Here is a 55960-nt window from a genome sequence, read left to right on the forward strand (position 1 = left end):
GGGCGAGGAAGACGATCCGGCGCGGTTGTGGGGGAGGCGCCGGAAGACGCTCCGCGCGGCGTGGGGCGGCCGAGCGCAGCGAGGACGGTACGTGCTGGGGCATGCGTGCTCCAACTCGTCTCAGGGTGCGGAACTGTGGGGGTCCGGTCGGGCGGAACGGTCCTGCTGGTTCTGCGGGGGTCGTGCCGGGGTGGGGCTGGTGCTGGGGCTGTGCTCGGGCGGTGCGGGGACTGTGCGCGGGTGGGGTGGATAGTTTTCGCCGCCCCGTACCGCGCGGCTACTCACCGAAGTGACAATTTTTGCGCTTTCAAGGGCTGACGTCTCATCACATCGTGGTGGGTTGCAGGGCGGTCGGTGACGCGTCCGGATTCGGACTCCCGGGCTCCGCCGAACCGCCGTGCCTTCCGGGACCGTTCGCCCCGTCGTCATGCCGCCGCCCACGCGCGACGAGCACGACACCCGCCACCGCGAGTACCCCGCCCAGCACGCCCGCACCGAGCGGAAGCGTCTCGCCGACCAGTTCCAGACGGCTGCTGTCGTCGTCGGCGAGCTTCACCTGCGCCTTCTGCGTGGCCGGCGTGAACGCGATCCGCTCGCTGTCCAGCAGCACCGTCGCGTCCTTGTCCGAACCCGGCGCGCGCAGCGTCTTGCGGGGACCGATCGCGGCGTAGATGATCCGGCCGGTGCGCTGGTCCGCGACGAGCTCGATGCCGTGGTTGGCGTAGTACTCGTCCGCGATGACCTGGCTCTTCCTCGGCTGGCCGACCATCCGCCCCGGCACCTGGCGCGTGCCCGTCCTGGTGGCCTTCACGGTGGCCGTGAAGCGGTAGCCCTCGTAGCCCTGGATCTTCTTCGTGCCCCGGTAGGTGAGCGGCACGGTCGCGCCCAAGGTGTTGTCCCACCAGCGGTAGGACCGCTTCTCGACGTCGAAGGGGAACTTCAGATAGGCCTCGCCCTCGAAGTGCGGCTCCTCGTCGCAGCAGTGCACGGGCTTGTTCGTCTTCCGGTCGGTGACCCAGCGTTCCTGGGTCCACTGGAGCGAGTCGTGCGGGCTCGCGGCGGGCAGCGACTTGTCCGGGTCGACGGACGTCACCACGTCCCAGACGGCGCGCCCGCTGTCCTCGCTGTCGGCGACGTCGCCGCGGACCTGCCGGGTGATCGTGAGGTTCTTGTCGTGAACAGTCTTGATCTTGCCGGTGTCGAAATAGCTTCCTTTGCCCTTGAAGACCGTGATGGTGTCGATGTCCACGGGCGTGCGTTTCGCGCGAGGCTCCACGTACCAGGCCAGCATCGGCGCGAGGACCAGAAGAAACACGCCGAGCCCGAGCAGGATCAGCGACAGAGGTGAGGCGGTGCGGCGCATGAGGTCACTCCTGGGCTGAGGCGGGAGAAGTGTTACTGAGCCGTATGGGCCGGGAACGTAGGCCCACCCTTGACGAAGTGTCAATGCATTGCAGAGACTGGGCACTTGCCGGACGGGGCCGGCGCGGGCTGTGCGACCAGGACTTCTCGGCCAGAGCCGTTCGACCTGGCCGGGGGCTGTGTGACCCGGGGTGGGGACGACCTCCGACAGAGAGGCACCCTCGCAATGCACCGACTGCTCGCCGCATCACTGACTGTCGCCGCCGCGGCGCTCCTCGCCGTGGGCGCGGCGCTCGGCATCGTCGCGCTCCTCGACGCCACACCGGACCAGCCCAATACGCCGCTCGTGCATTACGAGACCCCGGCGCGGGGGCAGTGAGCGACCGTGGCCGCGACCCACGCCCAGGCGTCCGGTGACCTGACGGCCGACGGCGCCTTCCCGGACGACAGCACCCCGGACGCCGTCCACGCTCCGGGCGATCGCGCTCCCTTCCGCTCCGCCTGGCGCGACGTACCGCCCCGACAGGTGCGTGAGTTCGCCGCGCTCGCCCTGGAGGAGGTGCCCGCGCTCGCCCAGGACATCCTGCGCGAGATCCGCGCCGAGTACCCCGGACTGCCCGTCGTCCTCGACGACTCGGGCGAGCCCATGGCACTGGTCGGCATCCGGCGCGCCCTGGAGGGCTTCGTCCAGCAGCTGGCGTCCCAGGAGGGCCGGCCGCGCTATCACCTGGAGGTCTTCCAGGAGTTCGGCCGCGGCGAGGGCCTGCACGGCCGCAGCCTCGACTCGCTCCAGGCCATCTACCGCCTGGGCGTACGGCTGGCCTGGCGCCGCCTCGCCGAGATCGGCCAGCAGATCGAGATCCCGCCGCCGGCCATGTACGAACTCGCCGAGTCGGGCTTCGAGTACCTGGACGGCCTGGTCGACCAGTCCGTACGCGGATACGCGGAGGCCGCGGCCCGCGAGGCGGGCGAACGCCTGCGACTGCAACGCAAGTTGATGGAACTGCTGCTGTCCGAGCGCCGCTCCGACGCGTCCTCGGGGCGGTCGCACGGGACCGGTCATGGCCACACGTCCGGCGGCGCCGGGGTCCTCGGCAACGGCCTCGGCGAGCGCGCCGCCCGCGTCGGCTGGCAGCTGCCCGAACGCGTCGCCGTGGGCGTCCTGCTGCGCCCCGCGCGGGAGGCCGTCGCGCCCGCCGTCGGGGAGGGCGTCCTGCTCGACATGGAGGCCGAACAGCCCCGCATGGTGGTGCCCGACCCCGAGGCGGCGGGCCGGCCCGAACTGCTGCGCCGCGCCATGACCGGCTGGTCCGGCGCCATCGGCCCGCCCGTCGCCCTCGCCGACGCCGCGAAGTCGCTGCGCTGGGCGGAGGCCGCGGTGCGTCTGATGGAGCGCGGACTGCTGCCTTCCGGTGAGGTCCTGCACTGCACGGAGCACACCGAGGCGCTGGTGCTGCTGCAGCCCGAGGAGCTCATCGAGGATCTGGCCCGCCGCTGCCTGGCCCCTCTGGAACACTGCGGTCCCGCCCATGGCCGCCGCCTCGCCGAGACCCTCCTGGCGTGGCTGGAGACCCGCGGCGGCGCCCCCGAGGTGGCCGCGCGCCTGGGGGTCCACCCCCAGACGGTCCGCTACCGCCTCCGGCAGATAAGGGAGCTCTGGGGCGACGAGGTGGACGACCCGGACCGCCGCTTCGAACTCGAACTCGTGCTGCGGGCCCGGCGGTTGAGAGGGCGGCTGGGCAGGGCGTGAGGTCCGCGCCCACAGGGGCCGACACGCCGGAGCTTTCGATTCCGCACACAACTTTCACAGCCCCGGCTTCCGCTGTTACGGGCGCGGCACCTAGCCTCCATGCCTCATGGACTACTGCCACCCGTGCCGCAGGCACCTCAACGGCGCCCTCGCCTGCCCGGGGTGCGGAACCCCGGCCGAAGCCTGCCGGGAGTACGCGCAGTCCGTCGCCGCGTCGCGGGAGGAGCCCGGCGGCCCCGACGTCGCGTACGAGGAGCCGTCCCCGCGCGCCCGCGGCCGGGAACGCGGTCGCAGGGCGGCGCACCGGCGCAGGCGCCGCAAGGTCCTGCTCGTCACCGCGGGCCTCGCGCTCGCGGCGGGCGGCCTGAGCCTCGCCGAGCTGGGCACGGAGGGGAGCTCCGGCGACCGGGCGGCCTCCGCGCCGGACGGCGGGGCGGGGGACCCGGCCCCGTCGGAGTCGACGGGCTCGGACGGGAGCGCTCCCGGCGGCACGACGGCCGAGGACGCGGCGGCCACGTCGTCCCGTCCGAGCGCGGACGCGTCGACGGATGCCGAGGGGCGGGGCGACAAGGGCGACAAGGACGGGAAAGACGGGAAAGACGGGAAGGGCAAGAAGGAGCGGGGCGAGGGCGACGGGTCCGGCGAGGGCGGGCGGGGCCGGGGGAGCGACGCGGGCGAGGTCGACGACGGCCCCGGCACGCCCACTTCCACCGTGCCCCCGCCGCAGGGCGGCACCCCGGACACACCCGACCCGACGTCCCCGCCTCCCGCGGACGACCCGAAGCCGACGCGTCCCCCCGAGCCCACGCCCACGGAGACGTGCGACCGCTTCCTGTGGTGGTGCAGGTAAGGGCCTGTGCCTGTGCCATGACTCAGGGCAGCTCATGACTCAGGGGCAGCTCATGACTCCGGGGCAGCGTATGACTCAGGGCAGCGCATGACTCCGGGCAGCCCCGGGAAGCGCTAGATCTCCTCGCCCAGCATCCTGCGCAGCAGCCCCCGCAGGGAGAGGCGCTCCTCGCGCGACAGCTCGGCCAGGGGTTCGCGGGCGAAGTTCAGGGAGTCGCGCAGCCTGCGGGCCACCTCGTCGCCCTTCGCCGTGGGCGCCGCCAGCTTCACGCGCCGGTCGGTCGCGTCCGGGCGGCGTTCGACGAGGCCGCGCGCCTCCAGCCGGTCGATGATCCCGGTGATGTTCGACGGCTCGCACTTCAGCTTCTGCGCGATGCGGCGCATGGGCATAGGTTCGAGGGAAAGCAGTCCCAGTACACGCGCCTGCGCCCCGGTCAGCGCGTGCTCGGCGGCCGCCTCCTCGTACTCCTCGTGGTAGCGCGCCACGACCGTGCCGATGAGCTCGACGACTTCGAGTGTCAGCGGGTCGGTGCGGGGGACGCGGGAGCTACTGGTGGCCATGCTCCTCAGGCTACCCGGTTACTTGACATCATGAAATATTCAGGAGCATGGTTGTTTTACAACCTGAAGCATTTCCGCCACCCAGTGGTCGCGCAGTAGACCCTGGGGTCCGCACGCAGTAGGAGGACGCCTTCCATGTCCGTCACCCCCGAGCAGCTCCCCTCCGTCAGCCGCGAATGGCACCTCGTGCGGCGGCCGTCCGGCTGGCCGGTTCCGGAGGACTTCGCGCTGCGCGAGGTTCCCGTCGAGGCCCCGGCCGAGGGTCGCGTCCTGGTCCGCAATCTCCACTTCTCCGTGGACCCGTACATGCGGGGCCGGATGAACGACGTGAAGTCCTACGTCCCGCCGTTCCAGCTCGACCGCCCCATGGAGGGCGGCGCGGTCGGCGAGGTCGTGGCGTCGAACGCCGAGGGCTTCGCCGTGGGCGACCACGTCCTGCACTTCGCCGGCTGGCGCGAGTACGCCTCCGTGCCCGCCCAGCACGCCACCAAGGTCGACCCGGAGGCCGCGCCGCTCTCCGCCTACCTCGGCGTCCTCGGCATGACGGGCCTGACCGCGTACTCCGGGCTCCTCGAAGTGGCCTCCTTCAAGGAGGGTGACGCCGTCTTCGTCTCCGGCGCGGCCGGTGCCGTCGGCGGCCAGGTCGGCCAGATCGCCAAGCTCAAGGGTGCCTCGCGCGTCATCGGCTCGGCCGGCTCCGACGACAAGGTCAAGCTCCTGACCGAGGAGTACGGCTTCGACGCCGCCTTCAACTACAAGGACGACAAGCCCGTCGCCGAGCAGCTCAAGGACGCCGCCCCCGACGGCATCGACGTCTACTTCGACAACGTCGGCGGCGAGCACCTGGAGGCCGCCATCAGCCGCCTGAACGTGCACGGCCGCGTCACCATCTGCGGCATGATCGCGGGCTACAACGAGAAGGAGCCGACCCCGGCCCCGCGCAACCTCGCCCTGGTCATCGGCAAGCGCCTGCGGCTCCAGGGCATGCTCGTGCAGGACCACAGCGACCTCCAGCCCGAGTTCGTCCGCGAGGTCGGCGGCTGGATCCGCTCCGGTGAGCTCAAGTACCGCGAGACGGTCGTCGAGGGCGTCGAGAACGGCGTGGAGGCCTTCCTCGGCATGCTCCGCGGCGAGAACACCGGAAAGATGATCGTCTCCCTCGCCTGAACGGACTCCTGGACGCACTTCCGGTATCCGATAACCTAATTCCACAAACCGTGGTTGTGGGCGCGCACCACGTCACATCTCAGGAGGAAGAAGCAGTTATGTCCATCCAGAAGATCGACGTCAAGTACACCGCCGTAGCCACCGCGGAGAACGGCCGCGACGGCCGTGTGGCCAGCGACGACGGCAAGCTCGACGTCGTCGTGAACCCGCCGAAGGAGATGGGCGGCAGCGGCGCGGGTACCAACCCCGAGCAGCTCTTCGCCGCGGGCTACAGCGCGTGCTTCCAGGGCGCCCTCGGCGTGGTCGCCCGCAAGGAGAACGCCGACATCTCCGGCTCGACCGTGACCGCCAAGGTCGGCATCGGCCAGAACGAGGCCGGCGGCTTCGGCCTGGAGGTCGCGATCACCGCCTCCATCCCGAACGTGGACGCGGCCACCGCGCAGTCCCTGATCGAGAAGGCCCACCAGGTGTGCCCCTACTCGAACGCCACGCGCGGCAACATCAAGGTCGAGCTCGCTGTCGCCTGACCTCTCCGCTCGTACGTACGCGAGGGCCGCACCCCCGTCCAGGGGTGCGGCCCTCCGCCGTACGCGAAGGTCACGCGTGCGTACGCGAAGGTCACGCGTGCGTACGCGAGGGTCACGCGTGCCGCAGCGCTGCCTCGTGCGCGACCCGCGCCAGCCGCTCGTTCTCCGGGGCCGGGCCGCCGGGGAACGCGTACCGCCGCCGCGTGTACCCGTACGCCAGGCCGCTGCGCGGATCGGCGAACGCCTGCGAGCCGCCCGCGCCGCTGTGCCCGATGGAACCGGCGCCGAGGAACGGGTACACGACCTCCGACGTGGCCTGGAAGCCGACCGCGAAGGCTTTCTGGGCCCGCGACACCAGGTCGTGCCCGATCGACTGGACCTGCCCGAACTCGGCGACGGTGTTCGCCTTCAGGAGCGGCTCGCTCCCCTCGACGCCGGTGACCGCCGCCGCGTACATCCCGGCCAGACCGCGCGCGGACGCCACACCGCCGACCGACGCGGGACCCTTGGCGCGCACCAGGCGCGAGTTGGGCAGCGTCTCGATGTCGGTGGGCTCCGGCGCGTTGCGGTTGAAGGCGATGGAGGCCAGGTTCTGCGGGCCGGTCGGCAGCGAGGCGAGGAGCGCCTGCTGCTCGGGCGTGGGGTCCATCGGCAGGACGGAGTGGAACCGCGCCTCGTGCTCCTCCGGCAGCCCCAGGAAGAAGTCGAGGCCGTACGGCGCCCGCACCCGCTCCTCGTACAGCTCCTGCAACGTGCGGCCGGTGGCGCGGAACACCACCTCGCCGGCGAGCGCGCCGATGGCCAGGGCGTGGTAGCCGAAGGCCGCGCCGGGCCGCCAGTACGGGCGCTGCGCGGCCAGGCGCTCGGCGATCGCCCGGTCGTCGGCGAGCTCCTCGGGGGAGAATCCCGCGTCGGCGCCCACGATGCCCGCCCGGTGCGCGAGCAGTTCGCGCAGGGTCACGGCACCCTTGCCGTGGGCGGCGAACTCCGGCCAGTAGTGGGCGACTTCACGGTCCAGGTCGAGCGTGCCGTCCTGGACGAGGAGGGCGACGACGAGATGCGCGGCGCCCTTGGTCGACGAGTACACCCCGTACAGCGTGTCGCCGTCGGTGTCGGGGCCCACCCACAGGTCGACGACCTTGCGGCCCTTGACGTACGCGGCCAACTGCCCGGCGTGGAGCGGGTCCTCGGCGGCGAGCACGGCGGTGAACTCGTCGCGCACCGCCTCGTAACCTTCGGCGACAGTGCCCTGCACTCTCATCTCACGCGTCATACGGAACGTCCTCCAGGGCGCGGCACAATGATCGGTACCTGATCAACCACCGCGCCCTGCCCCGTATTTCCTCGCTCCGCCCCGTATTTCTTAACCGCGTCCGACGCTCAGCAGCGCCCGCCCGACCTGCGGGAAGACTCCCTTCGGGTGGTCGCGGAAGAGCGGCTCGGTGCCGAACAGCACCACCTCCGCCGCCCCGGCCGTCCCGCTGACGACGCAGGCGCGGCCCGCGGCGTCCGAGGGCCCGCCGGTGCCGTCCTCCAGCGCCCGCCAGTGCCCCGAGACCAGAGGGTTCCCGGTGCCGTACTTCTGCTCCACGCGCACACCGGGCCCGAGGCCGGTGAACCACGACGGCGAGTAGACGAAGCTGTGGTCCGGCGCCCCGCCGGTGACCGTGCCGCCCGTGTTGGCCACCCGGACCACGCCGTTGGCGTCGCCGTTGCCCTCGACGGCCTCGACGGCGAGCAGCCCGGCGTCGGCGTTGAGGGCGGCGCCGGCCGCGCCCCGCCCGACCAGGCCGCCGCCCCCGGCGAGGAACCGGTCGAGCCGGGCCTTCGCCGCGTCGTTCAGCTTCCCGCGGTCGAGCCCGGCCGACACGAAGAGGACATCCGCCTTCTTCCAGCCGAAGCCGGAGTTGAGCACGGCGGTCGACACGGGCACCACGTCGAAGTTCATCTCCCGCAGCGCGAACAGCTCGCCCGGCGTGACGGCCGCCGCGACCCGCGTACGGTGCAGCGCGGCCTTGCCCTTCACCTTCGTGGCGTCGAAGGCCACGTCGTACTTCTTCGCGACGGCGGCCGCGGCACGGCGCGCGGACGACGGCACGACGGCGCTCCCGTCACGGTCACGACGCACCGAAACGCCATCAGCGAGAAGGGAGTTGAGGGCAGCGATCTCGCGCGGGTCGTCGAGGCGCAGCCGCAGGTTGCCGTGGGGCGCCACATACCCGACCCGCGAGGCGGCACGCACCGTGCGCGTGCGCACACCGTCGAGGTCACCGCTCTTGACGGAGTCGACGCTCGCGCCCCACAGCCGTCCGAGGCTCCACCCCGAGATGTCGTACATGGTCGACACCTTGTCGCTGATGTCCCGCCCGTCGGCCAGCATCACATTGGCGAGGCCACGCTTCGGCTGGTGCATGTCGACGACGTACGAGCCCTTCGGGTACGTCCGCCCGCCGAGCCGGAAGCCGTGGCTCGCACGCTCCACGCGCACGTCGTTGGCGACCAGGTGGTCGACGAGCCGCGCCGCCGCCGTCGCGGAGCGCTGCCCCCGCCCACCGTCGGCGTCGCCCGCCGGGATCACGTACGCGCGCGGGAACTCGGTCGTGTACACGTCCTCGGGCCCGATCCCCGGCACTCCCGGCACGGTCTCCTCCGACACAGGCACCTGCTCGGCGCCCGTCGCGCCCCGCCGGAAGACCTCGATCTGGTCGGCGATCACCGACGTCCGGTGGCGGTCGGTCCAGTCGAGGGTGGCGCGCATCGCCGCGCCCGCGATGTCCACGTTGACGGCCGCCCTGCGACGCAGCTCGGCGACCGGCTGCGTCTCGTACGCGTCGTTGTTCACCTGCATCGGGAACTCGATGGTGTGCGTCGCGACCGCGCCGTGGAACGGCATGTACTGCGGGGTGAAGATCGGCGGCCAGTCGTCCCAGCCCTCCTCCTGGTCCCGGAAGGGGATGACGGCGGGCTTCACGCCGTCCTTCTCCTCGGTGTAGCCGAGGCCGTTGACGGCGGCCTCCATGCCGAGGGCGTTGGAGTAGGAGTTCTTGAGGAAGAGGTCGTACTCGTAGTTCTCGCCGTGCGGGGGAGTGGTCGGCTCGATCAGCGTGCCGTTCACGTACCCGTGCAGGTCGATCATGACCGCCGGCTGTTTGGCGACGGCGATGTGCCGGACCGCGCGGGCCTCGGGCTGCGAGGCGGTGATGAAGTCGCGGTTGAGGTCGAAGCCGTTGGCGTTGGCGCGGGTGCCCGCGATGCGGCCGTCGGGGTTGGCGGTGATGTTGAAGTAGAGGCGGTTGTGCGCGAGCAGCGACCGGCTCTTCCCGTCCTTCGCCTTCGCCAGCTTCTCGACGAGCTTCAGGGCGGCGTCGGTGCCCTCCCACTCGTTGCCGTGGATGTTGTTGTTGATGAAGACCGGCGTCTTGTACGAGGACTTGATCGCCTTGTCCCGGGCGGCGGCCCCGGGCGAGTTCTCTATTCGCTCGCGCATCCGCTCCTGCCGTGCCGCCTCGCGCGCGGACTCGGGCGCGGTGACCGTCACGAGATAGAGCTGGTGCCCGCCCGCGGACCGGCCCGCGATCTCCACGCTCACGCGGTCGCCGAGACGCTGCAGGGCGTTCAGCTTCGGGGCGATGCCGTGGTACGGCGTGAGCCCCAGCTTCATCGACTTGTCGGCGGGGTTCTCCGGAGGTGCGGTGAGCTTCCGCTCGCGCGGGTATCCGTCGCGGCCTTTGTCACCGCCGAGGTGTGGGGCCGGGGTGTCCTCCAGGGCGCGTTCCGCGGCTCCCTCCGGCGCCTCGGCGGCCCGGTCGGCGCCGAGCGGCGAGCCCTCGCGGACGGCGGGGCGCGGCGTCGGGTCGGCGGTCGCGCTGCCCGGGGCGAGCGCGGTGAGGACGAGCGCGCCCGCGGTGGCCGCGGTGGTGAGCAGAACGGGTCTGGATGGCCGGGATATACCCATACGTACCTCCGGGAGATCGATAAGCGAGGTCTTACCGGTTCAACTCCCGTTCAACAAGAGGGCCTTGTTCAGGGCCTTGTTCACGGCCTTGGTCAGGGCCTTGTTCCCCAGCTGTGACAGTCCTGCGGAACACTGCGCGCAAACCCCCGCCCACCTGCGGCTAAGGTGTGCCGCATGCGCGATCTGGGTGTGGGCTTCGGCTACTTGATGAAGGGGCAGCGCTGGGTCGCCCAGCACGGCAAGCAGTACGGATGGGGGCTGCTGCCCGGCCTCATCACGCTCGTCCTCTACGCGGCCGCACTCGTGTCGCTCGCCCTGTGGGGCAATGATCTCGTCGGCTGGGCAACGCCGTTCGCCGACGACTGGTCATCGCCGTGGTCCGGACTCTTCCGCGGTTTCCTGACGGCCCTGCTCTTCGCGCTCGCGCTGCTGCTGTCCGTCCTCACCTTCACCGCGGTGACGCTGCTCATCGGGGAACCGTTCTACGAGAAGCTGTCCGAGCAGGTCGACATCTCCGAGTGCGGCCACGCCCCCGAGTCGGGGCTGCCGCTCTGGCGGGAGCTGTGGATCTCGGCGAGGGACAGCCTGCGGATCGTCGTGCGCGCGCTCTGCTGGGGCGTGCTGCTCTTCGCCCTCGGCTTCATCCCGGTCGTCGGCCAGACCGTCGTCCCGGTCATCGGCTTCTGCGTCACCGGCTTCTTCCTCGTCGAGGAGCTCACCGCGGTCGCCATGCAGCGGCGCGGTGTCGGACTCCGCGACCGTCTCGCCCTGTTGCGCTCCCGCAAGCAGCTCGCCTGGGGCTTCGGGACGCCGCTCGCCGTCGTCTTCCTCGTGCCGTTCGTCGCGGTGTTCCTGATGCCGGGCGCGGTCGCGGGCGCGACGCTGATGACGCGGGATCTGCTGGGCGAGAACGGGTCGGGGGGCGACGGCGCGGGCGGCGCTTCCGCGGCGGGTCAGGACGACGACACGGCCACCCCGAGGATGCCCCGCACCTGAGCGATGATGTCCAGCCGGTTCCGTACGAACTCGGGATCGGTGACGGCACCCGTCGCCGGGTCGGTGTTCCCCGCGCCGAACTGCAGGACAGGCGTGTGCACATGGCCGCCGGGCAGGCTGTCGCGCAGGCCGAGCCGGTCCCGCAGGAGCGTCGCGCGGTACGCGATCTCGTTCGACAGGTAGTCCCCGCCGCCGCCCGCGCGCGCCGTCGACCCCGCGGTGGGCCCGTCCGGACGGACCACGGGCTCGGTGCCGCCCGCCGGTATCTCGGTCACCGACGTGTTGTCGTACACCGGGAAACGGCCCGTCTTCGCGGCCACGATCTCCTTGTACGGGAGGGTCGTCGACGTCCACTGGGGCTGCGTCGCGGGATCGCGCACCGGGACGGTCCCGGTGCGCGACAGGTTCTCGTTGTCGGCGAACCCGCCGCGCCAGGCGCCGTTGGTCCGCTCGATGTCGAAGCGGCCCACGCGGCCCTGGCTGATGGTGGTGAAGAGGTCGACGCGCGGTAGATACGGGCGGAGCGCCCGCTCCACGGCGCCGTCCGCGAAGTCCTCCCAGCGGACCGGGAAGACCACCGCCTCGACGCGCGCGGGCCCGTCCGGGGTCCGGATCGTCGTACCGTCCAGGGCGAGCGCGGCGGCGCCCGACGGATTGCTGATCCGGACGTCACGGTCGAGGGTGAACGGATCGAAGCCGGTGACGAGGACGCGCTTGGTGTGCTTTCCGGTGGAGTGGCGGACGGTGTCCTGCCCGCGTGAGCTCCGCTCCAACCGGTCTTCCAGCTCGGCCCGCTGCCCCTCACTGAGCCGGAACCGGGTGGGCTCCCACTGCCGCAGCTCCCGCGTCATCCCGAGCCGCGCCCAGTAAAGCGGGCGGTCGTCGTCCTTGCTGAGGCCCGCCGTCCGTTCCTTGCCCTTGCCCTTGCCCTGCGCCCGGTCGACCGCCCGCCGCCACAGCGACTGTCCTTCGCGTACGACCGTCCGTCGGGCCTGGTCGTAGGAGTGGGCCCTGCCCAGTGCCGCGGCAAACTCCGGCGCCACCGAGTCGAATCCGCTGCGTCGCAGGATCTCCTGGGGGGCGGCGCGGTCGAGCCGGGCCTCTTCGGTGGTGGGGGCGGTCCGTCCCGCGGATGCGGGGGTGGCGGACGCGGGGGTCGGGGTGGCGGTTAGTCCGGTCAGCAGGGCGGCGACGCCGAGGGCGCCGAAAGTGCCGAAACGTGAGAGCACGCGAGTCCTTCCGTGACGGGTGAGGTGGCGGAAGTATCGCGGGGCGTGTGGGGCGGGCGCTACGGGGCCTTGCGTGCCAGGCGGACGCGGGCCGCCGCCGCGAGGAGCACGCAGCCGGCCGCGCCGACCACCAGGTCGGTCCAGCCCGGCCTCCTGGTCTGGCCGTACGGCCAGGACACGGGGGAACTCCACCCCTCCCTGGGCCCGTCCGGGGCGGGTCTCGCCTTCCGCCCGTCTGTGGGGCGGGGCCGCGGGGGTATGTACGTACTCGCTATCCCTTCGCCACGCCTCAAGTCCAAAGACGCCAATGTTTCCTCGGTGCTCCGTGCGCACATACCCCCACGTCCCCTCGGGCCGCGTTTGCGGCTGCGGCCCGGTGGAGGGCCACCCCTCTACTGCTCCTACCCCGGCAGGGCGTAGCGGGGAACACCCCACCCGCCCGCCCCTACTCCCGCGGGGCGTCGCGGGGCAAACGGGTGGGTGGGTGGGATACATCCGCCGCGAAGCGGCGGGCTTGGTGCTCCTACCCCGGCAGGGCGTAGCGGGGAACATCCCACCCACCCGCCCCTACTCCCGCGGGACGTCGCGGGGCAAACGGGTGGGTGGGTGGGATACATCCGCCGCGAAGCGGCGGGCTTGGTGCTCCTACCCCGGGGGGGCGTCGCGGGGGGCACCCCACCCACCCGCCCCTACTCCCGCGGGACGTCGCGGGGAACACCCCCACCGCCCACCCCAACTCAGGGGGACTCCGTCAGGCGGGTCATGACCCGGTGCGCGGTGTTCGCCATCACCGGGTTCGTCTCCCGGTAGTACGCGAGTTCGGTAGCGGCGATAGTTAGGGCCCAGCCCCGTCCGCGCGCCCACATGGCGTCGTCGACGGCCGGGCCGAGCGCGGCGCGGAAGGCGTGGCGGCCCTCGGCGTCCATCAGGTACCACGCGGCGATCAGGTCGACCGCGGGATCGGCCGTGCCCGTGCAGCCGAAGTCGATGACTGCGCTGAGGCGGCCGCCGTCGACCAGGACGTTGCCCGGTTGCAGATCCCCGTGCACCCACACGCCGGGTCCCTCCCACGCCGGGGCGCGCACAGCGGCCTCCCACACGGCGGTCACGGCCCGCTCGTCGACGAGCCCGCCCAGGCCGGCGATCACCTCACGGGTGTGGGTGTCGCGCCCGGCGAGCGGATCGCCGCGGTAGGCGACGGGCGCCCCGGCCGGGTCCATGTCGCGCAGGGCGGTCACGAACTCCGCGACGTCCTTGGCGAACAGGGTGGACAGGGCGGGCTCCGCGACGGGTTCGCCGGGGTCCGGATTCGTGCCGTCCAGCCAGCGGTACACGGACCACGCGTACGGGTAGCCCTCGCCGGGGCGGCCCTTCCCGAGCGGCACCGGTACGGCGACGGGCAGCGCGGGCCCGAGCCGGGGCAGCCACAGCTGCTCCCGCTCCACATCCTCGGCCGCGCCCGCGACCCGCGGCAGCCGCACCACCATGTCCGCGCCGAGCCGGTACATGGCGTTGGACGTACCGGCGGAGTCGACACGCTCCACGCGCAGCCCGCCCCACGCGGGGAACTGGACGCCGACCAGCCGCCGCACCAGCCCCTCGTCGATGTCGGCCTCGTCGGCGTGCATCTTCCCGCTGCTCACATGTCCCCCTCGGCTGACCGGTCCGGCCCCGAATGGAAGCGGTCGAGCGGGGTGCGGGTCAAACCGTTTCAGTCCACATAGGTCGCCCGTCGGGCCGTCCCGATCACCGCGGTCCGGTCGGCCGGGCTCAGCAGTCCGCCGGTCACGTACTCCTTCGTCGTCGTCTGTACGTGCGCGACCAGCGCGCCCTTGTCGCGGAACGGCGCGGCGGACCAGACCTCGTCGAGCAGGGTGCGGCCGTCGGGGCGGGCGGGGTTGGCGACGCCGGAGTCCAGGCCGCCGAAGACCACACGGGGCTCGTGCCGCCGGAAGTAGACGTGGGTCGGGTCCTCGGTCCCCTCGGCGAAGGGGCCGAACGCGATGCCGTCGAGGGTGGGGTGGAGCGGCTTGCCCGGCACGGGGGTGAAGGTGGGCAGCAGATCGCCGGAGAGGGCGGCGTTGCGGTAGAGGCCGAGGCGGAGCAGGTCCTTGCGGGCGTCGCGCGCCGCCAGTGCGACCGGACCGTAGAAGAGAGTTTGGACGTGAGGGTCGTCGGGGGCCGGTTCGGTGCGCAGACGGAAGGGGACCGAGACGCGCACGGTGTCGCCGTCCCGCCAGGTGCGGGCGACGGAGAAGTAACCGCCGGGGCGTGAATCGCCTTGTACCGTACGGCCGTTGAGCTTGACTGTGAAGCCGCCGGCCGACCAGGAGGGCACCCGCAGTCGCAGGTCGAAGTCGGCGGCGCGGCCGTGCACGGTGAGCGTGGTGCCCTGCTCGTAGGGGTAGCCGGTGGTCTGCGTGACGGTGACGCCGTGCTCGGCCCAGGTCAGTTTCGATGGCATGTGGAGGTTGACGTAGAGGGCGCCGCGGCTGCCGTCGGCCGCCGCCTTCGCGAAGTACACCGAGTCCTGGTACTTGGTGGCGCTCTCCATCCCCGTGCCCTCGCAGCAGGTGGTGCCCGCCTTGGGGGTGTAGTCGCGCACATGCCCGGGCGCGAGCCCGATGAAGTACGTGACCAGGGGCTTCTCCGCGTCGGCGGTGTCCTGCTTGGAGCCGAGGATCTGGTTGTGGAGGGTGCGCTCGTAGTAGTCCATGTACTGCGGCCGCTGCTCGTGGAAGAACAGCATCCGGCTGAGCTTGAGCATGTTGTACGCGCAGCAGGTCTCGGCGTTGACGTCGCCGAGGGTGCTCGCGACGGCGCCCCGCTCGCCCCAGAACTCGCGGTCGCTGGTGCCGCCGATGGCGTACATGCGGGGCGGCACGACCATCTCCCAGAAGTTGCGGGCCGCGTCGAGGTAGCGGCGCTCGCCCGTCTCGTCGTACAGCCGCAGCAGTCCCGTGAAGATCGGTATGTGCTGGTTGGCGTGCAGGCCGCTGAGCACGTCCTTGCCCGCGGCGCAGCTGTCGATCAGCTTGTCGAGGTCGAACAGGCGGGCCAGGGCGAGGTGTCGCGGGTTGCCGCTGAGCGCGTGGAGGTCGCAGACCGCCTCGACGATGCCGCCGAACTCGCCACTGGAGAAGAGCGCCCACATCCGCTGGAGGGTGGCCCTTGGCAGCGCGGAGAGACGGGAGTGCATCCAGTCGCACATGCCCTCGGCGAGGTCGAGCGCGCGGGCGTCACCGGTGGCGAGGTGCGCGTCGAGCAGCCCGCGCAGGATCTTGTGGGCGGTGTAGTACGGCGCCCACACCACCGTGTAGTCGCTGCTGGTCATCGACTCCAGGGCGATGAACTGCGTCTCCGGGTACGCCGCGAGGAACCCGGGGTGGCTCGGCCCGCCCCAGGTGCGCCGCAGTGTGGCGTGGCGGGCGCGGCCGGAGGAGTCGGCGAAGGTCCCGCCGGTGGTCTCGTCGAAGGTGTACGCGGCCAGGTTCCCGGCTCCGGCGGTGGTCCCGGCGGCGGGGCGCTGTCGCAGTTCGGCGATCGCGGCCGGGGCGAGGGCCCTGTCCCACAGGTGGACCTCGTCGAAGGCGCCCGCGAAGACGGGGTCGCCGGCGTAGTGCGAGCGGCCGAGCCAGTGGTCGCGCAGGGTGCCGAGAGCGGCGGGAGACAGGGACATCGCGGTGTTCCTCGCGACCTCGACGCCGTCCACGTAGAGGATGCCCGTGCCGTCGGCGAGGGTCACGGCGAGGTGGCTCCACTCGCCGACGGGCAGCGCGGCCTTGCCGTCCAGGGCCTGCTCGCCGCCCGCGCCCGACGTGGTGATCGCGAAACGGGGGTGTCCCTTCGCGTTACGCGCCGCCAGATACAGGTAGCGGGTCGTGTCGTCGCCGAAGTCGAGGACGCGCGCCCAGTCGTCGGCGTGCTCGGGCCTGACCCAGGCGGCGAACGTGAACTTCGCGGCGCCGCCGAGGACATCGCGGGGCAGGTCGACGTACCGGTAGGAGCCGCGCACGTTCGACGCGGCGGTGGAGCCGGGGAAGCGGCCCGGGACGCCGAGCACGGCCGGATCGCCGCGCAGCGCCTCGCGCACGTCGTGCAGCGCGCCGACCATGGTGCGGATCTTCTCCGCGTACGTCTTGTCGCCCGTACCGGCGTACGCCTGGGCGAGCATGCTGAGGAAGTGCCCGGTGAAGTGGCCGCGCAGGTTGCCGTTGGCCTCGCCGTCCAGGCCCTCCCAGCCGCCGGGGGCGACCGCGCCGCCCGTGTCGAGCCCGGCGTTCGCGCGGAAGACCTGGACGAGGCGGTTCTCGTCGTAGCCGCGTGCGAAGTCGAGCATGAGCCGGCGCTTGTCGGCGAAGACGCCCGCGCCGAGGGTGACGTCGCCGAGCCCGAAGGGCCGTACGGTCCAGGTGGCGGGGATGGCGGGGATGGCGGGGGCTGTGGCGGCGCGGGCTGTGGCGGCGCCCTTCGCGGGTCGGTCACCGGCCCTCGCCGCCGTCCCGGGGGTGAGGGCCGCCACGGCGCCCAGGAACGCGGCGCCGAGGACGGTTCGTCTGGCGGGGCCGGATGCCATGCGGGACCTCACTTCTGTTCGATATATCGAATGGAGTTCGGGAAGTCGACCAGAAGATAGGTTCGGGGCCTCGACACGTCAATGGGTCTCGCTGATCGCGGCCATTTCTCATGGAAACGGACAAGCCGTACCATGAGAGGCATGGAAGAGTCCGCGACCACTGAGCCCGAGCCCGTGATGGAAGAGCTCCCCCTGCCGCCCGCGCAGGGAGAGGGTGAGCGCCTCTCCCTCGCTCTCGTCAACAGTGCGATCGCCCTGCCCGGCGGGCACACGGTCGATCGGCTGGGCACACCGGCGCAGACCAACCACTGGCTGACGGAGCGCGGGCTCGCCCCCGTCGACGTCGGCATGCGGGACATGTGCGCGTCGCAGCTGCGCTCGCTGCGCGAACAGATCAGGTCGCTGTTCGCCTCCCGTGCGGCGGGGCTCCCCGCCCTTCCCGCGGCCGTCGCCGCCATCAATGACGCGATGACGCGCGTCTCCACGGCCCCGCTGCTGCAGTGGGACGAGAAGGACGGCCCCTACCGCGTCGCCCCGCACCCCACCACCCAGGTCGTCGACCACGCCCTGGCCACCCTCGCCGCCGACGCGGCCGACCTCCTCACGTCCCCCGACGCCGAACGCCTCACCGCCTGCGGCTCCCCGCCCTGCAACCGCTACCTGCTCCGGCAGGGCCGCCGCCACTGGTGCTCCACCCGCTGCGGCGACCGCGCCCGCGCAGCCCGCGCCTACGCCCGCCGCACCCGCCCCGCCACAACGTGACGCCCCAGCCCCCGCGCCGCCCCCCGCAGCGCCGTCAAGAACGGGCGCGTGGCCGGTGCGGGGGCGTGGTCCCGGGGTGTCGCGGCGTACACCGTGCGTGGCGGTGCCCCCTCGTCTCGTAGCGGCACCAGGGTGATGTCCCTGCGTACGCCCTCCGCCGCGAGTGCGGGGACGAGGGTGATGCCGAGGCCCGCTGCCACGTACCCCTGTTTCGCCGTCCACTCGGCGACGGCGTGTGCGACGCGGGGGCGGAAGCCGTGGCGGAGGGCCGGTTCCAGGAGGGAGCCCTCGACGCGGGGGCTGCCGGAGATCCAGTCCTCCGCGGCGAGCTGGGGAAGCCTCAGCTCCGGCGAGGCCGCGAGCGCGTGCCCCGCGGGCAGTGCGACGTACAGCGTCTCGTCGAGCAGATGGTGCAACTCGTACGCCTCGCCGGTCAGCGTGCTGCCTGTTGTCGGCGTCACCGTCTCGCCGGTCAGTGTGCCGCCCGTCGTCGGCATCACCGCGTCGCCGGGTAGCGTGTCGCCCGTAGTCGACACCACCGTCGCGCCGGTCAGTGTGCCGCCCGTCGTTGGCATCACCGCGTCGCCGGGTAGCGTGCCGCCCGTAGTCGACACCACCGTCTCGCCGGTCAGCGTGCCCCCCGTCGTCGGCACCACCGCCCCGCCGGTCAGCGCGCCCCCCGTCGTCGACACCACCGCCACGTCGAGCTCGCCCTCCGTGAGTCGGGACAGGAGCGTGGGCGTCAGGCCCTCCTCGCGGGTGAGGGTCACGCCGGGGTGACGCGCGCGGAACGTCGCGATCGCCCGCGGTACGAGCCCCGCGTCCGCCGTCGCGAACGCCCCGACCCGCAGCAGCCCGCCCTCCGCGTCCCGGAGCGCCGCCAACTCCCGCCCCATGGTGCGTAGTCGGGACAGCACGTCCTGCGCGTGCGGCAGCAAGGCCCGGCCGTGCGCCGTGGGACGTACCCCGCGCGGCAGCCGGTCGAAGAGCGGCGCCCCGCCGAGCGCCGCCTCCAGCGCCGCGATCTGCCGCGACACGGCGGACTGCGTCCACCCCAGTTCCCGCGCCGCCACCGTGAACGACCCGTGCCGGGCCACCTCCAGGAAGGTCCGGAGCCAGACCGTCGAAAGGTCCGGGGGAGCGGTGGCGAGGTGGTCCGCCAAGGGTGCGGTATGCGGGGTCGGCATGGCTCGCATGCTAGACATTCGCTTGTCGCATCCCGTGGCCGGGCCTAGCGTCGGGCCCATGGAGAAGATCGCATTCCTCGGCCTCGGTCACATGGGCGAGCCGATGGCCCGTCAGTTGCTGGCAGCAGGCCACCCGTTGGTCGTATGGAACCGCACACGGGAGAAGACGGCCGTCCTCGTCGCCGAGGGCGCGACCGCCGCCGCGGGCCCCGCCGAAGCCGTGCGCGAGGCCGACGTGGTCATCACGATGCTCGCCGGTCCCGATGCCGTGCGCGAGGTCGGCGACCTCGTCACTCCCGTCCTGCGCCCCGGAGTCCACTGGGTCGAGATGTCGACCGTAGGGCCGGATGTGGTGCGGGAGTTGGCGGGCCGTGTCCCGGACGGCGTCACCCTCGTCGACGCCCCTGTCATGGGCAGCACCGACAAGGCCGCCGCAGGCCGGCTCGGCATCCTCGCGGGCGGCGACGCGGCGGGCGTCGAGCACATCCTCGCCCGCTTCGGTCCGGTCACCCGCACCGGCCCCCTCGGCTCCGGCGCCGCGCTCAAGCTCGTCGTCAACACCGCCGTCATCGGCGGGGTCGCCCTGGTCGCCGAGGCGATGAAGCTGGCCGACACGCTGGGCGTGGCCGAGAGCGCCGCCAGGGAAGCCCTCGCCGCGGGCCCGCTAGGCGGCGCCGTCGCCCGCGCCTTCGCGACCGACGTGCACTTCGCCGGCGATCTCGCCGTCAAGGACATCGCCCTCGCGACGAACGCGGTGCGGCTCCCGGTCATGGAGGCGGTGGCGGGTCACTTCGAGGCGGCCGCCGCCGACCCGGACGTCGGCCACGAGGACATCGCGCGGGCCGCCGCCCACATCCGCACCCGGCGCGACACCTGACGCGCCCCGCCGCCCCGCCGCCCCGCCGCCCCGCCGCTCCGGCACCGAACCCCTGCCCTTCCGAACAGGAGCACTCACCGTGCAGATCACCATCGACAACCCCGCCGCAGGACCCCAGCCCTTCGGCCCCTATTCACAGGTCGCCCGCGTCGAACACGCCGACGGCGGCGTCCTGCTGTACGTCTCGGGGCAGTGCGCCGAGGGTGACGGCATGGCCGCCCAGACCCGGGGGATCTTCGAGGGCCTGAAGCTCCTGCTCCGAGCTCACGGCGCGGGACTGGACGACATCATCAACATCCGTACGTTCCTGACGGACATGGACGGCTTCGCCGACTACGCGTCGGTGCGCAAGGAGTTCCTCACCGGGACCCCGCCCACCAGCACGACCGTCGCCGTGTCACGCCTCGTCCCGCCGCTGGCGCTGGTCGAGGTCGAGGTCGTGGCCGCCGTCGGCGGCGCCCGGGGCCCCGTCGCCGGAACCCCCGTCCAGTAGCCGCAGGAAGTCCCTGAACGCCCCCGGCATGTCCACCGCGTCGGGGGCGAGCAGCCACTGGTACTGCAGTCCGTCCATCACGGCCACCATCAGGGGCGCGGCGGCCTCCGGAGTGAGCCCGCCGGGCAGCCGGTCGCCGTACTCGGCGCGCAGCACCGCCGCGAAGTTCCCGCGAACCGCCTCGTAGCGCCCCGTGAAGAACGCGCGGGCGGGGTGCCCGTCCGTGACGCTCTCGCCGAGGAGGGCGGAGAAGGTCTGCACGATGCCGGGGCGCATCGCGTTGTACTCGACCAGCGAGCCGAGCAGATCGAGCCGCCACTCGCCGCGCGGCACCGCGTCCCACTGGTCGCGGGCCTCCAGGACGGCGAGCAGCAGGGCCTCCTTGGTGGGGAAGTGGTGCAGCAGCCCCTGCTGGGTGAGTCCCACCCGCTCGGCGACCGCCCCGAGGCTCGCGCCCCGGTAGCCCCGCTCGGCGATGACCTCGAACGCCGCCCGGAGGATCTCCGCGCGCCGCTCCTCGCTCCTGGCCCTGGCCGCCATGGCCCGCACCCCTTCCGTACGTCCTTGCCCGAGGACCGTACGACATGTTTGCGTAACGGCAAGATAACAAAACCTACCGCTCTACAGGTGTCCGATGCACGATGGAGGGACCGACAGGCCGACAGGGACCGACAGGGACCGACAGGGACCGACAGGGACCGACACGAGGAGGCGCCGACATGGCGGGAATCCGGCCCACCGACCAGGACCAGGCACGTGAGGCCGCCGTCGAGGCCGCCCTCGGCACACTCGACCTCGACGCCAAGGCCCGCCTCCTCGGCGGCCGCACCATGTGGGCCCTGCACGCCCTGCCCGAGATCGGCCTGGCGTCCCTCGTCATGTCCGACGGCCCGATCGGCGTGCGCGGCATCCGCTGGACCGCCGACGACCCGTCCGTCGCGCTGCCGTCCCCGACCGCCCTCGCCGCCACCTGGGACCAGGACCTGGCCCGCCGCGCAGGCGTCCTGCTCGCCCAGGAGGCCCGCCGCAAGGGCGTGCACGTCCTCCTCGCCCCGACCGTCAACCTCCACCGCTCCCCGCTCGGCGGCCGCCACTTCGAGGCGTACAGCGAGGACCCGTATCTGACGGGCGTCATCGGCACCGGCTACGTGCGGGGCGTGCAGTCCGGCGGGGTCGGCACGACCGTCAAGCACTTCGTCGCCAACGACGCCGAGACCGACCGCTTCACCGTCGACAACAAGGTGCCCCCGCGCGCCCTGCGCGAGCTGTACCTGGCCCCCTTCGAGGCCATCGTCGCGGGCGCCCACCCGTGGGGCATCATGACCGCGTACAACCAGGTCCACGGCGTGACGATGACCGAGCACCGGTACCTCGTCAACGAAGTCCTGCGCGGCGAATGGGGTTTCGACGGCTACAACGTCTCCGACTGGATGGCCGCCCGCTCCACCACCGGCGCCGCCCTGGGCGGCCTCGACGTCGCCATGCCGGGCCCGAGGACCGTCTACGGCGAACCACTCGCCGCCGCCGTCCGCGCGGGCGAGGTCACGGAGGACACCGTCGACGACGCCGTCCGCAACGTCCTGCGCCTCGCCGCCCGCGTCGGCGTCCTCGAAGGCGCCGAACCGGTCGTCGCTCCGGGGGACCTGCCCGCCGAGACCGACGGCGAGGCCCTGGCCCGCGAGATCGCCCACCGCTCCTTCGTCCTCGTGCGCAACGAGAACCGGACCCTCCCGCTGAGCGGCACCACAGGCGCGGGCACCGTCGCCCTCATCGGCGCCGCCGCCCGCGACGCCCGCGTCCTCGGCGGCGGCTCCGCCACCGTCTTCCCCGCCCGCATCGTCTCCCCGCTCGACGGCCTGACCGCCGCCCTGCCCGAGGGAGCCCTCTCGTACGCGGTCGGCGCCGACCCCAGCGACGAACTCGCCCCCGCCGGACAGGGGTTCCAGCTCCGCGCGATCTGCCGCGACGCCACGGGAGCCGTCCTCGGCGAGGGCAGCCTCCCCTCCGGCCACGTCCAGTGGATCGGCGACGACCTGCCCGAGGGCGTCACCCACGAGAGCCTCGCCCGCGTCGACGTCGTCGGCACCTTCACCCCGCGCGAGAGCGGCGAGCACGCCTTCGGCACGAGCGGCATCGGCGCGTTCGCCCTCACCGTCGGCGGCAAGACCCTGTACGACGGCGTCCAGGAGACGGGCTCGGCCTCCGACCCCTTCGAGGCGTTCTTCGGCTCACCGGTCGAGCGCGGCAAGGTGACGCTCACCGCGGGCGAACCCGTCGAGATTGCCCTGCGACACCCGCTCGACAAGAAGGCCGCGGCGCCGCTTCAGGGCGTCGTGTTCTCCCTCGTCCACCTCGGCCCGCGCCGTGACCCCGACGAACTGATCACCGAGGCCGTCGAGGCGGCCCGCGCCGCGGACACCGCCGTCGTGGTCGTCGGCACCACCGAACGCGTCGAGTCCGAGGGCTTCGACCGCCGCGACCTGAGGCTGCCGGGCCGCCAGGACGACCTGGTCCGCGCCGTGGCCGCCGCCAACCCGAGGACCGTGGTCGTCGTCAACTCCGGCTCCCCGGTGGAGCTTCCGTGGCGCGACGACGTCGCGGCCGTCCTGCTCGGCTGGTTCCCCGGCCAGGAAGGCGGCGCCGCCCTCGCCGATGTGCTGCTCGGCGCCGAGGAGCCCGGCGGCCGGCTCCCCACCACCTGGGGCGACCTCGCGTCCGCCCCCGTCACCGCAGTCACGCCCCGGGACGGTGAACTCCCGTACGCCGAGGGCGTGTTCATCGGCTACCGCGCCTGGGAGAAGGCAGGAGCCACCCCCTCCTACGCTTTCGGGCACGGTCTCGGCTACACCGACTGGACGTACGAGTCGCTGACCGTCGAAGGCGCGACGGCCACGGTCCGCGTCCGCAACTCCGGCGACCGCGCGGGCCGCGAGGTCGTCCAGATCTACCTGGCCCCCTCCGCCGCGGACCCGGACCGTCCGGCCCAGTGGCTCGCCGGGTTCGCGGGCGCCGAGGCGGCACCGGGCGAGAGCGTCGAGGTGAGCGTGGAACTCCCGCGCAGGGCCTTCGAGACCTGGGACGAGGGCGCGAACTCCTGGACGTACCGCACCGGTTCGTACGAGGTGCGGGCCGGACGCTCGGTGGCCGACCGCCGCCTGACCGAGACGCTCATCGTCTGAGGCGGCGCCCCGTCACCACGAGAAGCCGTACACCGTCTCCGACCGGTACACCCCGTCCGGCCGCAGCACCGTGGAGGGGAACCGCGGCCGGTTCGGGGAGTCCGGGAAGTGCTGAGTCTCCAGCGCGATCCCGCCACCGGGCGCGAACGGCAGGTCCGGCGCGAAGTGGTCCGCCGTGTAGAGCTGGAGCCCCGGCTCCGTCGTCGAGACGGTCAGCACCCGGCCGGAGCCGGGGTCGCTCAGCGCGGCCACCTCGACCGGCCCGGCCGTGACCCCCTTGTCCAGCACGTAGTTGTGGTCGTACCCGGGCCCGGCCCCGCGCGTCTCGCGGAAGTCGAACCGCGTCCCCGCCACGTCCTCGTACTCCCCGGTGGGAATCCCGCCGCCGTCCACCGGGGTGAGGCGGGAGGCGTCGATCCGCACCCGGTGCCCGAGCGCGCTGCCCGCCCCCGCGCCCGCCAGGTTCCAGTACGTGTGGTTGGTGAGGTTCACGACGGTCGGCGCGTCGGTCGTCGCCTCGTACGCGATCCGCAGCGCCCCCGACCCGTCCAGCGTGTACGTCGCCGAGACCGCGAGCCTGCCGGGATAGCCCTCCTCGCCGTCGGGGGAGACCCGCGAGAGCCGCACCCCGTACTCACCCACGGCCTCCGCGTCCCACACCTGCTTGTCGAAGCCGCGCCCGCCGCCGTGCAGCGCGTTGGGCCCGTTGTTCCGCGCGAGGGAGTAGGTGTGCCCGTCGAGGACGAAGGAGGCACCGGCGATCCGGTTCGCGTACCGTCCCACCAGCGCCCCGAAGTACGGCCCCGGGTGTCCCAGATAGCCGTCGAGCCCCTCGAACCCCAGCGCCACCGGCGCCACGCGCCCCGACCGGTCGGGGACTTCCACCGACTGCACGATCCCGCCGTACGCCAGGACGCGCACCCGCACCCCGGCCCTCTCCAGGGTCCAGCGGTGGACAGGGCTGCCGTCGGGAAGCGTCCCGAAGAGTTCACTGCGCATGATCGAGACCCTACGCCGGGCCGGCGCGGGCCCGCCCCGCTACGCCACGGGCTTCCTCGACGTCACCTGCCGGTAGGCGATCTCGGCGAGCCGCGCCTGGCCGTTCTTGCTGGGGTGGAACCAGTCCCAATGGCTCAACTGGTCGCCGTCGAAGCGGTAGTCGAAGACCGCCCCGCCGTCGTACCGGCACCGCCGGTCCTTCTCGCACACCTCCTCGAGGACTTCGTTGTACGCGACCACACGGTCCCGCACCGCGTCGCGCCGCTGCGTCGCCCTCGCGTCCAGGTCGTCCGGATCGGCCAGCATGGAGGCGCAGATGCCCAGCTTCCACACCTGCTTGCCCAGCGGGTTGGTCCGCCCCTGCGACCAGAGCCGCTTCAGATCCGGCACCGACGCCACGTACACCTGCGCCTTCGGCAGCTCGTGGCGCAGCGTGCGCATCGCCTCCCGGAAGTCGGCGCGGAACTGCGCGACCGGCGTCATCGCGGCGGCCGACGAGCGGCAGGCGTCATTGGCGCCCGTCATCACCGTCACCAGCTCCGGACGCTCGGCGGCGGCCTCCTCGACCTGGCCGGTCAGATCCGCCATGCGGGCACCGGTCTTCGCGTGGTTCCAGCTGTGCGTGGCGGCACGCGACTTCCCGAGCAGCCGGGTCGCCAGACTGTTGATCTCGGTGTCGGTGCCGGTCGCCCAGGACGCCTCCGGGCAGTCGGAGAGCACCGAGCACGCGTCGAAGCCGCGTGTGATGGAGTCGCCCACGGCCGCCATCGAGCGGGGCGTGGTGTCCCAGGCGGGAGTGGGTTTCGGGGACGGCTTGTGGGCGGCGGACCCGCCCGGCGGCGAGGAGTTGCCGCCCTGCGCGTCGCACGCGGTGAGCGCCCCGCCGCAGAGAAGGGCCGTCGTCGCGAGGGCGACGACGGCACGCGAGCGGCGCCTGCGGTTCCGCATCCCCTGCTCCCCTCTGTCGTTCAACGTGACGTCGTGTCCGGGCCCGGGGTTGCGCCCCGCCGGGTGAAAGGTCGGAGTTTCCTGGCCTTTGGACCGACGGTACGTCACACTCCTTGCGCCGCCGCACGGTAGCCTCGGCCCGTAGCCGCCGGGCCACTGCTGTCACGGCAGCGACAGGCGGGTGGTCCACCCGGTGACGCCCCGCCGTTGTGGTTCCGCTAAATTACATCACGTCACATCTGTCCCCTTTTCCCAGGTTTATCTACTATTTGGGGAAAACTGCTCGGCACGGGCGCGAGGCCGCTGGGGAAGGCGAACCTCGACCCACACTGGAGGTCCCGGTGACGACACGTGGAGTTCTGTACGTGCACTCCGCTCCGCGCGCGCTGTGCCCACACGTCGAGTGGGCTGTCGCGGGCGTGCTCGGTGCGCGCGTGAGCCTCGACTGGATCAGGCAGCCCGCCGCGCCGGGCACCTGGAGATCCGAATTCTCCTGGCAGGGCTCGGCGGGCACCGCCTCCAAGCTCGCCTCGGCCCTGCGCGGCTGGGATCTGCTGCGCTTCGAGGTCACGGCGGAGCCCTGCGCCAGCGCCGAGGGCGAGCGCTACAGCGCCACGCCCCAGCTCGGCATCTACCACGCCGTGACCGGCATCCACGGCGACATCCTGATCCCCGAGGACCGGCTCCGCGCCGCGCTGGCCCGCTCGCAGCGCGGCGAGAGCAACCTGGAGGCGGAGCTCGCCAAGCTCCTCGGCAAGCCCTGGGACGACGAACTGGAGCCCTTCCGGTACGCGGGCGAGGGCGCCCCCGTGCGGTGGCTGCACCAGGTCGTGTGAAGCGCGCGACCGAACACGACCGAAAGGGCCCCCACCATCCGGTGAGGGCCCTTTCGGTTACTGCGTACAGCCGGCTCAGACGCTGCGGAACGCCAGGACGACGTTGTGGCCGCCGAAGCCGAACGAGTCGTTCAGCGCCGCGATCCGTCCCTCGGGCAGCGGACGGGCCTCGCCGCGGACGATGTCCGCGTCGACCTCGGGGTCGAGGTTGTCGATGTTGATCGTCGGCGGGGCGACACGGTGCTTGAGCGCGAGGACCGTGGCCACGGTCTCCACGCCGCCCGCGCCACCGAGCAGGTGACCCGTCATCGACTTGGTGCTGGAGATCGCCATGTGGTCGACGTCGTCACCGAACGCCTTGCGCAGCGCCTTGATCTCCGCGACGTCACCCTGCGGCGTCGAGGTCGCGTGCGCGTTCACGTGCATGATCTCGGCGGGCTTGAGGTCCGTCGTGTCGATCAGGTTCTGCAGCGCCGCGGCGATGCCGTTGCCGGACGGCTCGGGCTGCGTGATGTGGTGGGCGTCGGCCGAGATGCCCTGGCCGACGGCCTCCGCGTAGATCTTGGCGCCGCGGGCCTTGGCGTGCTCCTCCGACTCCAGGACGATCACACCCGCGCCCTCGCCGAGCACGAAACCGTTGCGGTCCGCGTCGTAGGGACGCGAGGCGCCCTGCGGGTCGTCGTTGTTCTTGGACATCGCCATCATGTTGCCGAACGCGACGATCGGCAGCGGGTGGATCGCCGCCTCCGTGCCGCCCGCGACGACGACGTCGGCGCGGCCGGTACGGATCATCTCGATCGCGTAGCCGATGGCCTCCGCGCCCGAGGCGCAGGCCGACACCGGGGTGTGGACGCCCGCGTGGGCGCCCAGCTCGATGCCGACGTTGGCCGCCGGGGAGTTGGGCATCAGCATCGGCACGGTGTGCGGGGAGACACGGCGTACGCCCTTCTCCTTCAGCACGTCGTACTGGTCGAGGAGCGTGGTCACACCGCCGATGCCGGACGCGATGACCGCGCCCAGACGGTGCGGGTCCACCGACGCGTCCTCGCCCGCCTTGCCGGTGTAGCCGGCGTCCGCCCAGGCCTCCTTGGCCGCGATCAGCGCGAACTGCGCCGACCGGTCCAGCTTGCGGGCCTGCGGGCGGGGGATGACCTCGCCCGGCTCCACGGCGATCTGACCGGCGATACGGACGGGCAGCTCGGCCGCCCAGTCCTGCTGCAGCGTGCTGACGCCGGAGCGGCCCGCGCGCAGGCCCTCCCACGTCGAAGCTGCGTCGCCACCCAGCGGTGTGGTTGCGCCGATACCGGTGACGACCACGGTGCGATTGGTCGAGTTCACAGGAAAATTCTCCACGGAGTTGAGGGGATCAACGGCGCCACCGCCGGGTGGCGACTGAGCACGAGCTCGGTCAGTTCTGGTGCTCGAGGATGTACTTGGTCGCGTCGCCGACCGTCTTGAGGTTCTTGACGTCGTCGTCGGGGATCTTGACGTCGAAGCGCTCTTCGGCGGCGACGACGACCTCGACCATGGACAGCGAGTCGACGTCCAGGTCGTCGGTGAAGGACTTGTCCAGCTGGACGTCCTCGACCGGGATGCCGGCGATCTCGTTCACGATCTCCGCGAGACCGGCGACGATCTCTTCCTGAGTGGCGGCCATGTTGGCGCTCCTTCTTATGTATCCAGAGGGTGTGGCGGCATCTGTACGGATCGGAAGATCCGGACGAGATGCCTAGGGGAGGGTAACGACCGTGGCGGCGTACACGAGACCCGCCCCGAAGCCGATGACGAGCGCGGTGTCGCCGCTCTTCGCCTCGCCGGTCGCCAGGAGCCGCTCCATTGCGAGCGGGATCGAGGCGGCCGAGGTGTTGCCGGTGGTGCGCACGTCACGGGCGACCGTGACGTGTTCCGGCAGTTTCAGAGTCTTCACCATCGAGTCGATGATCCGCTCGTTGGCCTGGTGCGGAATGAAGACATCCAGGTCGTCCGCGGTGATTCCGGCCGCGTCCAGCGCCTGCTGGGCGACCTTCGCCATCTCGAACACGGCCCAGCGGAAGACCGCCTGGCCCTCCTGCGTGATCGCAGGGTACTTGGCGGGGGTACCGCCGTTGCGGTACACGTCCCAGGGCTCGGTCTGCTTGATCGTCTCGGCCTTGTCGCCCTCCGAGCCCCAGACCGTCGGGCCGATCATCGGCTCCTTGGCGGGGCCCACGATCACGGCGCCCGCGCCGTCACCGAAGAGGAACGCCGTCGCACGGTCGTGCAGGTCGGTGAGGTCGCTCAGCCGCTCCACGCCGATGACCAGGACGTACTCGGCGGAGCCGTCGACGACCATGCCCTTGGCGAGCGTCAGGCCGTACCCGAAGCCGGCGCAGCCCGCGGAGATGTCGAACGCGGCGGGCTTGCCCGCGCCGATCTTGTCCGCGATCTCGGTCGCGATGGCCGGGGTCTGCTTGAAGTGCGAGACGGTGGAGACGATCACGGCCCCGACCTGCTCGGGCGTGATGCCGGCGTCGGCGATCGCCTTGCCCGCCGCCTCGACGGACATCGCGGCCACGGTCTCCTCGTCGGAGGCCCAGTGGCGGGTCGCGATGCCGGAGCGGGAGCGGATCCATTCGTCGGACGAGTCGATCGTCTCGAGGATGACCTCGTTGGGGACGACGCGGGTGGGACGGTAGCCGCCGACGCCCATGATCCGCGCGTACGGATGGCCCTTGCCGGCCTTGATCTTCGACATGCGCTACGGCTCCTTGTCTGTCGTCGGCTCAGGAATGATCGGCGACGAGCGCGCGGGCCGCGTCGAGGTCATCGGGGGTCTTCACGGCGAGCGTCTTGACGCCGGGCAGGGCGCGCTTGGCCAGACCGGTCAGGGTGCCGCCGGGGCACACCTCGATCAGCGCCGTCACGCCGAGCTCCTTGAAGGTCTCCATGCACAGGTCCCAGCGGACCGGGTTGGCGACCTGCCCGACCAGGCGCGAGATCACCTCGGCGCCGGTGGCGACCGTCCTGCCGTCGCGGTTCGAGACGTAGGGCAGCGCCGGGTCGCCGGGGGTGAGGCCGGCCGCGGCCTCCTCCAGCTTCGCCACGGCGGGCGCCATGTGCTCGGTGTGGAACGCGCCGGCGACCTTGAGGGCGACGACCTTGCGGACGCCCTCGGGCTTGTCGGCCTGCAGGGCCTCCAGCTGCTCGAGGGTGCCTGCGGCAACGATCTGACCCGCGCCGTTCACGTTCGCCGGGGTCAGGCCGAGCTTCTCCAGGTGCGGGACGGTGACGTCGGGGTCACCGCCGAGGAGCGCCGCCATGCCGGTCTCCGTGACCGCGGCGGCCTCGGCCATCGCCAGGCCGCGGGTGCGGACGAAGCCGAGGGCGGCGTCGTCGTCGAGCACCCCGGCGTACGCGGCGGCGGTGATCTCGCCGACGCTGTGTCCGGCGACGGCGCCCGGCGTGATGTCACCGAGTGCCGCGGCGGAGAGCAGTCCGGCGGCCACGAGCAGCGGCTGCGCCACGGCCGTGTCGCGGATCGCGTCCGCGTCGGCCTGGGTGCCGTAGTGGGCGAGGTCGAGCCCGATGGCGTCGGACCAGGCGGCGATGCGGTCAGCGGCACCGGGGAGGTCGAGCCAGGGGGTCAGGAAGCCGGGCGTCTGAGCGCCTTGGCCGGGAGCGACGAGTACGAGCACTCTTACACTCTCTCTTGTGAACGGTGGGGGCCGCCCGTGGGGACAGGGACGAAGAACGGCTGGGGGATTTGTAGGGGGCCGACAAACCCGCCGCCAAACCCTATGCCTGATGATCCCCGTCGGCCAGCCGCCCCAGGATCAGCGCGATCCGCAGCGTGAACGCGGAGCGCACATCGGAAGGTGACCACCCGGTGACGTCAGTCACACGTCGGAGCCGGTAGCGCACTGTGTTGGGGTGAACAAAGAGCATCCGGGCCGCCCCTTCGAGGCTGCTCGCCTGCTCCAGATAGACGCTGAGCGTCTCCAGGAGTGCGGAGCCCGCTTCCTCCAACGGTCTGTAGATCTCCTCCACCAGCTGCTCGCGGGCGGCGGGATCCCCCGCCATCGCGCGCTCCGGCAGCAGATCGTCCGCGAGGACGGGACGCGGGGCGTCCTGCCAGGCGGCGGACGCCTTGAGTCCGGCGGCCGCGGCCTGCGCGGAGCGGGTCGCCGCGAGCAGGTCGGGGACGATCGGTCCGGCCACCACGGGACCGGCGGCGTACGGCCCGATCAAGGACTTCGCGACATGCAGCGGGTTGTCGTTGCCGCCCGCGATGACGACCAGCCGATCCCCGAGGACACCCGTAAGGACCTGCAGTTTCGCGTGCCGGGCGGCGCGGCGGATGGCCTCGACGGTGAGCTCGCTGTCGCCGTCGGGGGCGGTCCCGAGGACCACGCAGACGTGGTCGGGGGAGTTCCAGCCGAGAGCGGCGGCGCGGGAGACTGCCCCCTCGTCGGCCTCCCCGGACAGCACCGCGTTCACGACCAGCGACTCCAGGCGGGCGTCCCAGGCACCGCGTGCCTCGGCGGCCTGCGCGTACACCTGCGCGGTGGCGAAGGCGATCTCACGGGCGTAGACGAGGAGGGCCTCCCGCAGCACCGACTCGTCGCCGGGCGCGGCGACCTCGTCGATCGCGGACTCCATCACCTCGATCGTCGTACGCACCATCTCCACGGTCTGGCGCAGGGTGATCGCCCTGGTCAGCTCGCGGGGGGCGGTGCCGAAGACGTCGGTGGAGATGGCCTGGGGGGCGTCCGGATGCCGGAACCACTCGGTGAACGCGGCGATACCGGCCTGCGCGACCAGGCCGATCCAGGAGCGGTTCTCCGGCGGCATCGCCCGGTACCAGGACAGCGTCTCGTCCATGCGCGCGATGGCCTGCGCCGCGAGGCTCCCGGACGACTTCTCCAGCCGCTTCAGGGTCGCGGCATGGGCGTGGGCGGACCGGCGGGCGTCGTGGTGGGGTTCGTTCGCTGAGGGTTCGGGCACGGGACAAGACTGCCTTATCGGGGCGGGGACATGCGGTGCCGGGGCTACGGTGGGGTGCGTGATTGACGTACGGCGCTCCGGCGACCGGTACCGCGGCGGGGAGACCGCGGCCGGCATCGAGTCCTTCCACGCCTTCTCCTTCGGGCCTCACTACGACCCCGACAACCTCCGCTTCGGCGCGGTCCTGGCCTGCAACGAAGAGCGCCTGGCGCCCGGTGCGGGCTTCGACGAACACCCGCACAGCCACACCGAGATCGTGACCTGGGTCGTCGAGGGCGAGCTCAGCCACCGGGACTCGACGGGCCACGCGTCACTGGTCCGCCCCGGCGACGTGCAGCACCTGTCCGCCGCGGGCGGTGTCCGCCATGTGGAACGCAACGACGGCCCGGACCCCTTGGTCTTCGTCCAGATGTGGCTGGCCCCCCTCGCCCCGGGCGGTGACCCGTCCTACGAGGTGGTCCACGGGATCGCCGACTCGACGCCGTACGAGGTGCCCGGCGCGGGGGCGCTGCTCCACGTGCGGCGCCTGACGGTGGGGGAGCGGCTCGCGGTCCCGGACGCGCCGTACGTGTACATCCACGTGGTGCACGGCGAACTGGCGCTGGCCGACGCCCGGCTGGGGCCGGGCGACTCCGCGCGGATCACCGGGGAGGCGGGCCTGGAAGGGGTGGCTCCGGGCAGGGCGGAACTACTGCTCTGGGAGATGATGGGCGCCCCTTAGGGGCGGCCGGTCACCCGCGGAGCTCGGAGAGCACCGCGTCGGTGAACGGGGGCCACGCCTCGACGGCCCACGGTCCGAAGGGCCGGTCGGTGAGCGCGACGCAGGCCGCCCCCGCGTCCGGGTCGACCCACAGGAACGTCCCCGCCTGACCGAAGTGCCCGAACGTCCGCGGCGACGACGTGCTCCCCGTCCAGTGCGGCGTCTTGGAGTCCCGGATCTCGAACCCGAGCCCCCAGTCGTTCGGACTCTGATGCCCGTACCCCGGCAGAACGCCCTTGAGCCCCGGGTACGTCACCGTCATCGCCGCCGCCACCGTCCGCGCGTCGAGCAGGCGGGGAGCCTGCACCTCCGCCGCGAACCGCACCAGATCGTCGACGGTGGACGCCCCGTCCTTGGCGGGCGACAGCTCGCCCTCCAGCGTGGTGGACGCCATCCCCAGCGGCTCGAGCACCGCCTGCCGCAGATACTCCGCGAAGGAGATGTCCGTCGCCTTGGCGATGTGATCGCCCAGCACCTCGAACCCCGCGTTCGAGTACAGCCGCCGCGTGCCCGGCGCCGACATCACCCGGTGCTCGTCGAACGCCAGTCCGCTGGTGTGCGCCAGCAGATGCCGCACCGTCGACCCCTCGGGCCCCGCGGGCTCGTCGAGCTCGATCGCCCCCTCCTCGTACGCGACGAGTGCCGCGTACGCCGCGAGGGGTTTCGTGACCGAGGCGAGGGCGAAACGCCGGTCCGTGGGGCCGTGCGTCCCGACGACAGTGCCGTCCGCACGGACGACGGCCGCGGCAGCGGTGGGGACCGGCCAGTTCTCGATCAACGCCAGGCTCTGCATGCCCCCGAGCCTAAGGGCCCTACAGGTTCAGCCGCATCGAGGGGTCGGGCTTGCGCACGAAGCCGAGCGAGACGTACAGCGGCTCGGCCTCCGGCGACGCGTTGAGGTCCACGCTGCCCGCCCCGCGCTCCCGGAACCAGTCGAGGAGCGCCTCCATGACCGCCCGCGCGTATCCCTTGCGCCGCTGGTCCGGGTCGGTGGCGACGCTGAACACGGAGCCGGTCCTGCCGTGCGGATTGCCCGCGCGCCCGATCCGGTAGTCGAGCGTCCCGACGGCCAGCGCCGCGAGCCCGCCAGGCCGCTCCGGATGATCGACGACGAACGCCGCGAAGTCACCGTCGGACTCCGCCAGCCGGCGCCGCACGGTCGGCAGGGACTCGGCGTGCCAACTGGTGTCGGACTCGCCCCCGGGGACCACGGCGAAAACGGAATCGATCATCACCTGCCTCAGTCTGATCAGTTCCTCGGCGTCTTCCGGCGTGGCACGGCGTACGAGACTCATGCCGGGACCGTAGTGACCATGAGCCGAGACGTCTCCCGAATTTTCTCGGGACACACTTGCTTGGAGTGCACTCCAGGGTTCTAGCGTGAAGGACATGACGGTGATCGAGACCAGCACCCAAGCGAGCGGCCAGGACCGGTACACGATCAGCGAGGTCGCCGACCGCACCGGTCTCTCCGCCTACACCCTGCGGTGGTACGAGCGGATCGGCCTGATGCCGCACATCGACCGCTCCCACACGGGTCAGCGCCGCTACAGCAGCCGTGACCTCGACTGGCTCGCCTTCGTCGGCAAGCTGCGCCTGACCGGGATGCCCGTGGCGGACATGGTCCGGTACGCGGAGCTGGTGCGCGAGGGCGAACACACCTTCCCCGAGCGCCAGGAACTCCTGGAGCGGACCCGGCGCGACGTCCGCGGCCGCATCGCGGAGCTGCAGGACACCCTCGCCGTCCTCGACTACAAGATCGACACATACGCGGGCGCCCGGAGGGCGTCGGAAAGGCCCTGACACTGATGACGGACATGAACATCGCGAGGGTGCGGCTCGGCACCGGCGGACCCGAGGTCGGCGTCCAGGGCCTCGGCTGCATGGGCATGAGCTTCGCCTACGGCCCCACGGACACCGGCGAGGCCAGGGCCACCCTGGACCGCGCCCTGGAACTGGGCGTCACCCTCTACGACACCGCCGACGTCTACGGCATGGGCGAGAACGAGAAGTTCCTGGCCCCCTTCGTCAAGGCACACCGCGACGAGATCGTCCTCGCCACCAAGTTCGCCCTGGCCATCGACCCGGCCGAGCCGACGAAGCGGCGCATCGACAACTCTCCCGCGTACATCCGCTCCAGCGTCGACGCCAGCCTGCGCCGCCTGGGCACGGACGTCATCGACCTCTACTACATGCACCGGCGCGACCCGGCCGTGCCCATCGAGGAGACGGCCGGCGTGCTGGCCGAGCTCGTCGCGGCGGGCAAGGTGAAGCACATCGGCCTGAGCGAGGTCACCGGAGCCGAACTGCGCGCCGCGCACGCCGTCCACCCCGTCGCCGCCGTCCAGTCGGAGTGGTCGCTCTTCAGCCGCGACATCGAGCGCGGTGTGGTCCCCGCGGCCGCCGAGCTCGGCGTGGCCCTCGTGCCGTACTCCCCGCTCGGCCGCGGCTTCCTCACCGGCTCGTTCGTCAGCGCGGACAAGGAGCTCGGCGAGGACGACTTCCGCCGCCAGCAGCCCCGCTTCACCGGCGCCAACGCCACCGCCAACGCCGCCCTGCTGGCCCCCGTCCGCGCCGTCGCCGACGCCCACGGGGCGAGCCTCGGACAGATCGCCCTGGCCTGGGTGCAGCAGCAGGCCGCGGTCCACGGCCTGCCCGTCGTCCCCATCCCCGGCACCCGCAGGCCCTCCCGCGTCGAGGAGAACACCGCGGCCACCCGCATCACCCTCACCGACGACGACCTCGCCCGGCTGGCCCCGATCGCCGCGGGCGTCGCGGGCAACCGCTACGCCGACATGACGTTCACCTCGGCGGGCCGCGAGTGAGCGGAGCCCGCCGGGTCACAGCTCGGCCAGTAGCTCGGCCTTCTTCGTCGTGAACTCGTCGTCCGTGACCAGGCCCGCCTGGTGCAGCTCGCCGAGGTGCCGGATGCGGTCCGCGATGTCCGCCGGATCGCGCCGCACGGCCCGCGCCTCGGACACCGGGGCCGGGCCCGACGCCCGCACCGCGGCGAGCACCGACGCGGCGAACGGCAGCGACTCGTGGACCGGTCCGTAGCCGAGGCCGAAGACGACGGCCGCCGGGTCCTGGTCGGCCTGCGCGGGCTGTGCCACCGGGCTCTCGCGGCGCAGCAGCCGCAGATGACCCTCGAACACCTCCGGGGAGCGCCACTCGATGCCGCTCAGGTCCGTGACGAGGAAGCTCTGGTCACCGGCCTTCCACTTCGCCGACGACGCACCCGTCCAGAACCAGCGGAAGGACACCGTCTTGCCGTCGAAGGACGCCTTCCCGTCGTACGCCTTGAACTGCAGCGGCGCCTCGGGCGCCGCCACCACGTAGCGGTCCGCGGGCTCGCCGTCGTCCGGCGGGAGCTGTGCCCGCAGCTCGTCCGCGTAGTACTCGGCGAGGGTCTCCCGCTCCGCGGGCAGCACCAGACGGTACGGGTCGCTGCCGTCCTTGAGCTGGCCCGCCGCGGCGTCCATCAGAGGATCGGCGCCGCGTCTCGGCACGGCATGCAGGACCACGGTCCCGCGTTTGCCGGGGGAGAGTGCCACCGCTGCGATCGCCTCATGGGGGATGCGCCGTTCACCGAGAGCCTGGAAGAGCTTCGGTGTGCGGATTCCCCGTTCGTAGCGGATGAGCACGGAGTCGGACTCGAACTCCCAGGCGGCATGAAATCCGGCCAGAACATCACCCATGCGGCTCATCGTAGGCGGCACGCGCGCCTCCGTCCCTCCCGCGGCGGGCCGCTGTTTCATCGATTTCTACGCGCGTCAGGCCGCCGCCGTGCCGGAAACACCCTTCCGGCAGGCGTCGTCCTGACCCGCGCACCGCACCGAGTGGTACGTACCGGTCCCGATCTCCGCGAAGTTGCGCAGGCTCTCGGTGCCCGGCTCGAAATAGCCGGTGTGCCCCCGTGCGCCGGCGGCCGACAGCACGCGCGCGCCGAAGCCCGCGGCCACCGGGTCGGCGCCGTGGCCGAGCCCGCCGAATTCCATGTTCGGCACATCCTGGATCCAGTCGTCGCTGTCCCTGGCGGCCCAGACCCGGGCCTCCGTACCCAGCTGTGAAGCCGTGTCGGCGCGCATGCCGGGGCTGCCAGCCACCGCGATGTCGGTGACCCGCGCGGGCAGCTTCCGGGCGGCCACGCCGCACACCACGGAGCCGTAGCTGTGGCAGTACAGGGCGACCGGCGTACGGCCGGGCAGGCCGCGCACCATGGAGTCGAGCCGGGTGGCGCCGTCCTCGGCGCGCATGGCCGTCGCCGCGTCCACGCCGATCCCGACGGGCGCGGTGTAGTCGGCCCAGGCGATCACGGCGGTACGCGCGCGGGGGTCGACCGAGCGCTCCTCGCGGTAGAGCGCCTTCGCCATGCCCACCGGCGCCGAGTACTTGCGGAACGTCCGTTCGAAGGTCAGTACGTTGGTGTCGACGCCGGGCACCACGACCGAGACACGGCGGGCCTTGTCCAGGTCTCCGAAGACCTCCGCCATGCGTCCCGAGCCCATGGGATCGAAGGCGAAGACCTGGCGCCCCGGGCGCATCATGACCCCGAACCGCTTCATCCGGCGCTCGGCCTCCTGCTGCCCCAGGGGGGAGAGGCGGTTGTCGCGCATGCGTTGACGCTCGACCTTGCGGGCCTGCCCCAGCGCGATGTGGTTGGCGCGATAGCGGAGCTCGGCGGGCGCGCCGTTCATGTTGCCGACCGCGAGCGGGTAGCGGGCGGCGAGCCGGTTGCGCTGCGGCACCTCGAGCGAGGCGAAGAAGTGGGCGATCCGGCCGGGGGTGCCGTCCGGGTCGGGCAGCGCGCGTCCGTCGATGCTGCCCTTCTCCCAGGCGGTGAGTGCGGCCTTGAGAGGCGAAGCGTCATCTCGGTTGTGACGCACGGCGGTCCAGCCGGTGGTCGCGAGCATGACGAACACGACGGCGAGCGCAAGGAGAGCACGCCAGGCGTTCAGTTGGGGGGAGGAGTCGAAGGAAGTCACTACGGAACACCCTAGGAGAACCGTGATGTTTACCGTGCATCGCGTGAGGCAGATCACGTTTCTGAGCGGGTAATTGAGGCAAAGCGGGCACATCGCGCGACTCAGGGTGTATGGGCGGCTGCTCAGTGCCGTCAGGGGGCGTGCCGTCAGGGGGTGCGCCACTCCTCGGCCAGGGCGGGGCCCAGGTGGTCGAGGTAGGTCGCCGTGAGATCGCGGATCGACTCCGGGCTGGTGTCCTCGCCGGCGCCCCACAGGCGGCCCGTGGCCCGCATGACGCCACTGAAGGCGGCCACCGCCACGCGGGGGCGCGGGTCGCTGTCCAGGTCGAGCCCCTCGCGCTCGGCGATCAGGCGGGCGATCTCGTCTTCCATCTCGACGGAGCGTCGCAGGTGGACGGCGAGCAGGGCGGGCGTCGACTCGATCATCTGGTAGGTGCGCATGTGGAGTTCGACCGGGACGACCTCCTCGATGGTCTGACCCATCGCCTCCCAGGTGCCGAGGACGGTGCTGCGCAGCGCCACCAATGGGGCCTCGTGGGCGGGCCGGTCGCGCAGGGCGCGCACGAAGCGCTCCTCCACCATCTCCTGGACCGCGAAGACGGCTTCCTGCTTGTTGGCGAAGTACCGGAAGAACGTGCGCTGGGAGACGTCGACGGCCTCGGCGATCTCGTCGACGGTCGTCTCCTCGTACCCCTTGGTGGTGAAGAGTTCGAGCGCCACCCGCAGGAGAGCGTCCCGGGTGCGCTGTTTCTTGCGTTCACGCAGGCCCGGCCGGGTCTCCGGGAGGTCGGTCGCTCGCTGCGTGGTCTTCACGCCATGGTCCTCTTTCCTGCCGTTTGCCCAGTTCACCATACCTGTGAGTCATGTGACAGCTACCGACTAGTGAAATGGTTTGTCAACTGTCAGTCGCTGTCACTAACCTCGAATGCATGACTAGTCAGACCACCGTCGACAAGGCGGACAAGGCACCGGAGCCCGTGCCCGTTCCGGCCGCGGCCAAGGGGCTCCGCGGCCACCCCTGGCTGACGCTCTTCGCCGTCGCGATCGGCGTGATGATGGTCGCCCTGGACGGCACCATCGTGGCGATCGCCAACCCGGCCATCCAGAAGGACCTCGGCGCCACCTTCGCCGAGGTCCAATGGATCACCAACGGTTACTTCCTCGCCCTCGCCGTCGCGCTGATCACCGCCGGCAAGCTGGGCGACCGCTTCGGCCACCGCCAGACCTTCCTCATAGGCGTGGTCGGCTTCGCCGCCGCGTCCGGGGCCATCGGCCTCTCCGACACCATCCCGCTGGTGGTCGCCTTCCGCGTGCTCCAGGGACTCTTCGGCGCCCTGCTGATGCCTGCCGCGCTCGGATTGCTCCGGGCCACGTTCCCGGCCGAGAAGCTCAACATGGCCATCGGTATCTGGGGCATGGTGATCGGCGCGTCCACGGCCGGCGGCCCGATCCTCGGCGGTCTTCTCGTCCAGCACGTCAGCTGGCAGTCCGTCTTCTTCATCAACGTGCCGGTCGGCGTCATCGCCGTAGTGCTCGGCGTGGTCATCCTCAAGGACCACCGGGCCGAGAACGCGCCGAAGTCCTTCGACGTCGTCGGCATCGCGCTGCTCTCGGCGGCCATGTTCTGCCTGGTCTGGGCGCTCATCAAGGCTCCGGAGTGGGGCTGGGGCGACGGCCTGACGTGGACGTTCATCGGCGCCTCCGTACTGAGCTTCGCGCTGTTCGCGGTCTGGGAGTCGAAGGTCAAGGAACCCCTCGTCCCGCTGGGCCTGTTCCGCTCGGTGCCGCTCTCCGCGGGTGTGGTGCTGATGGTGCTCATGGCCATCGCCTTCATGGGCGGCCTCTTCTTCGTCACCTTCTACTTGCAGAACGTGCACGGGATGAGCCCTGTGGACAGCGGTCTGCACCTGCTGCCGCTCACCGGCATGATGATCGTGGCCTCGCCGCTGGCGGGCGCGATGATCACCAAGGTCGGCCCGCGCGTCCCGCTGGCGGGCGGCATGCTCTGCACGGCCATCGCCATGTACGGCATGTCCACGCTGGAGGCAGGCACGGGCAGCGGACTCATGTCGATCTGGTTCGCGCTCCTCGGCCTCGGCCTCGCTCCGGTGATGGTCGGCGCGACGGAGGTCATCGTCGGCAACGCGCCGATGGAGCTCTCCGGCGTCGCCGGCGGCCTCCAGCAGGCCGCGATGCAGATCGGCGGCAGCCTCGGCACGGCCGTCCTCGGTGCCGTCATGGCGTCGAAGGTCGACAGCGACCTGCCCGACAACTGGGCCGAGGCGAAGCTGCCGCCGCTCAGCGAGACCGAGCTCGACAAGGCCGCGGAGGCCGTCCAGGTCGGCGTGGCGCCGGTGCCGCCGAAGGCCCCGCCGTCGATCGCCGACCAGATCACCTCGGTCGCGCACGACACCTTCATGTCGGGCATGGGCCTGGCCTGTCTGGTCGCCACGGGGGTCGCCGTGGTCGCGGTCTTCGTCGCGTTCCTGACCAAGCGCGGCGTCAACGCCGAGGCGGGCGCGGGCGTGGGCCACATCTGAGGCCGGAGCCGGTACCCGCGCGTCGGTACGGGCCCACGTAGTCGGTACGGGCCCACATAGTCGATACGGGCCCACATAGTCGATACGGGCCCACATAAGGGAAAGCCCCTCAGGGAGAACCTGGGGGGCTTTCGTGTATCAGGGTGAGGCACCTCCGTACCCCTTCCGGCGGCCTGACCGGCGGGTCCACAGTGCAGTCAGAAGATCCGCACGGCCACATCACACGGGGGCTGAATCAGATGCGTACGACCATGTCCACGACCGTCACGGCAGCCGCACTCGCCGCGGTCATCCTCACACCCACGCACGCCGGGGCCACCGCCCCGCCGACGCTCCGCGCCTGCGGCCCCGGCGAGCTCTGCCTGTGGGAGAAGGCGGAGTTCAAGGGCGCCCGTCATGTGTACGAGCTGGCGGACATCGACATCGAGAGCTGCACCGCGCTGCCGGAGGGGGGCAGCGCGCAGGCTCTCGCCAACCGCACCGGCCGGCCCGTGACCGTGTACCAATCGGCGGAGTGCGCCGAGACCGGTGAGTTCAACACCTATCCGGGGAGCGGCACCTGGGCTCCCCAATCCCCTTATCGGGTACGGGCTTTCAAGGTCTGGGAGAGCTGAACGGGGGTACCCGTCGGGACAAGCCCGAACAGGTCGACTCAAGGGAGTGATGATGGCGGGCTTCGGACACACCACGCGCAAGCGCCCCGGCTCACGCGGCCGTACGTGGTCGCGGAGTCGGCCGGATCGCGCGACGCTCGGGATCATAGGAGTCATCTGCGCGATCGCCGGCTTCTTCGTGCTGGGGATCGTCCTCGGCCCCGTCGCGATCGTCTGCGGTTGGCTCGCCATGGGCCGCAGCTGGACCGGTACCCGTTCGGTACCGGCCCTGGTGGCCCTGGTCCTGGGTGTGATCGACACCGTCCTCGCGCTCATATGGATAGCGGGGACGACCACGACGACCGGCATGTTCTGAGACCGACGACCGGCATGTTCTGAGACCAGGCAGGCCAAGGGCGGCGGACCCGTGGTCCACCGCCCTTCGCTCTGCTGCCGTCGCCGCGCCGCTTTCGCTACGCGTCGCCCCCGGCCGCGCCCGGATCGGCGGCCGTCACGTCGAGAAGCTGGTAGCGGTCGATCGCCTGCTTCAGGACGGAGCGGTCGACCTTGCCCTCACGGGCCAGTTCGGTCAGCACGCCGACCACGATCGACTGCGCGTCGATGTGGAAGAAGCGGCGGGCCGCACCCCGGGTGTCGGCGAAGCCGAAGCCGTCCGCGCCCAGCGACTGGTACGTGCCGGGCACCCAGCGGGAGATCTGGTCGGGGACGCTCCGCATCCAGTCGGAGACGGCCACGAACGGGCCCTCGGCACCGGACAACTTCCGCGTGACGTACGGGACGCGCTGCTCCTCGTCCGGGTGCAGGAGGTTGTGGCGCTCCACGTCCACGGCTTCGCGGCGCAACTCGTTCCAGGAGGTCGCGGACCAGACGTCCGCCTTCACGTTCCACTCCGCGGCGAGGATCTGCTGGGCCTCGACCGCCCACGGCACCGCGACGCCGGACGCGATGATCTGGGCCGGAACGGCGCCCTGCTCACCGGACTTGAAGCGGTAGATGCCCTTGAGAATGCCGTCGACGTCCACGTCGGCCGGCTCGGCCGGGTGCTGGATCGGCTCGTTGTACACGGTGAGGTAGTAGAAGACGTCCTCGCTGTCGGGGCCGTACATCCGGCGCAGGCCGTCCCTGACGATGTGCGCGATCTCGTACCCGAAGGCCGGGTCGTAGGCGACACAGCCCGGGTTCGTCGAGGCGAGCAGCTGCGAGTGGCCGTCCGCGTGCTGGAGGCCCTCGCCGGTCAGGGTCGTGCGGCCGGCGGTCGCGCCGAGGACGAAACCGCGCGCGAGCTGGTCGGCCATCTGCCAGAACTGGTCGCCGGTGCGCTGGAAACCGAACATCGAGTAGAAGACGTACACGGGGATCAGCGGTTCGCCGTGGGTGGCGTAGGCCGAGCCGGCGGCGATGAGGGACGCCGTGCAGCCCGCCTCCGAGATGCCGTCGTGCAGCATCTGGCCCGTCGGGGACTCCTTGTACGCGAGCAGGAGTTCGCGGTCCACGGCTTCGTACTGCTGGCCGAGCGGGTTGTAGATCTTTGCGCTCGGGAAGAACGCGTCCATGCCGAAGGTGCGGTACTCGTCGGGGGCGATCAGCACGAAGCGCTTGCCGATCTCCTTGTCCCGCATGAGGTCCTTCAGGATGCGGACGAACGCCATGGTGGTGGCGATCGACTGCTGTCCCGAACCCTTCTTCGCGGCCGCGTACGCCTTGTCCTCGGGAAGCTGGAGGGGCTTGGCGCGCACCACACGGGTCGGGACGTATCCGCCCAGGCCCTTGCGGCGGTCGTGCATGTACTGGATCTCTTCGGAGTCCCGGCCCGGGTGGTAGTACGGCGGGGCGCCGTCCTCCAGCTGCTTGTCCGTGATCGGGATGTGCAGCCGGTCGCGGAAGCCCTTGAGGTCGTCGACCGTCAGCTTCTTCATCTGGTGCGTGGCGTTGCGGCCCTCGAAGTTCGGGCCGAGGGTCCAGCCCTTGACCGTCTGGGCGAGGATCACCGTCGGCTGGCCCTTGTGGGCCTTGGCCGCCGAGAACGCCGCGAAGATCTTCTTGTGGTCGTGACCGCCGCGGCCCAGGTGCAGGATCTGGTCGTCGGTCATGTTCTCGACCATGGCGCGCAGCCGCTGGTCCTCGCCGAAGAAGTGATCGCGGATGTACGCGCCGGTCTCGGTGGCGTACGTCTGGAACTGGCCGTCGGGCGTCGTGTTCAGCTTGTTGACCAGGATGCCGTCGCGGTCCTGCGCGAGCAGCGGGTCCCAGGAGCGGTCCCAGACCAGCTTGATGACGTTCCAGCCGGCGCCGCGGAACTGCGACTCCAGCTCCTGGATGATCTTGCCGTTGCCGCGGACCGGGCCGTCCAGGCGCTGCAGGTTGCAGTTGACGACGAAAGTGAGGTTGTCCAGGCCCTCGCGGGCGGCGATGGAGAGCTGACCGAGGGACTCGGGCTCGTCCATCTCGCCGTCGCCGAGGAACGCCCAGACGTGCGACTTGGAGGTGTCCGCGATGGAGCGTGCCTCCATGTAGCGGTTCATCCGCGCCTGGAAGATCGCGCCGAGCGGGCCGAGGCCCATGGATACGGTCGGGAACTCCCAGAAGTCCGGCATCAGGCGCGGGTGCGGGTACGACGAGAGGCCGTTGGGCGCCTTGGACTTCTCCTGGCGGAACGCGTCGAGCTGCGCCTCGGAGAGCCGGTCCAGGAGGAAGGCGCGGGCGTAGATGCCGGGGGAGGCGTGCCCCTGGAAGAAGATCTGGTCGCCGCCGTCGCCCTCGTCCTTGCCGCGGAAGAAGTGGTTGAAGCCCACGTCGTAGAGCGAGGCGGAGGAGGCGAAGGTGGCGATGTGGCCGCCGACGCCGATGCCGGGGCGCTGGGCGCGGGAGACCATCACCGCGGCGTTCCAGCGGGTGGCGTTCAGGACCTTGCGTTCGACTTCCTCGTTGCCGGGGAAGAACGGCTCGTCCTTGGTGGCGATCGTGTTGACGTAGTCCGTACTGCGCATCTCGGGCACGGCGACGCGCTTCTCACGCGCGCGCTCGATCAGCCGGAGCATCAGATATCGGGCCCGCTCACGGCCGCGTTCGTCGACGGCGGCGTCGAGGGAGTCGAGCCACTCCTGGGTCTCTTCGGGATCGAAGTCCGGGACCTGACTCGGCAGGCCGCCAATGATGATCGGGTTGCGATCGGATCCGGAAGCCACGCTGTTCCTTCGCTGTCGGGGCTCTCGCCTGGGTACTGCAGGGCCGTGCACCGCTCCCCATCGTGTACCTCGTGGAGGCAATCGTCATGTCTACCAAGAGGTAACCGAGACGCTCATCCGCCGACCCTGGGGTAGGCTCGGCCCAAATCGCAACGATACGCCCAACCTGTCCAGCCGCTTCGCAGAGCCGTTCGGCCTCGTACGGATGTGGCGGCAGTTGCGGCGACACGGTCGGGAACGTCACCGTTTCGGCGGTCTCGGCGGCCGGGTACTTGCGCGATCCGTCCCGCCCGTGTGGACTACGGCCAACGCCCCGCGCACGCGCGTGGCTGACAGGCATTCCCAAAAACATGATCAGGAGGCAATCCGTGAGCGCGACCGCGGACCACGCGGAGACGAACCTTGCCGTAAGGCTTGGTTTCCAGCCCGACCAGGTGGTCCAGGAGATCGGCTACGACGACGACGCCGACCAGGAGCTCCGCGAGGCCATCGAGGCTGCCACCGGCACAGAGCTCGTCGACGAGGACTACGACGACGTGGCTGACGCCGTGGTGCTCTGGTTCCGTGAGGACGACGGGGACCTGACTGATGCGCTGGTGGATGCCATCGCCTACATGGAGGAGGGCGGCTCCATCCTGCTGCTCACGCCGAAGACCGGTCGGGACGGCTACGTCGAGCCGAGCGAGATCGGTGAGGCCGCCACGACCGCGGGTCTGTCGGCGACCAAGAGCGTCAACGCGGCCAAGGACTGGAGCGGCAGCCGTCTGATCACCCCCAAGGGCGCCGCCAAGAAGCGCTAGGCCCCCGCACCAGCCGGAGAACGACCGTGAGGCCCCCGCCGACATGTCCCGTCGGCGGGGGCCTCACGCACGCGTGGGGCCCGGAACGGCGCAAGTAGGGTGGATGTCACCCGAACAGCCCCACTTGGGGACCCCGTCGAAGGGATGCGTACTCATGGCGCTCGCTGGAATCGCGACCGGCACCAAGGCCCCGGAATTCGAGCTGAAGGACAACCACGGCCGGACCGTGAAGCTCTCGGACTTCCGCGGCGAGAAGAACGTGGTGCTGCTCTTCTACCCGTTCGCGTTCACCGGCGTCTGCACCGGCGAGCTCTGCGCCCTCCGCGACGAGCTGCCGAAGTTCGTCAACGACGACACCCAGCTGCTCGCCGTCTCCAACGACTCCATCCACACGCTGCGCGTCTTCGCCGAGCAGGAGGGCCTGGAGTACCCGCTGGTCTCCGACTTCTGGCCGCACGGCGAGGTGTCGCGCGCGTACGGCGTCTTCGACGAGGAGAAGGGCTGCGCGGTGCGCGGCACCTTCATCATCGACAAGGAGGGCGTGGTGCGCTGGAGTGTCGTCAACGACCTGCCCGACGCCCGTGACCTGAACGAGTACGTCAAGGCTCTCGAAACGCTCTGAGCCAGCCCCGTTTTCGCTCGCGGCCGGGAACCGGTCACTAGGATCCACACGTTGATCCGATGGCAACGCAACGCTTGGGGCTCCCCGCCCCTGGACACCAATTGGGAGGACTCGTGGGAGTCAGCCTCAGCAAGGGCGGCAACGTATCGCTGAGCAAGGAGGCGCCGGGCCTGACCGCGGTTCTGGTCGGCCTCGGCTGGGACGTCCGCACCACCACCGGTACGGACTTCGACCTCGACGCCAGCGCGATCCTGACGAACGCGGAGGGCAAGGTCACCAGCGACCAGAACTTCGTGTTCTTCAACAACCTGAAGAGCCCCGACGGCTCCGTCGAGCACACCGGTGACAACACCACCGGTGAGGGCGAGGGCGACGACGAGGCGATCAAGGTCGACCTGGCCGCTGTTCCCGCCGACGTCGAGAAGATCGTCTTCCCGGTCTCGATCTACGACGCCGAGAACCGCCAGCAGTCGTTCGGCCAGGTCCGCAACGCGTTCATCCGCGTCGTGAACCAGGCGGGCGGCGCCGAGATCGCGCGGTACGACCTCTCCGAGGACGCCTCGACGGAGACCGCCATGGTCTTCGGCGAGCTGTACCGCCACGGTGCCGAGTGGAAGTTCCGCGCGGTCGGCCAGGGCTATGCCTCGGGCCTGCGCGGCATCGCGCAGGACTTCGGCGTCAACGTCTGAGCCGAGCAGGACCTCGCGTCATCCGTCCGGCGCCGCACACGCACGGGTGCGGCGCCGGACGTGCTCAGCCACCTCGTGCGCCCGTCACCCCGGGCGCGCGGCTCTCGTCACCTCGGGGAGGACCATCACCATGGGCGTCACGCTCGCCAAGGGAGGCAATGTCTCCCTCTCCAAGGCCGCACCCGATCTCACCCAGGTCCTCGTGGGCCTCGGCTGGGACGCGCGCTCCACCACCGGCGCCCCCTTCGACCTCGACGCCAGCGCCCTGCTGTGCAACGCGGGCAAGGTCCTCGGCGACGAGTGGTTCGTCTTCTACAACAACCTGAAGAGTCCCGACGGCTCCGTCGAGCACACCGGTGACAACCTCACCGGTGAGGGCGACGGCGACGACGAGTCGCTCCTGATCGACCTCTCCAAGGTGCCGGTCAACTGCGACAAGATCATTTTTCCCGTCTCGATCCATGACGCCGACAACAGGGGGCAGACGTTCGGCCAGGTCAGCAACGCGTTCATCCGCGTCGTGAACCAGGCGGACGGCCAGGAACTCGCGCGCTACGACCTCAGCGAGGACGCCTCCACGGAGACCGCGATGATCTTCGGTGAGGTGTACAGGTACGGGGGAGAGTGGAAGTTCCGTGCGGTCGGACAGGGGTACGCGTCGGGCCTGCGTGGTATCGCTCTAGACTTCGGGGTCAACGTTTCGTAAAGCAGGGGACCGGCGCGGGGGAGACCGCTACACGGGAGCCCGTACACACACGATTGGGTAACCAGTGATTCTGAAAACCTTCGGCTGGTCGTTCGCGGTGACCGCGCTCGGCCTGGTCGCCGCGGTGTTCTACGGGGGGTGGACCGGATTCAGCGTCGTGGCGATCCTGTCCATCCTCGAGATCTCCGTGTCCTTCGACAACGCGGTGGTCAACGCCGGAATCCTGAAGAAGATGAATGCCTTCTGGCAGAAGATCTTCCTCACCATCGGCGTCCTGATCGCGGTCTTCGGCATGCGCCTGGTCTTCCCGGTCGTGATCGTCGCCATCAGCGCCAAGATCGGTCCGATCGAGGCGGTACGGCTCGCGCTCGACGACAAGGACAAGTACCAGCAGCTGGTGACCGACGCGCACCCGTCGATCGCCGCCTTCGGTGGCATGTTCCTGTTGATGATCTTCCTCGACTTCATCTTCGAGGACCGTGACATCAAGTGGCTCGGCTGGATCGAGCGCCCGCTCGCCAAGCTCGGCAAGGTCGACATGCTGTCGGTCTGCATCGCGCTCATCGTGCTCCTGGCCACCGCGATGACCTTCGCCACCCAGGCCCACCAGCACGGTGGAGCACATGTGGACAAGGCGCAGACAGTCCTCATCTCCGGTATCGCGGGTCTGATCACGTATCTCGTCGTCGGCGGCCTCTCCGGCTACTTCGAGAGCAAGCTGGAGGAAGAGGAGGAGCGCGAGCACGAGGCCGAGGAAGAGGCCAAGCGGGCCGGCAAGAAGGTTCCTGCCGTCGTGATGGCGGGCAAGGCGGCCTTCTTCATGTTCCTCTACCTCGAGGTCCTGGACGCGTCCTTCTCCTTCGACGGAGTCATCGGCGCCTTCGCCATCACCAACGACATCGTGCTGATGGCGCTCGGCCTCGGCATCGGCGCCATGTACGTGCGGTCCCTCACCGTCTACCTGGTCCGCCAGGGCACCCTCGACGACTACGTCTACCTGGAGCACGGCGCGCACTACGCGATCGGCGCCCTCGCCGCGATCCTCCTGATCACCATCCAGTACGAGATCCACGAGATCATCACCGGGTCCGTCGGCGTCCTGCTGATCGCCGGATCCTTCTTCTCGTCCGTGGTGCGCAACCGGCGGCTGGCGGCAGCCGAGGGGAACGCGAGCGGTGACAAGACCGAGGTCTCGTCAGGGGTCTGAGAACGCTGATGTCTGAGACCCCTGATGTCTCGGACTGACTGATTCCCTCGCCGAGCTGTCCGATTCCGGTTTCCGGAGTGTGACGACGGCCGGGGTGAGGAACGCTCTGTGCGGGGCGGCCGTCGAGGAGATGTCCTCATGGCCGCCCCGTCGGTATTCGTACGCGACACAAGGGCACTTGGGGGCGGAATGTCCTTCTGGGACGGTCTGTGGCGTGGGCGTTCGATGGACTTCGAGTCGGGCAGCGCCGCCAGCAACTCCATCGAGCTGACCAAACGGCATCCGACGGTCTCGCTCTCCAAACAGGGCGCGGCCACCGGCAACCTGCGCGTCAACCTGTCCTGGCAGATGCGTACGTCCGACTTCATGGGCAAGCCGCGCCGGAGCGGCGGCCTGTTGCGGCACCCCTTCAAGCTGTTCCAGCCCGACGTCGTGCAGGCGCACACGCAGGGCGTGGTCAACGTCGACCTGGACATCGGCTGCCTGTACGAGCTGATGGACGGCACCAAGGGCGTCGTACAGCCCCTCGGGAGCTTCTTCGGGGACCTCAACGGCCCGCCGTTCGTGAAGCTCAGCGGCGACGACCGGTTCGGCTCGCCGTCCGGAGAGACGATCTACGTCAACCTCGACCACCGCGAGTCCATCAAGCGGCTCCTGGTCTTCGCGTACATCTACGACCAGACGCCCGCCTTCGACCGTACGCACGCGAAGGTCACGCTCTACCCCAGCAACGGCCCGCGGATCGAGATCGACCTGGACGAGCGGCAGCCGCAGGCCCGCTCGTGCGCGGTGTTCTCCGTCGAGAACGTGAAGGACGAGCTGATCGTGCGCCGCGAGGTGAAGTTCGTCTACGGCTTCCAGGCCGAGCTCGACCGGCTGTACGGCTGGGGCCTGCAGTGGGGCCGGGGCTACAAGACCAAGGTGGGCTGAGCCCGTGCGCCCGCCGGCCCCGGACGGCCCCTCACCGGGGCAGGAACTGCGGTCCCTGCGGCGGCAGCCGGAAGTTCGGGTCCGGCATCGGGGTCACCGGCTGCGGATAGCCGTACGACGGCTGGGCGACGGGGGCCGGCGGCACGACCGGGGCGGGCTGGGTGACCGCCGCCGGAGGATAGCCGTACGCGGGCTGGGGCGCCGGGTGGCGGGGCGGCTCGGGCGGGTAGCCGTACGACGGCTGCGGGGGCGACTGAGGGGCCGGCTGGGCGAGGGGCTGCTGGGTGGCGGCCGACTGGGGGTGCTGCGGCGCGGGCTGCTGGGGCGGCAGCGGGAAGGAAGCCGAGGGCGAGGGCTCCGGAGCCGCGGAATCCGAGTCGTCCACGGAGATCCCGAAGTCGGACGCGAGCCCCTCGAGGCCGTTGGAGTAGCCCTCGCCGAGCGCGCGGAACTTCCAGCCCTCACCGCGGCGGTAGAGCTCGCCGCAGATCAGCGCCGTCTCCTCGCCGGTCTGCGGAGTGATGTCGAAGTAGGCGAGCGGTTCGCTCTCGGCGACCGCGGCGTCGTACAGGAGGATGCGCAGCGCGGGCACGTGCTCGAAGGGGACGCCTTCCGCCGACGCGGCCAGGAGCACCCGGTGCACGGCCGGGTCCATCCCCGCCAGATCCGTCTGGATCGTGTCGGTCAGGCCCTCGGCGACCCGCTTCTTGCCGAGCCGCCAGACCTGGCCCGCGGGGTGGCGGGGCTGGTTGTAGAAGACGAAGTCCTCGTCGGAGCGCACCCGGCCGTCGCCGCCGAGCAGCAGCGCCGACGCGTCGACATCGGGGACGCCCTGTCCGGGGGCCCAGCGCAGCACGGCGCGGACGGCCGAGGCTTCGAGGGGGACGTTCGACCCCTTCAACATCGCGTGCGTCATGCGGTCATCCTGCCTTCCCCCGCACGGGTGGGACAACGCGGGGGGCCCGAGGTCCCGGCCGCGTCGCCAGGCTCCTGACCTGCGGGTGCTGCGAGCGTGCGACGGTTGTGTGGTGAGCATGTGTGACATGGCCGAGTTACCTGAAGTTCATGCCCGGAGGGAACCCCCGGCACCCGTCTCTACGTACTATTACCGGCCACATCAGAACGGTCACGTCGACGAAACAGGCGATAGCAGGGGAATCACATGCGTCATTTCGGGCACATCGCCCCAGAGGTGCGTCAGCGCCTCTTCCACCGGGAGCCGTGTGCCTTCACCGCGGACTCCCCGCCCCACCTGCTCGCGCCCGCCCTGGGCGCCACGCTCTACAGCCCGGCCACCCGCCCCCGCCTCGCGGACGACATCCTGAAGCAGGCCGGGCGAGGCGTGGTCTCCATGGTGATCTGCCTGGAGGACTCCATCGACGACGCGGAGGTCGCCGACGCGGAGGAGAACCTGGTCCGGCAGTTCGCCGACCTGGCGGAGCGGGGCGCGGAACCGCCCCTGCTCTTCATCCGGGTCCGCGCCGCCGGGCAGATAACCGACCTCGTCCGCAGGCTCGGGACGAGCGTCCGGCTGTTGTCCGGATTCGTACTGCCCAAGTTCACCGAGGAGCGGGGCGTTCCGTTCCTGGAGGCGGTGGCGGCCGCGGAGGCGCAGCTGTCCGAGGGGCCGGCGGGTCCGGCGGGTTCGGGGGGTCCGGCGGGTCCGGCGGGCCCGGCGCGGAAGCTCTTCGCCATGCCCGTCCTGGAGTCGCCCGAGCTGCTCCACCTGGAGAGCCGCGCCGAGACCCTCGCCGGAATAGCCCGCACCGTCGACAAGTACCGCGACCGGGTCCTCGCGCTGCGCCTCGGCGTCACCGACTTCTGCTCGGCGTACGGGCTGCGCAGGCCGCCGGACATGACCGCGTACGACGTGCAGATCGTCGCCTCCGTCATCGCCGACGTGGTGAACGTGCTCGGCAGGGCCGACGGCACGGGCTTCACCGTGACCGGACCCGTGTGGGAGTACTTCCGCGTCCAGGAGCGCATGTTCAAGCCGCAGCTGCGCCGCAGTCCCTTCCTTGAGGGACGGGCCGACGAACTGCGCCAGGCCCTCATCGAGCACGACATGGACGGCCTGCTCCGCGAGATCGAACTCGACCGGGCCAACGGCCTGCTCGGCAAGACCTGCATCCACCCCTCGCACGTGCTGCCCGTGCACGCCCTCTCCGTGGTCAGCCACGAGGAGTTCAGCGACGCCGAGGACATCCTGCGTCCCGAGCGGGGCGGCGGCGGGGTGCTGCGCTCCTCGTACACGAACAAGATGAACGAGGTGAAGCCGCACCGCGCCTGGGCCGAGCGGACCCTGCGGCGCGCCGAGGTCTTCGGCGTGGCCAAGGAGGACATCGGCTTCGTGGAACTGCTCACCGCCGGAATCCCCGGCTGATGAACGCAAGACCGATAACGCAAGACCGATGAACGTAAGGGGCATGACGTACGTGACTGAAGACGCGACACCGGAGACGGGCGGGACACCCGTGTGGTCGGGGACCTGGGTCGCCGAGCGGCTCGGGGTCGGACTCGACGGCGACGCGTCGCTGCCCGGCCTGCTCGGCCTCGCTCTGCGCCGCAACCCCAAGCGGGCGCACCTCCTGGTGTCGAACGTCCTGGGCAAGCACGTCCCCCAGCGCCCCTCGGTCGTGTACGCGGCCGGGCACGACCTCGGCGTCCGGGTGCGGGACCTGCTCGGCGACGACGAGGCCCGCCGCGCCGTCGTCCTCGGGTACGCGGAGACCGCGACCGGCCTCGGCCACGCGGTCGCCGACGGCGTCGCCCTCGCCCCCTACCTGCACTCGACCCGCCGCCCCGTCGATGGCGTCGAGCGCGCGGGCGGCTTCGAGGAGTCCCACTCCCACGCCACCTCGCACCTGCTGCTGCCCGAGGACCCCCGGCTCCTCGCCGGGGAAGGGCCGCTGGTCCTCGTCGACGACGAGTTCTCCACCGGCAACACCGTCCTCAACACCGTCCGCGCCCTGCACGAGCGCTTCCCGCGCGAGCGGTACGTCATCGTGGCGCTCGTCGACATGCGCTCGCCCGAGGACCGGGGACGGCTCGCCGACCTCGCCCGCGAGCTGGGCGCCCGCGTCGACCTCATAGCCATGGCGTCCGGCACGGTAAGGCTGCCCGACGGCGTCCTGGAGAAGGGGCAGGCGCTGGTCGCCGCGTACGAGCCGCGCGTCGAGGAGGCGCCCGCCGGCCCGCGGCCCCGCGAGGAGCGCGCCGCTGTCACGCGCGTCGGGCTCGACTGGCCCGCGGGCGTGCCCGACGGCGGACGCCACGGGTTCACGCCCGCGCACCGGACCGCCCTGGACGCGGCGCTGCCGGACATGGCTGCCGCGATCGAGAAGGCCCTGCCCGACGCCGCGCGCCGCGTGCTCGTCCTCGGCTTCGAGGAGCTGATGTACGCGCCGCTCGCGCTCGCCGTGGAGCTGGAGCGCAGGACCGGCGCCGAGGTGCGGTTCTCCACCACGACCCGCTCGCCCGTGCTCGCCGTGGACGACCCCGGCTACGCGATACGCACCCGCCTCGCCTTCCCCGCGCACGACGACCCCGCCGACGGCCCCGGGACGCGGTACGCGTACAACGTCGCGGGCGGCGGATTCGACGCGGTCGTCGCGGTCGTCGACTCGGTCGCCGACACCCCGCAACTGCACGCCCCGGACGGTCTGTTGGCGCAGCTGTCCGCGCACACCGGGAGCGTCCTGCTGGCCGTCGTCCCGTCGTACGTCCCCGAAAGGCCCTCCATGCTCCCCGAGCCCCTCCGCGGCCCCGCCTTCTCCTCATACGCGCCCGAAGACGTCGGCTGGCTGCTCCAGGACCTCTCGGACGTCACGCTCGAAGCGCCCACGGAGGAGCGCGAGGAGGCGATACAGAGCGGTGGCGCGCACTACGCCGAGTCGCTGCCCGTCGAGTACCAGCCGAGCGAGCGCTACCAGGAGCTGTTCCGCGCCGCGCTCGACACGTCCGCCGCCCGCATCGCGCAGGCCGTCGGCACCGTCACCGAGACCGTCCTCGCCGAGAGGTCCCCGCGTCCGGTCCTCGTCTCGCTGGCCCGTGCGGGCACCCCCGTCGGCGTCCTGATGCGCCGCTGGGCAGCGCACCGGCACGGCCTCGACCTGCCGCACTACGCCGTGTCGATCGTCCGCGGCCGCGGCATCGACGCGAACGCGCTGCGCTGGCTCGCCGCCCACCACGATCCGGCCGACGTCGTCTTCGTCGACGGCTGGACCGGCAAGGGTGCCATCACCCGTGAACTGGCCGACGCGGTACGGGAATTCGAGGAGTCGGGTGGCCCCGCCGGGTTCAGCCCGGAGATCGCCGTGCTCGCCGACCCCGGCTCGTGCGTCGGCACCTACGGCACCCGCGAGGACTTCCTCATCCCCTCCGCCTGCCTCAACTCCACGGTGTCCGGCCTGATCTCGCGCACCGTGCTCCGCGCCGACCTCGTCGGCCCGGACGACTTCCACGGCGCGAAGTTCTACCGCGAACTCGCGGACGCCGACGTGTCCAACGACTTCGTCGACGCGATCGCGGGTCGTTTCGCGGAGGTCGGCGACGCGGTGGACGCGCAGGTCAAGGAGGCGCTGTCCGCCGACAGGGCGCCGACCTGGGAAGGCTGGGCCGCCGTGGAGCGGATCAGCGAGGAGTACGGCATCCACGACGTGAACCTCGTCAAGCCGGGCGTCGGCGAGACGACCCGTGTGCTGCTGCGCCGTGTCCCCTGGAAGATCCTGGCCCGCGCGGGCGCCGGGGCGGACCTCGACCACGTACGCCTGCTCGCCGAGCAGAGGGGCGTGCCCGTCGAGGAGGTCGGTGAACTCCCGTACACCTGCGTCGGGTTGATCCACCCCAAGTACACGCGCGGCGCGACGGGCGCGGACGGCAAGGCGGTTGCCGCCGGCACGGACGGCAACGCGGTCGCCACGGGTCTGGACGGCGAGGCGGTGGTCTCCCAGTGACCAGGATCGTCGCCAGTGACCTCGACCGCACCCTCATCTACTCCACGGCCGCGCTCGGCCTGGGCATGCCCGACGCCGAGGCGCCGCGCCTGCTCTGCGTCGAGGTGTACGAGGGCAAGCCGCTGTCGTACGTCACCGAGACCGCCGCCCAGCTCCTCGACGAGCTGGCCCGCACCGCGGTCTTCGTGCCGACCACGACCCGGACCCGCGAACAGTACGGTCGCATCCATCTCCCGGGCCCCGCACCGAAGTTCGCGGTCTGCGCCAACGGCGGGCACCTGCTCGTCGACGGTGTCTCCGACCCCGACTGGCGGGCGACGGTCGCCCGCCGCCTCGCCGCCGAGTGCGCGTCGCTCGACGAGGTCCGCGCCCACCTCGTGCGTACCGCCGACCCGGCCTGGCTGCTCAAGGAGCGCGTCGCCGAGGACCTCTTCGCGTATCTCGTCGTCGAGCGCGCGCTGCTGCCCGACGAGTGGGTGAAGGAGCTCGCCGTCTGGGCGGAGGAGCGCGGCTGGACCGTCTCGCTGCAGGGCCGCAAGCTCTACGCCGTACCGAAACCGCTCACCAAGAGCGCGGCCGTGCGGGAGGTCGCGCGGCGGGCCGGCGCGACGGAGATCCTCGCGGCGGGGGACTCGCTGCTCGACGCCGACCTGCTGCTCGCGGCGGACCGCTCCTGGCGGCCCGGGCACGGCGAGCTCGCCGACACGGGCTTCCTCGCGCCGGGTCTCACCGTGCTTGCCGAGCGCGGGATCGCGGCGGGCGAGGAGATCGCCAGGGCGTTCCTCGGGGCGGTGGGACCCCGATAACCTGGGGCCATGCCTCGATACGAATACCGGTGCCGGTCCTGTGGTGAGACCTTCGAGCTGAGCCGACCCATGGCCGAGTCGGCCGACCCCGCGGTGTGCCCCGGCGGGCACGAGGACACGGTGAAGCTGCTGTCGACCGTCGCCGTCGGCGGTTCGGCCGCCGCGCCGGCCGGTGGTGCTGGTGGCGGTGGCGGCGGCGGTTGTTGTGGTGGGGGTTGCTGCGGCTGAGTGCGCCGTTGGGGCGGGCGGGGTGAGGTTTGTCTGCGGGGCGGGTGCGGCTGGGCGCGCAGTTCCCCGCGCCCCTGAAGCAGTTCCCCGCGCCCCTGAAGCAGTTCCCGCGCCCCTGAAGCAGTTCCCGCGCCCCTGAAAGCGCCCTGACGGGCGCTTTCCCTAGCGGACCACCGTCCCCCGGCCCGCGCTCAGGAGTTCCAGCTCCGTCCGCGTCGGTGCGCCTTCCCAGTCGCCGTGAGTCGCCACCGCGAACGCGCCGGTGGTGACCGCACGGTCCAGGCGGCCCGCCACGTCCGTGCCGTCGAGCAGCGCCGACAGGTACCCGGCCACGAACGCGTCGCCCGCGCCCACCGCGTCCACGGCCCGCACCTCGCGTGCGGGGGAGTGGAGTTCGCCCTCGGCGGTGTGGGCCGTGGCGCCGTCGGCGCCCAGCTTGACCACGACCTCACGGACGCCCCGGTCCATGAGGAGGCCGGCGGCGGACCTCTCCGAGGCCGCGTCCAGGCACAGGGGCAGTTCGTCGTCGGAGGCGATGAGGACGTCGACGTAGGGAATCCAGTCGCGCAGCTCTGCCGCAGCACGCTCCGAACTCCACAGCCGGGAGCGGAAGTTCACGTCCAGGCAGACCTGGGTGCCGTGCTCGCGGGCGAGACGCAGGGCGCGCCGGCACGCCTCGGCCGCCGACGGGCCGAGTGCCGGGGTGATGCCGGTCAGATGCAGGACGCGAGGGGGCGGCGCCGCGGTGAAGGCCGCCTCGACCGCCTCCGGGGCGAGCCGTGAACCCGCCGAACCGGCACGGTAGTAGTGCACGCGTGTCACGTCCGGCAGCCGCGGCTCGAAGAGGAGCAGACCCGTCGGCGCCTCCGGGTCACGGGTGGCCGAGGTGACGTCGACGCCCTCCGCGCGCAGGGTCCGCAGGACCAGTTCGCCGGCCTCGTCGTCGCCGACCGCGCCCGCCCAGCGGACGGTGTGGCCGAGCCGGGCCAGGCCGATGGCGACGTTGCTCTCGGCGCCCGCGATCGACACGTCCATGGAGCCGCCCAGCTTGAGGGGGCCGCTGCCGCGCAGGGCGACCATGGTCTCGCCGAGGGTGAGGACGTCGCAGCCCGCCGGTGCCGCGCTCATCGGCCCACCGCCGCGGTGACCTCCACGAACTCCGCCGCCCGTGCGCGCAGCGCGCCCAGGTCGCCGCCGTCCGCCGCGTCGCCGATCAGCGGGGAGCCGACGCCCACCGCGACCGCGCCGAACGACAGATACGCCTCGGCCGCCACCGCGTCCACGCCGCCGACCGGCACGAAGTCCGTGTCGGGGAAGGGTGCGCGGAGCGCCTTGAGGTACGTGGGGCCGCCCATCGCCGACGCGGGGAAGATCTTCAGCGCCGTCACGCCCGCCGCCTCGGCCGCGATCACGTCGGTGGGCGTGAGGACGCCGCCGAGCACCGGGAGCCCTAGGCGCACCGCCTCGTCGACGCCCGCGCCGAGCCCCGGCGTGACGATGAGGTTGGCGCCCGCGTCGGCGGCCGCGCGTGCGTCGTCCGCGGTGAGGACGGTGCCCGCGCCGAGCCAGGCGTCCGCGCCCAGTTCGGCCCGAGCGCGGCGCAGCACGCCCAGGGCGTCGGCGCCGCTGAGGGAGACCTCGACGAGGGGGACGCCGGACTCCACGAGCGTCATGACCGTACGGAAGGAGGCGTCCGGG

Annotated in this window: 53 protein-coding genes (2 of these 53 cut by a window edge); 27 read left to right on the plus strand and 26 right to left on the minus strand. The window is 71.5% G+C overall.

The genetic code is table 11. The features are described 5' to 3' along the window. Together AB0N81_RS05780 and AB0N81_RS05785 are read right to left on the minus strand one after the other, a co-directional pair. Positions 1–103 carry the 5' end (the start) of a glycosyltransferase family 4 protein gene (locus AB0N81_RS05780; protein ID WP_365355995.1) on the minus strand. 1073 nt of this gene lie to the left of the window's left edge, so only the first 103 of its 1176 coding nucleotides appear in the window; it begins with the start codon at positions 101–103; its stop codon lies off the left edge, out of view. A 222-nt stretch (positions 104–325) separates the two neighbouring features. Continuing rightward, entirely contained in the window at positions 326–1363 is a 1038-nt protein-coding gene (locus tag AB0N81_RS05785; RefSeq protein ID WP_365355996.1) for a DUF3068 domain-containing protein, read from the minus strand. A 225-nt stretch (positions 1364–1588) separates the two neighbouring features. Between AB0N81_RS05785 and AB0N81_RS05790 the strand changes: the two genes are divergently transcribed. The 3 genes from AB0N81_RS05790 to AB0N81_RS05800 all read left to right on the plus strand — a co-directional run bounded on the left by AB0N81_RS05790 (position 1589) and on the right by AB0N81_RS05800 (position 3962). Beyond that, entirely contained in the window at positions 1589–1741 is a 153-nt protein-coding gene (locus AB0N81_RS05790; protein ID WP_365355998.1) for a hypothetical protein, read from the plus strand. A gap of 147 nt (positions 1742–1888) precedes the next feature. Then, a complete protein-coding gene (locus AB0N81_RS05795) occupies positions 1889–3112 on the plus strand; it encodes a helix-turn-helix domain-containing protein (protein ID WP_365356374.1) in 1224 nt (407 codons plus the stop codon). Positions 3113–3218: 106 nt separating this feature from the next. Next, on the plus strand, positions 3219–3962 hold the full coding sequence (locus AB0N81_RS05800; protein ID WP_365356000.1) for a hypothetical protein: 744 nt from the start codon (positions 3219–3221) through the stop codon (positions 3960–3962). Positions 3963–4075: 113 nt separating this feature from the next. Here AB0N81_RS05800 and AB0N81_RS05805 read toward each other — a convergent pair whose 3' ends face one another. Next, positions 4076–4522: a MarR family transcriptional regulator gene (locus tag AB0N81_RS05805; protein ID WP_365356001.1), complete on the minus strand. Its 447-nt coding sequence runs from the start codon at positions 4520–4522 to the stop codon at positions 4076–4078. 135 nt (positions 4523–4657) lie between these two features. Between AB0N81_RS05805 and AB0N81_RS05810 the strand changes: the two genes are divergently transcribed. Both AB0N81_RS05810 and AB0N81_RS05815 read left to right on the plus strand, forming a co-directional pair. Next, positions 4658–5689, plus strand: coding sequence for an NADP-dependent oxidoreductase (locus AB0N81_RS05810; RefSeq protein WP_365356002.1), 1032 nt, complete (start codon positions 4658–4660; stop codon positions 5687–5689). Positions 5690–5787: 98 nt separating this feature from the next. Next, positions 5788–6216, plus strand: a complete 429-nt coding sequence (locus tag AB0N81_RS05815; RefSeq protein WP_355808728.1) for an organic hydroperoxide resistance protein — start codon at positions 5788–5790, stop codon at positions 6214–6216. Positions 6217–6328: 112 nt separating this feature from the next. Here AB0N81_RS05815 and AB0N81_RS05820 read toward each other — a convergent pair whose 3' ends face one another. Further along, a complete protein-coding gene (locus AB0N81_RS05820; protein WP_365356004.1) occupies positions 6329–7489 on the minus strand; it encodes a serine hydrolase domain-containing protein in 1161 nt (386 codons plus the stop codon). A 90-nt stretch (positions 7490–7579) separates the two neighbouring features. Continuing rightward, the gene (locus AB0N81_RS05825) at positions 7580–10171 is read right to left on the minus strand and encodes a M14 family zinc carboxypeptidase (protein ID WP_365356006.1); all 2592 of its coding nucleotides are present in this window, start codon (positions 10169–10171) and stop codon (positions 7580–7582) included. A 174-nt stretch (positions 10172–10345) separates the two neighbouring features. Between AB0N81_RS05825 and AB0N81_RS05830 the strand changes: the two genes are divergently transcribed. Further along, positions 10346–11167 carry an EI24 domain-containing protein gene (locus AB0N81_RS05830; protein WP_365356007.1) on the plus strand — a complete coding sequence of 274 codons (822 nt, stop codon included), beginning with the start codon at positions 10346–10348 and terminating at the stop codon, positions 11165–11167. Here AB0N81_RS05830 and AB0N81_RS05835 read toward each other — a convergent pair. The 3 genes from AB0N81_RS05835 to AB0N81_RS05845 form a co-directional block, all read right to left on the minus strand. Further along, the gene (locus tag AB0N81_RS05835) at positions 11125–12396 is read right to left on the minus strand and encodes a pyroglutamyl peptidase (RefSeq protein ID WP_365356009.1); all 1272 of its coding nucleotides are present in this window, start codon (positions 12394–12396) and stop codon (positions 11125–11127) included. The genes AB0N81_RS05830 and AB0N81_RS05835 overlap by 43 nt on opposite strands. Before the next feature lie 737 nt (positions 12397–13133). Beyond that, a complete protein-coding gene (locus tag AB0N81_RS05840) occupies positions 13134–14024 on the minus strand; it encodes an aminoglycoside phosphotransferase family protein (protein ID WP_365356376.1) in 891 nt (296 codons plus the stop codon). A gap of 83 nt (positions 14025–14107) precedes the next feature. Beyond that, positions 14108–16972: a beta-L-arabinofuranosidase domain-containing protein gene (locus AB0N81_RS05845; RefSeq protein WP_365356011.1), complete on the minus strand. Its 2865-nt coding sequence runs from the start codon at positions 16970–16972 to the stop codon at positions 14108–14110. Between the two features lie 177 nt (positions 16973–17149). On the opposite strand from AB0N81_RS05845, the gene AB0N81_RS05850 reads away from it, so the two are divergent. After that, positions 17150–17734 carry an ABATE domain-containing protein gene (locus tag AB0N81_RS05850; RefSeq protein ID WP_365356377.1) on the plus strand — a complete coding sequence of 195 codons (585 nt, stop codon included), beginning with the start codon at positions 17150–17152 and terminating at the stop codon, positions 17732–17734. Here the strand turns inward: AB0N81_RS05850 and AB0N81_RS05855 are convergent. Further along, positions 17701–18921 carry a LysR substrate-binding domain-containing protein gene (locus AB0N81_RS05855; protein ID WP_365356012.1) on the minus strand — a complete coding sequence of 407 codons (1221 nt, stop codon included), beginning with the start codon at positions 18919–18921 and terminating at the stop codon, positions 17701–17703. The two genes, AB0N81_RS05850 and AB0N81_RS05855, sit on opposite strands and share 34 nt — an antisense overlap. Positions 18922–18979: 58 nt before the next feature. Between AB0N81_RS05855 and AB0N81_RS05860 the strand changes: the two genes are divergently transcribed. Next, complete coding sequence (locus AB0N81_RS05860; protein WP_365356013.1) at positions 18980–19798, plus strand: NAD(P)-dependent oxidoreductase; 819 nt, start codon at positions 18980–18982, stop codon at positions 19796–19798. 79 nt (positions 19799–19877) lie between these two features. Continuing rightward, positions 19878–20291, plus strand: coding sequence for a RidA family protein (locus AB0N81_RS05865; protein WP_365356014.1), 414 nt, complete (start codon positions 19878–19880; stop codon positions 20289–20291). Here the strand turns inward: AB0N81_RS05865 and AB0N81_RS05870 are convergent. After that, complete coding sequence (locus tag AB0N81_RS05870) at positions 20196–20831, minus strand: TetR/AcrR family transcriptional regulator (protein ID WP_365356016.1); 636 nt, start codon at positions 20829–20831, stop codon at positions 20196–20198. The genes AB0N81_RS05865 and AB0N81_RS05870 overlap by 96 nt on opposite strands. Positions 20832–21010: 179 nt before the next feature. Between AB0N81_RS05870 and AB0N81_RS05875 the strand changes: the two genes are divergently transcribed. After that, positions 21011–23470 carry a glycoside hydrolase family 3 C-terminal domain-containing protein gene (locus tag AB0N81_RS05875; RefSeq protein ID WP_365356018.1) on the plus strand — a complete coding sequence of 820 codons (2460 nt, stop codon included), beginning with the start codon at positions 21011–21013 and terminating at the stop codon, positions 23468–23470. A 12-nt stretch (positions 23471–23482) separates the two neighbouring features. Here the strand turns inward: AB0N81_RS05875 and AB0N81_RS05880 are convergent, their stop codons facing one another. Both AB0N81_RS05880 and AB0N81_RS05885 read right to left on the minus strand, forming a co-directional pair. Beyond that, positions 23483–24469, minus strand: coding sequence for an aldose epimerase family protein (locus AB0N81_RS05880; RefSeq protein ID WP_365356019.1), 987 nt, complete (start codon positions 24467–24469; stop codon positions 23483–23485). Between the two features lie 39 nt (positions 24470–24508). Next, complete coding sequence (locus AB0N81_RS05885; RefSeq protein ID WP_365356021.1) at positions 24509–25417, minus strand: SGNH/GDSL hydrolase family protein; 909 nt, start codon at positions 25415–25417, stop codon at positions 24509–24511. 341 nt (positions 25418–25758) lie between these two features. Between AB0N81_RS05885 and AB0N81_RS05890 the strand changes: the two genes are divergently transcribed. Then, positions 25759–26253, plus strand: a complete 495-nt coding sequence (locus AB0N81_RS05890) for a DUF3145 domain-containing protein (protein WP_365356023.1) — start codon at positions 25759–25761, stop codon at positions 26251–26253. A gap of 75 nt (positions 26254–26328) precedes the next feature. Here the strand turns inward: AB0N81_RS05890 and fabF are convergent, their stop codons facing one another. The 5 genes from fabF to AB0N81_RS05915 all read right to left on the minus strand — a co-directional run bounded on the left by fabF (position 26329) and on the right by AB0N81_RS05915 (position 31236). Next, on the minus strand, positions 26329–27591 hold the full coding sequence (fabF, locus tag AB0N81_RS05895; RefSeq protein ID WP_365356024.1) for a beta-ketoacyl-ACP synthase II: 1263 nt from the start codon (positions 27589–27591) through the stop codon (positions 26329–26331). 70 nt (positions 27592–27661) lie between these two features. Continuing rightward, on the minus strand, positions 27662–27910 hold the full coding sequence (locus tag AB0N81_RS05900; RefSeq protein WP_030777934.1) for an acyl carrier protein: 249 nt from the start codon (positions 27908–27910) through the stop codon (positions 27662–27664). A 72-nt stretch (positions 27911–27982) separates the two neighbouring features. Next, complete coding sequence (locus AB0N81_RS05905; RefSeq protein WP_365356026.1) at positions 27983–28987, minus strand: ketoacyl-ACP synthase III; 1005 nt, start codon at positions 28985–28987, stop codon at positions 27983–27985. Positions 28988–29015: 28 nt separating this feature from the next. After that, a complete protein-coding gene (locus tag AB0N81_RS05910; protein ID WP_365356028.1) occupies positions 29016–29927 on the minus strand; it encodes an ACP S-malonyltransferase in 912 nt (303 codons plus the stop codon). A 100-nt stretch (positions 29928–30027) separates the two neighbouring features. Then, complete coding sequence (locus tag AB0N81_RS05915; RefSeq protein WP_365356030.1) at positions 30028–31236, minus strand: helix-turn-helix domain-containing protein; 1209 nt, start codon at positions 31234–31236, stop codon at positions 30028–30030. A gap of 58 nt (positions 31237–31294) precedes the next feature. On the opposite strand from AB0N81_RS05915, the gene AB0N81_RS05920 reads away from it, so the two are divergent. After that, positions 31295–31957, plus strand: coding sequence for a pirin family protein (locus AB0N81_RS05920; protein WP_365356032.1), 663 nt, complete (start codon positions 31295–31297; stop codon positions 31955–31957). Between the two features lie 10 nt (positions 31958–31967). On the opposite strand, the gene AB0N81_RS05925 is transcribed toward AB0N81_RS05920, so the two are convergent. Further along, on the minus strand, positions 31968–32789 hold the full coding sequence (locus AB0N81_RS05925) for a serine hydrolase domain-containing protein (RefSeq protein WP_365356033.1): 822 nt from the start codon (positions 32787–32789) through the stop codon (positions 31968–31970). Positions 32790–32808: 19 nt separating this feature from the next. Next, positions 32809–33291 (minus strand): GNAT family N-acetyltransferase, encoded by a 483-nt coding sequence (locus tag AB0N81_RS05930; protein WP_365356035.1) that lies wholly within the window; start codon positions 33289–33291, stop codon positions 32809–32811. 94 nt (positions 33292–33385) lie between these two features. On the opposite strand from AB0N81_RS05930, the gene AB0N81_RS05935 reads away from it, so the two are divergent. Further along, on the plus strand, positions 33386–33799 hold the full coding sequence (locus tag AB0N81_RS05935; protein ID WP_365356037.1) for a MerR family transcriptional regulator: 414 nt from the start codon (positions 33386–33388) through the stop codon (positions 33797–33799). Positions 33800–33804: 5 nt separating this feature from the next. Further along, entirely contained in the window at positions 33805–34821 is a 1017-nt protein-coding gene (locus AB0N81_RS05940; RefSeq protein WP_365356039.1) for an aldo/keto reductase, read from the plus strand. A 15-nt stretch (positions 34822–34836) separates the two neighbouring features. On the opposite strand, the gene AB0N81_RS05945 is transcribed toward AB0N81_RS05940, so the two are convergent. The 3 genes from AB0N81_RS05945 to AB0N81_RS05955 form a co-directional block, all read right to left on the minus strand. Then, positions 34837–35694, minus strand: a complete 858-nt coding sequence (locus AB0N81_RS05945; RefSeq protein ID WP_365356041.1) for a DUF4429 domain-containing protein — start codon at positions 35692–35694, stop codon at positions 34837–34839. Between the two features lie 75 nt (positions 35695–35769). Further along, on the minus strand, positions 35770–36981 hold the full coding sequence (locus AB0N81_RS05950) for an alpha/beta hydrolase (protein WP_365356043.1): 1212 nt from the start codon (positions 36979–36981) through the stop codon (positions 35770–35772). Positions 36982–37127: 146 nt separating this feature from the next. Beyond that, complete coding sequence (locus AB0N81_RS05955; protein ID WP_365356045.1) at positions 37128–37793, minus strand: TetR family transcriptional regulator; 666 nt, start codon at positions 37791–37793, stop codon at positions 37128–37130. 116 nt (positions 37794–37909) lie between these two features. Here AB0N81_RS05955 and AB0N81_RS05960 point away from each other — a divergent pair, with 116 nt between their 5' ends. From AB0N81_RS05960 to AB0N81_RS05970, 3 genes are all read left to right on the plus strand, one after another. Further along, positions 37910–39520 carry an MFS transporter gene (locus tag AB0N81_RS05960; RefSeq protein ID WP_365356047.1) on the plus strand — a complete coding sequence of 537 codons (1611 nt, stop codon included), beginning with the start codon at positions 37910–37912 and terminating at the stop codon, positions 39518–39520. Positions 39521–39771: 251 nt separating this feature from the next. After that, a complete protein-coding gene (locus tag AB0N81_RS05965) occupies positions 39772–40134 on the plus strand; it encodes a peptidase inhibitor family I36 protein (RefSeq protein WP_365356050.1) in 363 nt (120 codons plus the stop codon). A 49-nt stretch (positions 40135–40183) separates the two neighbouring features. Continuing rightward, positions 40184–40489, plus strand: coding sequence for a small hydrophobic protein (locus AB0N81_RS05970; RefSeq protein ID WP_365356052.1), 306 nt, complete (start codon positions 40184–40186; stop codon positions 40487–40489). A 97-nt stretch (positions 40490–40586) separates the two neighbouring features. Here AB0N81_RS05970 and aceE read toward each other — a convergent pair whose 3' ends face one another. Continuing rightward, on the minus strand, positions 40587–43319 hold the full coding sequence (gene aceE, locus AB0N81_RS05975; RefSeq protein ID WP_365356054.1) for a pyruvate dehydrogenase (acetyl-transferring), homodimeric type: 2733 nt from the start codon (positions 43317–43319) through the stop codon (positions 40587–40589). Between the two features lie 368 nt (positions 43320–43687). Between aceE and AB0N81_RS05980 the strand changes: the two genes are divergently transcribed. From AB0N81_RS05980 to AB0N81_RS06005, 6 genes are all read left to right on the plus strand, one after another. Then, complete coding sequence (locus AB0N81_RS05980) at positions 43688–44119, plus strand: DUF3052 domain-containing protein (protein ID WP_365356056.1); 432 nt, start codon at positions 43688–43690, stop codon at positions 44117–44119. 154 nt (positions 44120–44273) lie between these two features. Beyond that, positions 44274–44741, plus strand: a complete 468-nt coding sequence (locus tag AB0N81_RS05985) for a peroxiredoxin (RefSeq protein ID WP_230900485.1) — start codon at positions 44274–44276, stop codon at positions 44739–44741. A 113-nt stretch (positions 44742–44854) separates the two neighbouring features. Continuing rightward, positions 44855–45430, plus strand: a complete 576-nt coding sequence (locus tag AB0N81_RS05990; RefSeq protein WP_365356058.1) for a TerD family protein — start codon at positions 44855–44857, stop codon at positions 45428–45430. 130 nt (positions 45431–45560) lie between these two features. Beyond that, the gene (locus tag AB0N81_RS05995) at positions 45561–46136 is read left to right on the plus strand and encodes a TerD family protein (RefSeq protein WP_365356060.1); all 576 of its coding nucleotides are present in this window, start codon (positions 45561–45563) and stop codon (positions 46134–46136) included. A gap of 64 nt (positions 46137–46200) precedes the next feature. Continuing rightward, complete coding sequence (locus tag AB0N81_RS06000; protein ID WP_365356062.1) at positions 46201–47343, plus strand: DUF475 domain-containing protein; 1143 nt, start codon at positions 46201–46203, stop codon at positions 47341–47343. 189 nt (positions 47344–47532) lie between these two features. Then, a complete protein-coding gene (locus AB0N81_RS06005) occupies positions 47533–48273 on the plus strand; it encodes a Tellurium resistance (RefSeq protein ID WP_365356379.1) in 741 nt (246 codons plus the stop codon). A gap of 31 nt (positions 48274–48304) precedes the next feature. Here AB0N81_RS06005 and AB0N81_RS06010 read toward each other — a convergent pair whose 3' ends face one another. After that, entirely contained in the window at positions 48305–49189 is an 885-nt protein-coding gene (locus AB0N81_RS06010) for a TerD family protein (RefSeq protein WP_365356064.1), read from the minus strand. A 246-nt stretch (positions 49190–49435) separates the two neighbouring features. Between AB0N81_RS06010 and AB0N81_RS06015 the strand changes: the two genes are divergently transcribed. Genes AB0N81_RS06015 through AB0N81_RS06030 form a run of 4 tightly spaced genes read left to right on the plus strand, consistent with a single transcriptional unit; the run spans position 49436 to position 54262 of the window. Then, on the plus strand, positions 49436–50656 hold the full coding sequence (locus tag AB0N81_RS06015; protein ID WP_365356066.1) for an HpcH/HpaI aldolase/citrate lyase family protein: 1221 nt from the start codon (positions 49436–49438) through the stop codon (positions 50654–50656). Between the two features lie 43 nt (positions 50657–50699). Next, complete coding sequence (locus tag AB0N81_RS06020; protein WP_365356068.1) at positions 50700–53228, plus strand: phosphoribosyltransferase; 2529 nt, start codon at positions 50700–50702, stop codon at positions 53226–53228. After that, complete coding sequence (locus AB0N81_RS06025; RefSeq protein WP_365356070.1) at positions 53225–54034, plus strand: HAD family hydrolase; 810 nt, start codon at positions 53225–53227, stop codon at positions 54032–54034. The genes AB0N81_RS06020 and AB0N81_RS06025 overlap by 4 nt, the downstream gene beginning before the upstream one ends. A 9-nt stretch (positions 54035–54043) precedes the next feature. Continuing rightward, positions 54044–54262, plus strand: coding sequence for a zinc ribbon domain-containing protein (locus tag AB0N81_RS06030; RefSeq protein ID WP_365356071.1), 219 nt, complete (start codon positions 54044–54046; stop codon positions 54260–54262). A gap of 162 nt (positions 54263–54424) precedes the next feature. Here the strand turns inward: AB0N81_RS06030 and AB0N81_RS06035 are convergent, their stop codons facing one another. Then, a complete protein-coding gene (locus tag AB0N81_RS06035) occupies positions 54425–55390 on the minus strand; it encodes a sugar kinase (protein WP_365356073.1) in 966 nt (321 codons plus the stop codon). Beyond that, on the minus strand, positions 55387–55960 hold the 3' portion of the coding sequence (locus tag AB0N81_RS06040) for a bifunctional 4-hydroxy-2-oxoglutarate aldolase/2-dehydro-3-deoxy-phosphogluconate aldolase (protein WP_365356074.1). It continues 62 nt past the right edge of the window; 574 of the gene's 636 nt are visible here — the last part of the coding sequence; its start codon lies beyond the right edge, outside the window — the gene reads right to left on this strand; its stop codon occupies positions 55387–55389. Before AB0N81_RS06040 ends, AB0N81_RS06035 begins: the two co-directional genes overlap by 4 nt.

Source organism: Streptomyces sp. NPDC093510, assembly GCF_040683555.1.
Lineage (GTDB): Bacteria > Actinomycetota > Actinomycetes > Streptomycetales > Streptomycetaceae > Streptomyces.

Excerpts from the sequence above, each read along its gene's own strand:
- AB0N81_RS05965 (WP_365356050.1), top strand. The coding sequence starts at position 39,772 with ATGTCCACGACCGTCACGGCAGCCGCACTCGCCGCGGTCATCCTCACA.
- AB0N81_RS05960 (WP_365356047.1), top strand. The coding sequence starts at position 37,910 with ATGACTAGTCAGACCACCGTCGACAAGGCGGACAAGGCACCGGAGCCC.
- AB0N81_RS05905 (WP_365356026.1), bottom strand. The coding sequence starts at position 28,987 with ATGTCGAAGATCAAGGCCGGCAAGGGCCATCCGTACGCGCGGATCATG.
- AB0N81_RS05820 (WP_365356004.1), bottom strand. The coding sequence starts at position 7,489 with ATGACGCGTGAGATGAGAGTGCAGGGCACTGTCGCCGAAGGTTACGAG.
- AB0N81_RS06030 (WP_365356071.1), top strand. The coding sequence starts at position 54,044 with ATGCCTCGATACGAATACCGGTGCCGGTCCTGTGGTGAGACCTTCGAG.
- AB0N81_RS05860 (WP_365356013.1), top strand. The coding sequence starts at position 18,980 with ATGGAGAAGATCGCATTCCTCGGCCTCGGTCACATGGGCGAGCCGATG.
- AB0N81_RS05870 (WP_365356016.1), bottom strand. The coding sequence starts at position 20,831 with ATGGCGGCCAGGGCCAGGAGCGAGGAGCGGCGCGCGGAGATCCTCCGG.
- AB0N81_RS05880 (WP_365356019.1), bottom strand. The coding sequence starts at position 24,469 with ATGCGCAGTGAACTCTTCGGGACGCTTCCCGACGGCAGCCCTGTCCAC.
- AB0N81_RS06015 (WP_365356066.1), top strand. The coding sequence starts at position 49,436 with ATGCGTCATTTCGGGCACATCGCCCCAGAGGTGCGTCAGCGCCTCTTC.
- AB0N81_RS05810 (WP_365356002.1), top strand. The coding sequence starts at position 4,658 with ATGTCCGTCACCCCCGAGCAGCTCCCCTCCGTCAGCCGCGAATGGCAC.
- AB0N81_RS05825 (WP_365356006.1), bottom strand. The coding sequence starts at position 10,171 with ATGGGTATATCCCGGCCATCCAGACCCGTTCTGCTCACCACCGCGGCC.
- AB0N81_RS05985 (WP_230900485.1), top strand. The coding sequence starts at position 44,274 with ATGGCGCTCGCTGGAATCGCGACCGGCACCAAGGCCCCGGAATTCGAG.
- AB0N81_RS05805 (WP_365356001.1), bottom strand. The coding sequence starts at position 4,522 with ATGGCCACCAGTAGCTCCCGCGTCCCCCGCACCGACCCGCTGACACTC.
- AB0N81_RS05790 (WP_365355998.1), top strand. The coding sequence starts at position 1,589 with ATGCACCGACTGCTCGCCGCATCACTGACTGTCGCCGCCGCGGCGCTC.
- AB0N81_RS05855 (WP_365356012.1), bottom strand. The coding sequence starts at position 18,921 with ATGCCGACCCCGCATACCGCACCCTTGGCGGACCACCTCGCCACCGCT.
- AB0N81_RS05940 (WP_365356039.1), top strand. The coding sequence starts at position 33,805 with ATGACGGACATGAACATCGCGAGGGTGCGGCTCGGCACCGGCGGACCC.
- AB0N81_RS05995 (WP_365356060.1), top strand. The coding sequence starts at position 45,561 with ATGGGCGTCACGCTCGCCAAGGGAGGCAATGTCTCCCTCTCCAAGGCC.
- AB0N81_RS05800 (WP_365356000.1), top strand. The coding sequence starts at position 3,219 with ATGGACTACTGCCACCCGTGCCGCAGGCACCTCAACGGCGCCCTCGCC.
- AB0N81_RS05930 (WP_365356035.1), bottom strand. The coding sequence starts at position 33,291 with ATGAGTCTCGTACGCCGTGCCACGCCGGAAGACGCCGAGGAACTGATC.
- AB0N81_RS05850 (WP_365356377.1), top strand. The coding sequence starts at position 17,150 with ATGGAAGAGCTCCCCCTGCCGCCCGCGCAGGGAGAGGGTGAGCGCCTC.
- AB0N81_RS06010 (WP_365356064.1), bottom strand. The coding sequence starts at position 49,189 with ATGACGCACGCGATGTTGAAGGGGTCGAACGTCCCCCTCGAAGCCTCG.
- AB0N81_RS05970 (WP_365356052.1), top strand. The coding sequence starts at position 40,184 with ATGATGGCGGGCTTCGGACACACCACGCGCAAGCGCCCCGGCTCACGC.
- AB0N81_RS06020 (WP_365356068.1), top strand. The coding sequence starts at position 50,700 with ATGACGTACGTGACTGAAGACGCGACACCGGAGACGGGCGGGACACCC.
- AB0N81_RS05815 (WP_355808728.1), top strand. The coding sequence starts at position 5,788 with ATGTCCATCCAGAAGATCGACGTCAAGTACACCGCCGTAGCCACCGCG.
- AB0N81_RS05830 (WP_365356007.1), top strand. The coding sequence starts at position 10,346 with ATGCGCGATCTGGGTGTGGGCTTCGGCTACTTGATGAAGGGGCAGCGC.
- AB0N81_RS05785 (WP_365355996.1), bottom strand. The coding sequence starts at position 1,363 with ATGCGCCGCACCGCCTCACCTCTGTCGCTGATCCTGCTCGGGCTCGGC.
- AB0N81_RS05945 (WP_365356041.1), bottom strand. The coding sequence starts at position 35,694 with ATGGGTGATGTTCTGGCCGGATTTCATGCCGCCTGGGAGTTCGAGTCC.
- AB0N81_RS06005 (WP_365356379.1), top strand. The coding sequence starts at position 47,533 with ATGTCCTTCTGGGACGGTCTGTGGCGTGGGCGTTCGATGGACTTCGAG.
- AB0N81_RS05900 (WP_030777934.1), bottom strand. The coding sequence starts at position 27,910 with ATGGCCGCCACTCAGGAAGAGATCGTCGCCGGTCTCGCGGAGATCGTG.
- AB0N81_RS05875 (WP_365356018.1), top strand. The coding sequence starts at position 21,011 with ATGGCGGGAATCCGGCCCACCGACCAGGACCAGGCACGTGAGGCCGCC.
- AB0N81_RS05935 (WP_365356037.1), top strand. The coding sequence starts at position 33,386 with ATGACGGTGATCGAGACCAGCACCCAAGCGAGCGGCCAGGACCGGTAC.
- AB0N81_RS05840 (WP_365356376.1), bottom strand. The coding sequence starts at position 14,024 with ATGCACGCCGACGAGGCCGACATCGACGAGGGGCTGGTGCGGCGGCTG.
- AB0N81_RS05845 (WP_365356011.1), bottom strand. The coding sequence starts at position 16,972 with ATGGCATCCGGCCCCGCCAGACGAACCGTCCTCGGCGCCGCGTTCCTG.
- AB0N81_RS06035 (WP_365356073.1), bottom strand. The coding sequence starts at position 55,390 with ATGAGCGCGGCACCGGCGGGCTGCGACGTCCTCACCCTCGGCGAGACC.
- AB0N81_RS05925 (WP_365356033.1), bottom strand. The coding sequence starts at position 32,789 with ATGCAGAGCCTGGCGTTGATCGAGAACTGGCCGGTCCCCACCGCTGCC.
- AB0N81_RS05885 (WP_365356021.1), bottom strand. The coding sequence starts at position 25,417 with ATGCGGAACCGCAGGCGCCGCTCGCGTGCCGTCGTCGCCCTCGCGACG.